Origin of the sequence: Rhodococcus aetherivorans (genome assembly GCF_011058165.1) — a bacterium.
GTDB lineage: Bacteria > Actinomycetota > Actinomycetes > Mycobacteriales > Mycobacteriaceae > Rhodococcus > Rhodococcus aetherivorans.
Genome location: NZ_JAALEG010000004.1, coordinates 1 through 56,833 on the forward strand (window position 1 = coordinate 1; position 56,833 = coordinate 56,833).

General features: G+C 71.6%; 53 protein-coding genes (1 of these 53 cut by a window edge). 25 read left to right on the forward strand and 28 right to left on the reverse strand.

The genetic code is table 11. The annotated features are described in order from the left end of the window. Positions 1–125: NlpC/P60 family protein (locus G6039_RS02500; protein ID WP_164528056.1), on the forward strand; the 125-nt coding region annotated here is incomplete at its 5' end. A gap of 93 nt (positions 126–218) precedes the next feature. On the opposite strand, the gene greA is transcribed toward G6039_RS02500, so the two are convergent. Together greA and G6039_RS02510 are read right to left on the reverse strand one after the other, a co-directional pair. After that, positions 219–713 carry a transcription elongation factor GreA gene (gene greA / locus G6039_RS02505; RefSeq protein ID WP_003935085.1) on the reverse strand — a complete coding sequence of 165 codons (495 nt, stop codon included), beginning with the start codon at positions 711–713 and terminating at the stop codon, positions 219–221. 222 nt (positions 714–935) lie between these two features. Next, positions 936–1,367, reverse strand: a complete 432-nt coding sequence (locus tag G6039_RS02510; protein ID WP_029542204.1) for a DUF4307 domain-containing protein — start codon at positions 1,365–1,367, stop codon at positions 936–938. Positions 1,368–1,521: 154 nt separating this feature from the next. On the opposite strand from G6039_RS02510, the gene mca reads away from it, so the two are divergent. Genes mca through G6039_RS02525 form a run of 3 tightly spaced genes read left to right on the forward strand, consistent with a single transcriptional unit; the run spans position 1,522 to position 4,707 of the window. Beyond that, positions 1,522–2,400, forward strand: a complete 879-nt coding sequence (gene mca, locus G6039_RS02515) for a mycothiol conjugate amidase Mca (RefSeq protein WP_029542206.1) — start codon at positions 1,522–1,524, stop codon at positions 2,398–2,400. Beyond that, the gene (locus G6039_RS02520; protein ID WP_006940388.1) at positions 2,397–2,672 is read left to right on the forward strand and encodes a hypothetical protein; all 276 of its coding nucleotides are present in this window, start codon (positions 2,397–2,399) and stop codon (positions 2,670–2,672) included. The genes mca and G6039_RS02520 overlap by 4 nt, the downstream gene beginning before the upstream one ends. A 10-nt stretch (positions 2,673–2,682) precedes the next feature. After that, a complete protein-coding gene (locus tag G6039_RS02525) occupies positions 2,683–4,707 on the forward strand; it encodes a thioredoxin domain-containing protein (protein WP_043799697.1) in 2,025 nt (674 codons plus the stop codon). Between the two features lie 12 nt (positions 4,708–4,719). Here G6039_RS02525 and G6039_RS02530 read toward each other — a convergent pair whose 3' ends face one another. Further along, positions 4,720–5,634, reverse strand: a complete 915-nt coding sequence (locus G6039_RS02530) for a mechanosensitive ion channel family protein (protein ID WP_043799699.1) — start codon at positions 5,632–5,634, stop codon at positions 4,720–4,722. Positions 5,635–5,696: 62 nt separating this feature from the next. Next, the gene (gene trhA, locus G6039_RS02535) at positions 5,697–6,365 is read right to left on the reverse strand and encodes a PAQR family membrane homeostasis protein TrhA (protein WP_006940391.1); all 669 of its coding nucleotides are present in this window, start codon (positions 6,363–6,365) and stop codon (positions 5,697–5,699) included. A 165-nt stretch (positions 6,366–6,530) separates the two neighbouring features. Between trhA and G6039_RS02540 the strand changes: the two genes are divergently transcribed. Continuing rightward, on the forward strand, positions 6,531–7,298 hold the full coding sequence (locus tag G6039_RS02540; protein WP_006940394.1) for an isoprenyl transferase: 768 nt from the start codon (positions 6,531–6,533) through the stop codon (positions 7,296–7,298). 60 nt (positions 7,299–7,358) lie between these two features. Here G6039_RS02540 and coaA read toward each other — a convergent pair whose 3' ends face one another. Then, the gene (coaA, locus tag G6039_RS02545) at positions 7,359–8,291 is read right to left on the reverse strand and encodes a type I pantothenate kinase (RefSeq protein WP_006940397.1); all 933 of its coding nucleotides are present in this window, start codon (positions 8,289–8,291) and stop codon (positions 7,359–7,361) included. A gap of 175 nt (positions 8,292–8,466) precedes the next feature. Here coaA and G6039_RS02550 point away from each other — a divergent pair, with 175 nt between their 5' ends. From G6039_RS02550 to G6039_RS02560, 3 genes are all read left to right on the forward strand, one after another. After that, a complete protein-coding gene (locus G6039_RS02550; protein WP_043799701.1) occupies positions 8,467–9,657 on the forward strand; it encodes a hypothetical protein in 1,191 nt (396 codons plus the stop codon). Between the two features lie 111 nt (positions 9,658–9,768). After that, positions 9,769–11,064: a serine hydroxymethyltransferase gene (gene glyA, locus G6039_RS02555; RefSeq protein ID WP_006940399.1), complete on the forward strand. Its 1,296-nt coding sequence runs from the start codon at positions 9,769–9,771 to the stop codon at positions 11,062–11,064. Between the two features lie 267 nt (positions 11,065–11,331). Next, positions 11,332–12,687: a PhoH family protein gene (locus G6039_RS02560; protein WP_174824765.1), complete on the forward strand. Its 1,356-nt coding sequence runs from the start codon at positions 11,332–11,334 to the stop codon at positions 12,685–12,687. An 85-nt stretch (positions 12,688–12,772) separates the two neighbouring features. On the opposite strand, the gene G6039_RS02565 is transcribed toward G6039_RS02560, so the two are convergent. The 3 genes from G6039_RS02565 to G6039_RS02575 are packed head-to-tail and all read right to left on the reverse strand — an operon-like array spanning position 12,773 to position 15,268. After that, positions 12,773–13,183: a carboxymuconolactone decarboxylase family protein gene (locus G6039_RS02565; protein WP_006940401.1), complete on the reverse strand. Its 411-nt coding sequence runs from the start codon at positions 13,181–13,183 to the stop codon at positions 12,773–12,775. 52 nt (positions 13,184–13,235) lie between these two features. Next, positions 13,236–13,661 (reverse strand): limonene-1,2-epoxide hydrolase family protein, encoded by a 426-nt coding sequence (locus G6039_RS02570; RefSeq protein ID WP_006940402.1) that lies wholly within the window; start codon positions 13,659–13,661, stop codon positions 13,236–13,238. Continuing rightward, positions 13,658–15,268 carry a serine hydrolase gene (locus tag G6039_RS02575; RefSeq protein WP_043799707.1) on the reverse strand — a complete coding sequence of 537 codons (1,611 nt, stop codon included), beginning with the start codon at positions 15,266–15,268 and terminating at the stop codon, positions 13,658–13,660. The genes G6039_RS02570 and G6039_RS02575 overlap by 4 nt, the downstream gene beginning before the upstream one ends. Before the next feature lie 326 nt (positions 15,269–15,594). Here G6039_RS02575 and G6039_RS02580 point away from each other — a divergent pair, with 326 nt between their 5' ends. Next, entirely contained in the window at positions 15,595–16,185 is a 591-nt protein-coding gene (locus G6039_RS02580; protein WP_029542213.1) for an LGFP repeat-containing protein, read from the forward strand. A 25-nt stretch (positions 16,186–16,210) separates the two neighbouring features. Here G6039_RS02580 and G6039_RS02585 read toward each other — a convergent pair whose 3' ends face one another. Genes G6039_RS02585 through G6039_RS02595 form a run of 3 tightly spaced genes read right to left on the reverse strand, consistent with a single transcriptional unit; the run spans position 16,211 to position 19,289 of the window. Beyond that, a complete protein-coding gene (locus G6039_RS02585) occupies positions 16,211–17,194 on the reverse strand; it encodes an NADPH:quinone oxidoreductase family protein (protein ID WP_029542215.1) in 984 nt (327 codons plus the stop codon). 40 nt (positions 17,195–17,234) lie between these two features. After that, positions 17,235–18,029, reverse strand: coding sequence for an SDR family oxidoreductase (locus G6039_RS02590; RefSeq protein ID WP_043799712.1), 795 nt, complete (start codon positions 18,027–18,029; stop codon positions 17,235–17,237). Between the two features lie 3 nt (positions 18,030–18,032). After that, positions 18,033–19,289 carry an acyl-CoA dehydrogenase family protein gene (locus G6039_RS02595; RefSeq protein ID WP_029542219.1) on the reverse strand — a complete coding sequence of 419 codons (1,257 nt, stop codon included), beginning with the start codon at positions 19,287–19,289 and terminating at the stop codon, positions 18,033–18,035. Positions 19,290–19,458: 169 nt separating this feature from the next. On the opposite strand from G6039_RS02595, the gene G6039_RS02600 reads away from it, so the two are divergent. Beyond that, positions 19,459–19,935 (forward strand): MaoC family dehydratase, encoded by a 477-nt coding sequence (locus G6039_RS02600; RefSeq protein ID WP_029542221.1) that lies wholly within the window; start codon positions 19,459–19,461, stop codon positions 19,933–19,935. 67 nt (positions 19,936–20,002) lie between these two features. On the opposite strand, the gene G6039_RS02605 is transcribed toward G6039_RS02600, so the two are convergent. Then, entirely contained in the window at positions 20,003–21,385 is a 1,383-nt protein-coding gene (locus tag G6039_RS02605) for an MFS transporter (RefSeq protein ID WP_029542223.1), read from the reverse strand. A gap of 151 nt (positions 21,386–21,536) precedes the next feature. Between G6039_RS02605 and G6039_RS02610 the strand changes: the two genes are divergently transcribed. Continuing rightward, positions 21,537–23,054, forward strand: a complete 1,518-nt coding sequence (locus G6039_RS02610) for a class I adenylate-forming enzyme family protein (RefSeq protein WP_043799715.1) — start codon at positions 21,537–21,539, stop codon at positions 23,052–23,054. A 51-nt stretch (positions 23,055–23,105) separates the two neighbouring features. Here the strand turns inward: G6039_RS02610 and G6039_RS02615 are convergent, their stop codons facing one another. From G6039_RS02615 to glpX, 3 genes are all read right to left on the reverse strand, one after another. After that, positions 23,106–24,080 carry a phosphotriesterase family protein gene (locus tag G6039_RS02615; RefSeq protein WP_043799717.1) on the reverse strand — a complete coding sequence of 325 codons (975 nt, stop codon included), beginning with the start codon at positions 24,078–24,080 and terminating at the stop codon, positions 23,106–23,108. Between the two features lie 95 nt (positions 24,081–24,175). Continuing rightward, entirely contained in the window at positions 24,176–25,585 is a 1,410-nt protein-coding gene (locus tag G6039_RS02620) for a class II fumarate hydratase (RefSeq protein ID WP_029542230.1), read from the reverse strand. 84 nt (positions 25,586–25,669) lie between these two features. Next, a complete protein-coding gene (gene glpX / locus G6039_RS02625) occupies positions 25,670–26,707 on the reverse strand; it encodes a class II fructose-bisphosphatase (protein WP_006932905.1) in 1,038 nt (345 codons plus the stop codon). Positions 26,708–26,885: 178 nt separating this feature from the next. On the opposite strand from glpX, the gene G6039_RS02630 reads away from it, so the two are divergent. Beyond that, positions 26,886–27,455 carry a DUF4245 domain-containing protein gene (locus G6039_RS02630; RefSeq protein ID WP_072634681.1) on the forward strand — a complete coding sequence of 190 codons (570 nt, stop codon included), beginning with the start codon at positions 26,886–26,888 and terminating at the stop codon, positions 27,453–27,455. 12 nt (positions 27,456–27,467) lie between these two features. On the opposite strand, the gene G6039_RS02635 is transcribed toward G6039_RS02630, so the two are convergent. The 3 genes from G6039_RS02635 to G6039_RS02645 all read right to left on the reverse strand — a co-directional run bounded on the left by G6039_RS02635 (position 27,468) and on the right by G6039_RS02645 (position 29,753). Further along, entirely contained in the window at positions 27,468–27,671 is a 204-nt protein-coding gene (locus G6039_RS02635) for an exodeoxyribonuclease VII small subunit (RefSeq protein WP_037201491.1), read from the reverse strand. A gap of 103 nt (positions 27,672–27,774) precedes the next feature. Then, positions 27,775–29,022, reverse strand: coding sequence for an exodeoxyribonuclease VII large subunit (gene xseA / locus G6039_RS02640; RefSeq protein ID WP_006932910.1), 1,248 nt, complete (start codon positions 29,020–29,022; stop codon positions 27,775–27,777). Next, a complete protein-coding gene (locus G6039_RS02645) occupies positions 29,019–29,753 on the reverse strand; it encodes a lipid droplet-associated protein (RefSeq protein ID WP_006932911.1) in 735 nt (244 codons plus the stop codon). Before G6039_RS02645 ends, xseA begins: the two co-directional genes overlap by 4 nt. Before the next feature lie 79 nt (positions 29,754–29,832). On the opposite strand from G6039_RS02645, the gene G6039_RS02650 reads away from it, so the two are divergent. Then, on the forward strand, positions 29,833–30,834 hold the full coding sequence (locus G6039_RS02650) for a 4-hydroxy-3-methylbut-2-enyl diphosphate reductase (RefSeq protein ID WP_006932912.1): 1,002 nt from the start codon (positions 29,833–29,835) through the stop codon (positions 30,832–30,834). A 10-nt stretch (positions 30,835–30,844) separates the two neighbouring features. On the opposite strand, the gene G6039_RS02655 is transcribed toward G6039_RS02650, so the two are convergent. Then, positions 30,845–31,750 (reverse strand): DUF6542 domain-containing protein, encoded by a 906-nt coding sequence (locus G6039_RS02655; RefSeq protein WP_006932913.1) that lies wholly within the window; start codon positions 31,748–31,750, stop codon positions 30,845–30,847. Positions 31,751–31,803: 53 nt separating this feature from the next. Next, positions 31,804–32,967, reverse strand: a complete 1,164-nt coding sequence (locus G6039_RS02660; protein ID WP_029542241.1) for a DNA recombination protein RmuC — start codon at positions 32,965–32,967, stop codon at positions 31,804–31,806. Between the two features lie 84 nt (positions 32,968–33,051). On the opposite strand from G6039_RS02660, the gene G6039_RS02665 reads away from it, so the two are divergent. Continuing rightward, complete coding sequence (locus tag G6039_RS02665; protein ID WP_006932915.1) at positions 33,052–34,227, forward strand: exonuclease SbcCD subunit D; 1,176 nt, start codon at positions 33,052–33,054, stop codon at positions 34,225–34,227. Then, positions 34,224–37,199, forward strand: coding sequence for an AAA family ATPase (locus G6039_RS02670; protein WP_043799172.1), 2,976 nt, complete (start codon positions 34,224–34,226; stop codon positions 37,197–37,199). Before G6039_RS02665 ends, G6039_RS02670 begins: the two co-directional genes overlap by 4 nt. A 10-nt stretch (positions 37,200–37,209) precedes the next feature. Here G6039_RS02670 and G6039_RS02675 read toward each other — a convergent pair whose 3' ends face one another. Beyond that, on the reverse strand, positions 37,210–38,388 hold the full coding sequence (locus G6039_RS02675) for an AI-2E family transporter (RefSeq protein WP_043799175.1): 1,179 nt from the start codon (positions 38,386–38,388) through the stop codon (positions 37,210–37,212). A 127-nt stretch (positions 38,389–38,515) separates the two neighbouring features. Between G6039_RS02675 and G6039_RS02680 the strand changes: the two genes are divergently transcribed. Genes G6039_RS02680 through ychF form a run of 3 tightly spaced genes read left to right on the forward strand, consistent with a single transcriptional unit; the run spans position 38,516 to position 40,662 of the window. Then, on the forward strand, positions 38,516–38,932 hold the full coding sequence (locus G6039_RS02680) for a hypothetical protein (RefSeq protein ID WP_029542247.1): 417 nt from the start codon (positions 38,516–38,518) through the stop codon (positions 38,930–38,932). 29 nt (positions 38,933–38,961) lie between these two features. Next, complete coding sequence (locus G6039_RS02685) at positions 38,962–39,570, forward strand: class I SAM-dependent methyltransferase (protein WP_029542249.1); 609 nt, start codon at positions 38,962–38,964, stop codon at positions 39,568–39,570. Positions 39,571–39,582: 12 nt separating this feature from the next. Beyond that, complete coding sequence (ychF, locus tag G6039_RS02690; RefSeq protein ID WP_006934885.1) at positions 39,583–40,662, forward strand: redox-regulated ATPase YchF; 1,080 nt, start codon at positions 39,583–39,585, stop codon at positions 40,660–40,662. Positions 40,663–40,886: 224 nt separating this feature from the next. On the opposite strand, the gene G6039_RS02695 is transcribed toward ychF, so the two are convergent. The 3 genes from G6039_RS02695 to G6039_RS02705 form a co-directional block, all read right to left on the reverse strand. Beyond that, positions 40,887–41,864 carry a pseudouridine synthase gene (locus G6039_RS02695; protein WP_043799180.1) on the reverse strand — a complete coding sequence of 326 codons (978 nt, stop codon included), beginning with the start codon at positions 41,862–41,864 and terminating at the stop codon, positions 40,887–40,889. Positions 41,865–42,165: 301 nt separating this feature from the next. After that, the gene (locus tag G6039_RS02700; protein WP_043799183.1) at positions 42,166–43,128 is read right to left on the reverse strand and encodes a DUF8129 domain-containing protein; all 963 of its coding nucleotides are present in this window, start codon (positions 43,126–43,128) and stop codon (positions 42,166–42,168) included. A gap of 156 nt (positions 43,129–43,284) precedes the next feature. Continuing rightward, on the reverse strand, positions 43,285–43,914 hold the full coding sequence (locus G6039_RS02705; protein WP_029542256.1) for a class I SAM-dependent methyltransferase: 630 nt from the start codon (positions 43,912–43,914) through the stop codon (positions 43,285–43,287). A gap of 242 nt (positions 43,915–44,156) precedes the next feature. Here G6039_RS02705 and G6039_RS02710 point away from each other — a divergent pair, with 242 nt between their 5' ends. The 3 genes from G6039_RS02710 (at position 44,157) to G6039_RS02720 (ending at position 46,507) form a co-directional block, all read left to right on the forward strand. Then, positions 44,157–44,696 (forward strand): nitroreductase family deazaflavin-dependent oxidoreductase, encoded by a 540-nt coding sequence (locus G6039_RS02710; protein WP_231385873.1) that lies wholly within the window; start codon positions 44,157–44,159, stop codon positions 44,694–44,696. 301 nt (positions 44,697–44,997) lie between these two features. Further along, positions 44,998–45,195 (forward strand): hypothetical protein, encoded by a 198-nt coding sequence (locus G6039_RS02715; protein ID WP_037201496.1) that lies wholly within the window; start codon positions 44,998–45,000, stop codon positions 45,193–45,195. Positions 45,196–45,283: 88 nt separating this feature from the next. Next, entirely contained in the window at positions 45,284–46,507 is a 1,224-nt protein-coding gene (locus G6039_RS02720) for an EAL domain-containing protein (protein ID WP_029542262.1), read from the forward strand. Here G6039_RS02720 and G6039_RS02725 read toward each other — a convergent pair. Both G6039_RS02725 and G6039_RS02730 read right to left on the reverse strand, forming a co-directional pair. Continuing rightward, positions 46,494–48,185: an FAD-binding oxidoreductase gene (locus G6039_RS02725; RefSeq protein WP_043799187.1), complete on the reverse strand. Its 1,692-nt coding sequence runs from the start codon at positions 48,183–48,185 to the stop codon at positions 46,494–46,496. The two genes, G6039_RS02720 and G6039_RS02725, sit on opposite strands and share 14 nt — an antisense overlap. A gap of 25 nt (positions 48,186–48,210) precedes the next feature. Continuing rightward, positions 48,211–49,866, reverse strand: a complete 1,656-nt coding sequence (locus tag G6039_RS02730; protein WP_043799190.1) for an alkaline phosphatase D family protein — start codon at positions 49,864–49,866, stop codon at positions 48,211–48,213. A gap of 220 nt (positions 49,867–50,086) precedes the next feature. Between G6039_RS02730 and G6039_RS02735 the strand changes: the two genes are divergently transcribed. Next, positions 50,087–50,287, forward strand: a complete 201-nt coding sequence (locus G6039_RS02735) for a hypothetical protein (RefSeq protein ID WP_260502470.1) — start codon at positions 50,087–50,089, stop codon at positions 50,285–50,287. Between the two features lie 62 nt (positions 50,288–50,349). On the opposite strand, the gene G6039_RS02740 is transcribed toward G6039_RS02735, so the two are convergent. Continuing rightward, positions 50,350–50,832 carry an SRPBCC family protein gene (locus tag G6039_RS02740; protein WP_043799192.1) on the reverse strand — a complete coding sequence of 161 codons (483 nt, stop codon included), beginning with the start codon at positions 50,830–50,832 and terminating at the stop codon, positions 50,350–50,352. Next, positions 50,829–51,161, reverse strand: coding sequence for an ArsR/SmtB family transcription factor (locus G6039_RS02745; RefSeq protein WP_043799194.1), 333 nt, complete (start codon positions 51,159–51,161; stop codon positions 50,829–50,831). Before G6039_RS02745 ends, G6039_RS02740 begins: the two co-directional genes overlap by 4 nt. A 102-nt stretch (positions 51,162–51,263) precedes the next feature. Between G6039_RS02745 and G6039_RS02750 the strand changes: the two genes are divergently transcribed. From G6039_RS02750 to G6039_RS02760, 3 genes are all read left to right on the forward strand, one after another. Next, positions 51,264–51,761 (forward strand): DUF2505 domain-containing protein, encoded by a 498-nt coding sequence (locus tag G6039_RS02750; protein ID WP_029542270.1) that lies wholly within the window; start codon positions 51,264–51,266, stop codon positions 51,759–51,761. A gap of 142 nt (positions 51,762–51,903) precedes the next feature. Then, positions 51,904–55,200: an exodeoxyribonuclease V subunit gamma gene (gene recC, locus G6039_RS02755; RefSeq protein ID WP_043799197.1), complete on the forward strand. Its 3,297-nt coding sequence runs from the start codon at positions 51,904–51,906 to the stop codon at positions 55,198–55,200. After that, on the forward strand, positions 55,197–56,833 hold the beginning of the coding sequence (locus tag G6039_RS02760) for a UvrD-helicase domain-containing protein (RefSeq protein WP_174824788.1). 1,660 nt of this gene lie beyond the right edge of the window; 1,637 of the gene's 3,297 nt are visible here — the first part of the coding sequence; it begins with the start codon at positions 55,197–55,199; its stop codon lies beyond the right edge, outside the window. Before recC ends, G6039_RS02760 begins: the two co-directional genes overlap by 4 nt.

Sequence of the window (56,833 nt, forward strand, 5' to 3'; positions counted from 1 at the left end):
CCGACGGGCCGGGGCACGTGGGCATCTACATCGGCGGCGGTCAGATGGTGCACGCCCCGACGTTCGGGGACGTGGTGCGCGTCGGCGCGGTCTTCCCCGGCATGAAGGCCCGGCGCCTGCTCTGAACCGCCTGCCCCGGGCGCGCGAGAAGGGCCCGACCGGAGACCGGTCGGGCCCTTCACGTCGTGCCGGCCGCGCCGCGAGGCGGCTGCCGCCGATCAGCTGTGGTACGGCTCCGCGCTGACGAGCGTCACCTTCATGGTGCTGCCGTTGGGGAGCGTGTACTCGCGGGTCTCGCCGACCTTCGCGTCGATCAGGGCACCGCCCAGCGGGGAGCTGGGCGAGTAGATCTCGATCTCGTTGCCCCGGGCGCCTTCCTCACGGGTGGCGATGAGGAACGTTTCCTTGTCGCTTTCGTCGCCGTCGTAGTACACCGTGACGACCGAGCCGGGCAGCGCGACGCCGGACTGGGTGGGCGCAACACCGACCTTCGCGTTGTTCAGCAGTTCCTGCAGCTGACGAATCCGGGCCTCCTGCTGACCCTGCTCCTCGCGAGCGGCGTGGTAACCACCGTTCTCCTTGAGGTCGCCCTCTTCACGGCGCTCGTTGATCTCGGCCGCGATGACGGGACGATTCGCGATGAGCTGGTCGAGTTCTGCCTTGAGTCGGTCGTACGACTCCTGTGTCAGCCAGGTCACCTGGGTCTCGGTCATCCTCGATCACTTCCTTCGGGTTGGAGCCCCCGGCTCCGTCGACTGGTCGCCGCACTCGCAGCGACGACGGCAACGCGGATCCCTCGAACGTTCCCCCCAAGCCAGTGGCGAACAGGACCGCACTGCTTCCTATGCAGCAATACACGGCCCCAAAGGGTGGAACCGTGTATCCGGCGATTCTAGCACCAACGTGGTCTCCACCACGGAATCCGCAGCGTGCGGTCAGTGTGCGCGCAGGTATTCGGGCACGTCGAAGCTGCAGCCGTACATGTCCGCCATGCCCGGGCGCTGCGACGTCACCACCGGTGCGTCCATCAGCAGGGTGCCGGACTCGGACGAGGGGATCAGCACCTCGCGGCGGCCCGTCTCGGACCCGTCCTTCGACCGCGAGCGGATGATGCACACCGCCTCCTGCGACGGATCCTTCCGCGTCACGGTGAACTGCACCTGGACGGTGGAGTCGTCGACGACGGTGTAGGTGACGACGTCGCTCTCGATCTCCGGGGTGCCGAACTTCTGGTAGAGCAGGAACGCCCCGACCACCCCGACGACGAGCCCGACCGCGACCAGCGCCCACAACCAGGTGCGGCGGGATCCGCCCGTCGCCGGGTAGCGGCCGGTCGGGTAGCGGTCGATCGGGGTGGTGTCGGTCATCACATTTACTTTCGTGCACCCGCGAAGGCCGCGGGGGCGTGGCTGACGATGGACGTGTCAGGTGGAACTATAGGGGAGGAACCCAGGACGCCGGCTCGCAGTGCCGGTGGTCCGGGCCGCGACGATGCAGCCGACGGCGAGGTGGAGGAAAGACGTGAGCGGACTACGGCTCATGGCCGTGCATGCCCATCCCGATGACGAGTCGAGCAAGGGTGCCGCCACGACGGCCCGCTATGCCGCGGAAGGGCACGAGGTGCTGGTGGTCACCCTCACCGGGGGTGAACGCGGCGACATCCTCAATCCCGCCATGGACATCCCCGGGATCCAGGACCGCATGCCCGAGGTCCGGCGCGAGGAGATGGCCGCGGCCGCCCGCATCCTCGGCGTGCAGCACCGCTGGCTCGGCTTCGTCGACTCCGGGCTGCCGGAGGGCGACCCCAAGCCGCCGCTGCCCGAGGGCTGCTTCGCGCTGGTGCCCCTCGAGGAACCGACCCGCAAGCTCGTCGAGGTGATCCGCGAGTTCCGGCCGCACGTGATGACCACGTACGACGAGAACGGCGGCTACCCGCACCCCGACCACATCCGCTGCCACGAGGTCTCCGTCGCGGCGTACGAGGCGGCCGGCGACCCGGATCGGTTCCCCGAGGCCGGCCCGGCGTGGAAGGTGCAGAAGCTGTACTACTCGCACGGGTTCATCCGCAAGCGCCTGGAATTGTTCCGCGAGGAGTACGAGCGGCGCGGCGAACCGTTCCCCATGGAGGAATGGCTCAAGCGGTGGCGCACCGAGCAGGGCGACATCATGGCGCGGGTGACCACGCAGATCACCTGCAGCGACTACTTCCCGAAGCGGGACGACGCACTGCGCGCCCATGCGACGCAGATCGACCCCAACGGCTCCTTCTTCGCCGTGCCGCTGGACATCCAGCAGAAGGTGTGGCCGACGGAGGAATTCGAATTGGCCAAGACCCGCGTGCACACGGCGATCCCCGAAACGGATCTGTTCGCGGGCCTCGAGGACGGACAGGTGAGATGACGGTAGGCATGCTGGCGGCCGAGGTTCTGGCCCAGGACCCCACCGGCCCCGAATTCGGTAAGGCGTCGCCGCTCGGTCTCGCGCTCATCGTGATCCTGCTCGTGGCGACCGCCCTGCTGATCCGCTCGATGAACAAGCGGCTCGGCAAGCTGCCCGAGACGTTCGAGCCCGAGCATCCGGAGCCGGACCAGGCCGCGGACGAGGGGACCGATCGCGGGGCCGCGGAGAGCCGCAAACCCGACCACCCCCAGCCCCCGATGGCCACCAACTGACGGGCGCGTCGTGACACCCCCGGAGCCGTCGGTGCCCGGCACCCGCAACCGGAACACCCTCGGCGAGGCGACCAGCCCCTACCTGCGGCAACACGCCGGCAACCCGGTGCACTGGCACCAGTGGGGTGACGAGGCGCTGGCCTGGGCCCGGGAGCGGGACGTGCCGGTCCTGCTGTCCGTGGGGTACGCGGCGTGCCACTGGTGCCACGTGATGGCGCACGAGTCGTTCGAGGACGAGGCCACCGCCGCGCTGATGAACGAGCACTTCGTGTGCATCAAGGTGGACCGGGAGGAACGCCCGGACATCGACGCGATCTACATGAACGCCACCGTCGCGATGACCGGTCAGGGCGGCTGGCCGATGACGTGCTTCCTCACCCCGGACGGTGCCCCGTTCTACTGCGGCACCTACTACCCGAAGATGCCGCGCGGCGGCATGCCGTCGTTCACCCAGCTGCTCGAGGCGATCGCCGAGACCTGGCGCAACCGTCGCGCCGACGTGCACCGGTCCGCCGTCGCCATCGTCTCCGAGCTGCGCCGCGGCAGCGGCGGCCTCGCTCCCGGCGAGCGCCCGGTGGACGCCGCGCTGCTCGACGCCGCCGACGCCGCCGTCGCCGCCGACGAGGATGCGGTGCACGGCGGGTTCGGGGGCGCCCCGAAGTTCCCGCCGTCCGCGCTGCTCGAGGGTCTGCTGCGCGGATACGAGCGCAGCGGGAACCCGGCCGTGCTGTCCCTCGTCGAGCGGACGGCCGAAGCGATGGCGCGGGGCGGCATCTACGACCAGCTGGCCGGCGGCTTCGCCCGTTACAGCGTCGACGCCGGGTGGGTGGTCCCGCACTTCGAGAAGATGCTCTACGACAACGCGCTGCTGCTGCGGGTGTACGCGCACCTCGCGCGACGGATGTCGGCGCCCTGGGTGCGGCGGGTCACCGAGGAGACCGTCGAGTTCCTGCTGCGGGACCTGCGCACGGCCGGGCGCTGCTTCGCCTCCGCTCTCGACGCCGACACGGACGGGGTCGAGGGCCTGACCTACGTGTGGACCCCCGGGCAGCTGGCCGAGGTCCTCGGCGACGACGCGCAGTGGGCGGCCGAGCTGTTCACCGTGACCGACGCCGGCACCTTCGAACACGGCTCGTCGGTGCTGCAGCTGCTCGCCGACCCGGACGATGCCGAGCGCTACGAGCGGGTGCGGGCCGAGCTGTTCGCCGCCCGGCTGCAGCGGCCGCAGCCCGGCCGCGACGACAAGGTCGTCACGGCGTGGAACGGTTTCGCGATCACCGCGCTGGCCGAGGCGGGTGCCGCGTTCGGCCGCACCGACTGGGTCGACGCGGCCGTCGACTGCGCCCGGGCCCTGCTGGACCTGCACCTGGTGGACGGACGGCTCCGGCGTGCCTCCCTCGGCGGCACGGTCGGCGCCCCCGCGGGTGTGCTCGAGGACTACGGCGCCCTCGTCACCGCCCTGCTGGCGGTGTACCAGGCGACGGGCGACGCCGCGTGGCTCGACCCGGCCCGGGCCCTCGCCGACGTCGCGTTGACGCACTTCCAGGATCCGGCGCGGCCCGGAAGCTGGTTCGACACCGCCGACGACGCCGAGACCCTGGTGGCGCGGCCTCGTGACCCGATCGACGGCGCCACCCCGTCGGGGGCGGCGCTGATCTCCGAGGCCCTGCTCACCCTCGCCGCGGTCGTGCCCGAGGACCCGCGGTACGCCGACGCGGCGGACGCGTCGCTGCGGTCGGCGGTGGTGCTGCTCGAGCGGGCGCCGCGCTCGGCCGGGCACTGGCTGACGGTCGCCGAGGCGGCGGTGCGCGGCCCGATCCAGGTGGCCGTGGTCGGCGGCGGCGAGCTGCTCTCCGTCGTGCGGCAGGCGGCCCCCGGCGGCGCCGTCGTGGTCGGCGGGGACCCGGACTCGTCCCCGTTGCTGGCCGACCGCCCGCTGGTCGACGGAGGGCCGGCGGCGTACGTGTGCCGCGGATACGTGTGCGACAGGCCGGTCACGACGGAGGCCGAACTGCGCGCGGCGCTCTCGGCCTGAGCGGTCCGGGGCTCAGCCGGCGCGGGACGGGGTGAGCAGCGCCGGCAGCGGAGCGTCGATGCCGTTGCCGTCGAACGCCTCGAGCACCGCGCGGGCGATCGCCCGCTGCACGGCCCACTGCTTGCCGGCACGCGTGCGCACGGTGATCCGCAGCGTCACCGACTCCGGGGTGACGGAGTTGACGCCGAGCATCTCGGGCGGCTCGAGGATGTCGCCGGCCAGGTCGTCGCGTTCGACCGTCTCGAGGGCCGCGCGCAGGGCCACCTCGCAGGCCCGGTGCACGTTGGCGGCGTGGGCGATGGGGGAGTCGACGACGGCGACGGCGTAACCCTGGCTCATGTTGCCCACGCGCAGGATCTCGCCGTTGCGGCAGTACCAGAGGGTGCCGCTGATGTCGCGGACGGTGGTGACCCGCAGGCCGACGGATTCGACGGTGCCGACCGCGTCGCCCAGGTCGACGACGTCGCCGACGCCGTACTGGTCCTCGAGCAGCATGAACATTCCGGAGATGAAGTCACGCACCAGGTTCTGCGCACCGAAACCGAGGGCGACGCCGACGATGCCGGCGGACGCGATGAACGGCGCGACGTTGAGTCCGAGCGTGCCGAGGATCTGCAGGACGCACCAGACGAGAACCACGACGGAGACGCCGGACTTGAGCACCGAGCCGATCGTCTCGGCGCGCTGCGTGCGCCGCTCGTTGACCAGCACGCCCGGCAGGCCCCTGGGGGCGCGTTCCTGGAAGGGCCGGAGCAGGCCGGGTTTGCCGTTCTGGTGCCGCGGCTTCGTCATCCGGTCGATGAACCGGTGCAGCACATACCTCAGGATCAGCGCTGCCACGAGGTATCCCGCGATCGTCAGCGGCCGCTCGACGAGCCACTCCCGGTTGGTTTCGGTCAGTTCGAATGCCAGTCGCTGAACAGTCATCCCGGCCGAGTCTACGGATCCGTGCCGCGACTGCCACCGATGTGATCTTCGTCCGAACGGGTTTACCCGAACACCACCAGCCACACGGCAACGGCATGGCACAGCGCGGCGAGCACGGTCGCCGCGTGGAAGAACTCGTGGTAGCCGAAGACGTGCGGCCACGGGTCGGGCCACTTGGTGGCGTAGAGGATAGCGCCGATGCTGTAGAGGATGCCGCCGACGAGCAGCAGCACCATCGGGACGATGCCCGCCTCGTCGATCAGCTGACCGGCGACGGGGACGATTGCCCAGCCGAGCAGCAGGTACAGCGGGACTCCCACCCAGCGCGGCGCGGTGGGCCAGAGCATCTTCAGCGCGACCCCCGCGAGGGCGCCGGCCCACACCACGAACAACAGGGTGCGGCCGGTCTCCGGCGGCAGGGCGAGCGTCGCGAAGGGGGTGTAGCTGCCGGCGATGAACAGGAAGATCATCGAGTGGTCCGCACGCTTCATCCACGTGCGTGCCCGCGGATTGTGCCAGTGGACGCGGTGATAGAGGGCGCTCACGCCGAACACACCGCAGACGGTGAGGCTGTAGATCACCGTCGACCAGCCCGCGGGCGGATCGGCCACGGTCTGCGACAGGACCACCAGCGCGATGCCGGCCACCACTGCGACGCCGAACGCCCACAGATGGATCCAGCCGCGCATCCGCGGCTTCACGGGCAGTTCGTCGATCCCGAAAACCGTCATGGTCGGGGCCTCCCTTCGATACCGAAGAGTAACCTACGCTTCCGTAACTTTCGCGGTGTGCCGGATCCGCGGCGGGGCGGAGGCCGGCGCGCGGGCGTCGGCCACGACCGCCGCTGCGACCGGAGACGACCGTGAGCGTAATGTGACCCGCGTGGTGATCTCGGGGTGAACGCGCGCGGCCTGCTGTATCAGCTCTACGAACGACGGCTGCTGAGCAAGCTGGACGGCGCGCAGCATCCCCGGCACGTCGCCGTGATGTGCGACGGCAACCGTCGCTGGGCCCGCGAGAACGGGTTCACCGACGTCAGCCACGGGCACCGCATGGGCGCACTGAAGATCGCCGAACTGCTGAGCTGGTGCGACGCCGCCGGCATCGAGAGGGCCACCATCTACCTGCTCTCCACGGAGAACCTGCAACGTGAGCCCGAGGAACTCGAGGCGCTGCTCGAGATCATCACCGACGTCGTCGAGGAGATCTCCGGGCCGGAGCAGAACTGGAGCGTCAAGATCGTCGGCACGCTCGACCTGCTGCCGGACGAACTGGGCCGGCGGCTGAGCGAGGCCGCCGAGCGCACGCAGGGGCGCACCGGCACCCACGTCAATGTCGCGGTCGGCTACGGCGGCCGGCAGGAGATCGCCGACGCCGTGCAGGCCCTGCTCCGGGCCAAGCAGGCCGAGGGGCTCGACGGCGAGGGCCTGGTCGAGGCCGTCACGGTCGAGGCCATCAGCGATCACCTCTACACCTCGGGGCAGCCCGATCCCGATCTCGTCATCCGGACCTCCGGCGAGCAGCGGCTCTCGGGCTTCCTGCTCTGGCAGAGCGCGTACTCCGAGATCTGGTTCACCGAGGCCTACTGGCCGGAGTTCCGCCGCGTGGACTTCCTTCGCGCCCTGCGCGACTTCGCGGCGCGGCACCGCCGGTTCGGGACGTAGCCGCGGTGTGTCCTTCGGGCTGTTTCCGCCGCCCGAAGGACACACCGGCGGCTAAGCCGCCTACAGCTTCCGCAGGCGCAGGCGGTTGACCGAATGGTCGGAGTCCTTGCGCAGGACCAGCGTTGCGCGCGGCCGCGTCGGCAGGATGTTGTCCACCAGGTTCGGCCGGTTGATCGAATGCCAGATCTCCTTCGCGGCCCCCACGGCGTCGCGGTCCGACAGGTTCGCGTAGTGGTGAAAATGCGCGTCGGGGTCGGAGAATGCCGTCTTGCGGAGCGCGAGAAACCGCTCGACATACCACTTCTCGATGTCCTCGAGGCGGGCGTCGACGTAGATCGAGAAGTCGAACAGATCCGAGACCATCAGCCGTGGACCGGTCTGCAGGACGTTCAGGCCCTCGATGATGAGGATGTCCGGTTGCCGCACCACGTGGTACTGGCCCGGGATGATGTCGTAGGAGATGTGCGAGTACACCGGAGCGGCCACCTCTGCGGCGCCGGACTTGACCTCCGTGACGAACCGCAGCAGCTTGCGACGGTCGTAGCTCTCCGGAAAGCCCTTGCGGTGCATGATGTTCCGACGCATCAGCTCCCGGGAGGGGTACAGGAAGCCGTCGGTGGTCACCAGGTCCACCCGGGGATGGTGCTCCCACCGCGCCAACAGTGCCTGCAGCACGCGTGCTGTCGTCGACTTGCCGACCGCGACCGACCCGGCCACCCCGATCACGAACGGCACCTGCTGGTCCGGGTGCTTCTCGCCGAGGAACGTGGCGGTCGCGGCGAACAACCGCTGCCGCGCGGCGACCTGCAGGTGGATCAGACGGGCCAGCGGGAGGTACACCTCCGCCACCTCCGCCAGGTCGATCTGCTCGCCGAGGCCGCGCAGGCCGCGCAGTTCCTCCTCGGTCAGCACCAGCGGCGTCGACTTGCGCAGCGTCCGCCACTGCTTGCGATCGAACTCGACGTACGGACTCGGCTCGCTCAGACGCGCCACCGGCACACTCCCGACTCGACGACGGGCCCGGCGGCATACCCCGGGTATGGCTGGCGGCGAAGGATGTCCATATCGGCCGATTGTGCTCGCTGACACATCCGCTCGCCGCGCGGGGTCCGGTTTCCGGGTTCGCCGGCAGGCACGGGGCCGATCCTGGGGACTAGGGTGCCAGGGCATGGACCCGGACTCGTTGGTGCGCGAATATCTCCTGCTCGGCCTGGCATTCGACCGGCTCGAGGAGGGTTTCGTCGACGCCTTCACCGGCGACCCCGCCCTGCGTGGCCGGGTGGAGAACGCGCCGGCCCCCGATCCTCGTGATTTATCCCACACCGCGCGCACACTGCGGGCCGCGCTGCCCGTCTCCGGGCTCTCCGACGAGCGCACCCGCTTCCTCGACGTGCACCTGCGCGCCCTCGAATGCTCGGCCCGCAAGTTCGCCGGTGCGGACATCGCCTTCGTCGACGAGGTCGAGGCCTACTTCGACGTGCATATCGACATGGGCGACGAGGACGCGTACCGCGAGGCCCACCGCCGCATCGACGCGCTGCTGCCCGGCAGCGGCCCGCTCGCCGAGCGAGTGCAGGCCCACCGCAAGTCCGAGGTCGTCCCCGCCGACCGCCTCGCCGAGTGTGTCGACGCCTTCTCGAGCGCCCTGCGCGACAGGGTCCGCGCGGTGTTCCCACTGCCCGAGACCGAAACCGTCGAATACGAGGTGGTCGGCGACAAACCGTGGTCCGGGTTCAACTACTACCTCGGCAACTACCGCTCCCGCGTCGCGATCAACTCCGACCTCGAACAGCACATGTCCCACCTGCCGCGGCTGATCGCGCACGAGTCCTACCCCGGCCACCACACCGAACACTGCCGCAAGGAGGCCAGACTCGTCGCCGGCGGGCACGATGAGCAGACCCTCTTCGTCGTCAACACCCCGCAGTGCCTCATGGCCGAGGGGCTCGCAGACCTCGCCCTCGAGACGATCGTCGGGCCCGGCTGGGGACAGTGGGCGCAGGACATCTACGCCGACCTGGGCCTGCGGTTCGACGGTGAACTCGCCGAGAAGCTGCACGCGGCGTCCGCCGGCCTGCTCGGCGTCCGCCAGGACGCCTCCCTGCTCCTGCACGACCGCGGCCGCACCGGCGACGACGTCGTCGCCTTCCTGCAGCGCTGGTCGCTGTCGAGCCCGGAGCGGGCCCGGCAGTCGCTGCGCTTCCTGTCGTCGCCGTTGTGGCGCGCCTACATCAGCACCTACGTCGAGGGTTACCGCCTGCTCGGTGGCTGGCTGGCGCAGGCCCCTGCGGGCGCGGAACGCATCGAACGGTTCCGTCGCCTGCTCGACGAACCGCTGGTGCCCAGCGCCCTGCGGTAACGAGCGGGCGTGAGCTGGGCCATTGCCCGAGGGGACCGGGTTCCTCGACCGGGGGTGAGGTTCGTAGACTGGTAGGTGAATTCCTGCCGTCCCCAGCTTGGAGAATCCTCGATGACCGTTGTGCCCGGCACCGACGTCAACACCGCCTCGCTCTCAGACCTCGACCCCGAGCTGGCGCAGGCCATGGCCGGCGAGCTGTCGCGCCAGCGCGACACGCTCGAGATGATCGCGTCGGAGAACTTCGTGCCGCGCGCGGTGCTCCAGGCGCAGGGCAGCGTGCTCACCAACAAGTACGCCGAGGGCTACCCGGGGCGCCGCTACTACGGCGGCTGCGAGAACGTCGACATCGTCGAGGACCTCGCCCGCACCCGCGCCAAGGAACTGTTCGGTGCCGAGTTCGCGAACGTCCAGCCGCACTCGGGCGCGCAGGCCAACGCCGCCGTGCTGATGGCGCTGATGAACCCGGGCGAGAAGCTGCTGGGGCTCGACCTCGCCCACGGCGGGCACCTGACCCACGGCATGAAGCTGAACTTCTCCGGCAAGCTGTACGACGTCGCGTCCTACGGGGTCAGCAAGGACGACCACCGCGTCGACATGGACGAGGTCCGCTCCATCGCGGTGGCCGAGAAGCCGAAGGTCATCGTCGCCGGATGGTCCGCGTACCCGCGGCACGAGGACTTCGCCGCGTTCCGCTCCATCGCCGACGAGGTCGGCGCCTACCTGTGGGTCGACATGGCGCACTTCGCCGGGCTCGTCGCCGCGGGCCTGCACCCGTCGCCGGTGCCGTACGCCGACGTCGTGTCCACCACCGTCCACAAGACCCTCGGCGGCCCGCGCTCGGGTCTGATCCTCGCCAAGCAGGAGTGGGCCAAGAAGATCAACTCCGCGGTGTTCCCGGGCCAGCAGGGCGGCCCGCTCATGCACGTCATCGCCGCGAAGGCCGTCGCGCTGAAGATCGCCGCGAGCGAGGAGTTCAAGGACCGGCAGCGCCGCACCGTCTCCGGTGCGCAGATCCTCGCCGAGCGCCTGATGCAGTCCGATGTCACCGACAAGGGCATCACCGTGCTGACCGGCGGCACCGACGTGCACCTCGTCCTCGTCGATCTGCGCAACTCGCAGCTCGACGGCCAGCAGGGCGAGGACCTGCTGCACGAGATCGGCATCACCGTCAACCGCAACGCGGTTCCGTTCGACCCGCGTCCGCCGATGGTCACGTCCGGTCTGCGCATCGGCACCCCGGCACTGGCCACCCGCGGCTTCGGGGACGAGCAGTTCACCGAGGTCGCCGAGATCATCGCGGCCGCGTTGACGGGGTCGTCCGACACCGCGACGCTGCGCGGCCGGGTGAGCAAGCTTGCCGCCGACGCTCCGCTGTACCAGGGTCTCGAGGACTGGAACCTGGTCTAGGCGCGACGCCCGGCAATCTGTCCGGATCGTCTCGTTTACCCAATCTTCACCGACACGCCTCGTCGCTCATCGAGCGGACGGGGCCTGTCGGCGTTAGCGTCGGGGGTGTAGACGGCGCAGTTGCCGGCTACGCGGGAGGTCCTGATCGTGACTGTGACAGGCAGAGCGAGGGGCCGGCACCCGGCCCTCGTGTCCCTCGTGGACACCAGGTTCGACCGGCCCATCGAACGAAGTCTGTGTGGTGCTGCACAGATCTAGGAGCCTCACGTGACTGCAACACGCTCCGTCCCCGCCCGCCGCTCCGGCAGGACCCCGGCGAAGAAACCCGATGTACGCACCTTCGTACTGGACACCTCCGTGTTGCTCTCCGATCCGTGGGCGGTGACCCGCTTCGCTGAGCACGAAGTGGTGCTGCCCCTCGTCGTGATCGGCGAACTCGAAGGCAAACGGCACCATCACGAACTGGGTTGGTTCGCGAGGGAATCGTTGCGGCTGCTCGACGACCTGCGCCTGCAGTACGGCCGGCTCGATCAGCCCATCCCCATCGGGACCGCGGGAGGCACCCTGCACGTCGAGCTCAACCACACCGACCCGGAGGTGTTGCCGGCCGGATTCCGCACCGACACCAACGACTCCCGGATCCTCGCGTGCGCGTTGAACCTCGCCGGCGACGGCCGCGACGTGGTGCTGGTCAGCAAGGACATTCCGCTCCGGGTCAAGGCCGGTGCCGTCGGGCTGACCGCCGACGAGTACCACGCCCAGGACGTGGTGACGTCGGGCTGGACCGGCATGACCGAGCTCGAGGTGGACAGGGCGCTGATCGACGACCTGTTCGCCGAGGGGATCGTCGACCTCGACACCGCGAGGGATCTGCCGTGCCACACCGGGATCCGGCTGCTGGGCGGCTCGTCCAGCGCCCTGGGCCGGGTCACGCCGGACAAGCGGGTGCAGCTGGTGCGCGGAGATCGGGAGGCGTTCGGGTTGCACGGCCGTTCCGCGGAACAGCGGGTGGCGCTGGACCTGCTGCTCGACGAGTCCGTCGGCATCGTCTCGCTCGGCGGGAAAGCCGGGACGGGCAAGTCGGCGCTGGCGCTGACCGCGGGCCTCGAGGCCGTGCTGGAGCGTCGCACCCAGCGCAAGGTCGTGGTGTTCCGGCCGCTGTACGCCGTCGGCGGACAGGAACTGGGCTATCTGCCGGGCAGCGAGAGCGAGAAGATGGGGCCGTGGGCGCAGGCCGTGTTCGATACCCTCGACGGTCTCGCGAGCCCGGAGGTGATGGACGAGGTCATCAGCCGGGGCATGCTGGAAGTGCTTCCGCTGACCCATATCCGGGGCCGGTCGCTGCACGACTCGTTCGTCATCGTCGACGAGGCCCAGTCCCTCGAGCGCAACGTGCTGCTCACCGTGCTGTCCCGGCTCGGCGCCGGCTCGCGGGTGGTGCTCACCCACGACGTCGCCCAGCGCGACAACCTGCGGGTGGGCCGCTACGACGGCGTCGCGGCGGTGATCGAGAAGCTCAAGGGACACCCGCTTTTCGCGCACGTCACCTTGACCCGCAGTGAGCGCTCGCCGATCGCGGCGCTGGTGACCGAGATGCTCGAGGAGTTCGCCCCGGGCGCCTGACGCCGTCGGCTGGTGGGCCGAATGTCACACCGGTGCGATGTGATCGACCCGATGTGACATTCGGCCACCGCCCCGCGCGAGCGGGTCAGTCCTGCGAGGGGCGCGGGCCGAGTTCGGCCTCGAGAACCTCCTGGACGACGCGCATCGCGGCCAGGCCGGCCGGGGCGCCGCAGTAGGCGCCCGCGTGGATGACCGCCTCGACGATCTCGGTGCGGGTCAGACCGTTTCGCAGGGCGCCGCGCACGTGCCCGCGCAGCTCGTTCTCCGCGCGCAGCGCGATCAGCATGCCCAGGTTGAGCAGGCTGCGGCTGCGACGGTCGAGTCCCGGCCGGGTCCACACCGAGCCCCACACGTGCTCGGTGACGAACTCCTGCATCTCCTCGGAGTCGGTGCCGCGGGCGCGGTCGAAGGCCCGCTCGACGAAGTCGGCGCCCATCACCTCGCTGCGGACCTGAACTCCGGCCTCGAACGCGGGCGTCCGGTCGGCGTCGGTCATCGTCGTGCTCCCTGCCTCGTCGCCGTCGAACGGTTCGGCGGCCGGGGAGATTCTACGACCGGCGCAGCACCGCCCGGAGCGCGCCGGCGCCCAGTGCGCCGACGATCGTGCCGACGTTGTAGTGGTCGTCCCACACCGCGATCTTCCCGTCGCGCAGTTCGAACGTGCCGCACACCCAGAACCGGGTGGAGACGGGGCCGAGGCGCAGGACGTCGGTGCGCTCGGTGAGCACCACGTTTCCGGTCGCGGCGATGTGATGGATGGTGACGTCGAAGCCCAGCGACGGCCGGCGCAGGCCCTCGAGGATGCGCCGCACGCGGGGCAGGCCCCGCACGGTCGGCAGCGACGTGTTGTGCCAGGCGATGTCCGGGTCGAGGAGGGCGACGGCGCGCTCGACGTCCTCGGCGACCATCGCGTCGAGGAACTCGCGGACGACGGCGACGGACTTCTCGTCCACGGAGGTGTGCGGCTCGGTCATGACGCTCCTGTTCGGGTGAAGGTTCCCAGGCCGTTCTCGTTCCAGTACTCGAACGTGACGCCGTCGGGGGTGAAGGTGGCCGTGGAGATCGTCCCGTCCGGGGCGTTCTCACCGCCGTCGATCGGGAAGGTGAACACGTCGCCGTCCCAATGGTCGAGCCGGTAGGTCTGCCCGGCGGGACCGATGGTGAGCACCAGTGTGCCGGCGCGATCGTCGATCCGCGCGGGACCGTAGTACTCGCTGGTGTAGACGCCGGTGTACTGCCCGAGGGGGCGGGCCGGGGCCGGATTCGTGGGAGCGGGGCGTCCGACGAGCGAGCCCTTCGGGTCGTCGAACGATGCGAACGCCTTCTCGTAGAGGGCGAACCAGTCCTCGCGGATCTCGCCGAACTGCACGAGATCGGCGAACTCGGCGGCGAGGGTCTCCGGCACGCCGATCGGGGCGGCGTTGGTGAGCGCGACGATCGCGACGTCCGCCGACGGCAGGGCCGTGAACGCGGTCGCGGCACCCAGCGAGAACGCCCCGGAATGGCTCAGCGTCACCCGCCCGGCCGGGCTCGTGCCCACATTGAACCCGTACCCGTAGAACCCCGCCCGGCTGTCGACGGTGCCCGGCGGGCTCGACACGGCCTGCGGGGACACCGCCGGCAGCAGGGCGTCCGCGTCGACGATGCGCCGGCCCTGGTACTCACCGTCGCCGAGCAGCATGGTCAGCCACCGCGCGACGTCGGTGACCGAGGCGCTCACCCCGCCGGCCGGGGACTGGGCGTCGGGATCGCGGACGGCGCGCGCGACGTAGTCGCCGTCGACGAGCTGATGACCCACGGCCCGGTTGGGCCGGGCCTCGTAGTCCTCGAATCGTGAACTGGTGGAGGTCATTCCGAGGGGTTCGTACAGCACCCGTGCCGACAGGTCCGCCCAGTCGGCCCCGGACGCGTCGGCCACCGCCTGCGCCGCGGCCGTGAGCCCGAAGTTGGTGTACTCGTAGGAATCCCGGAACGGCCCGAGCGGCAGCAGGCGGAACCGGTCGAACACCTGCTCGCGGTCGAAACCGAGATCCTCGAGCTCGTCGCCGGCGTGGTCGGGAAGCCCGGAGCGATGGGCGTAGAGATCGCCGACAGTCACGCGGCTCGTCACGTACGGGTCCGCGAGGGCGAAGCCCGGCAGGCGTTCGATCACCGGGGTGTCCCAGCCGATCACGCCCTCGCCGACCTGGTGTGCGACGACGGTTGCGCCGAGCGGCTTCGACATCGACGCCAGCTGGAAGACGGTGTCGGCATCCACTGCGGCGTCGCGGCCGGCCTCGCGCACACCGAACCCCTTCGCGTACACGATCTCACCGCGGTGCACGACCGCGACGGCCATCCCGGGGATGGCGGTCCGATCCATCAGTTCGCGTGCGAGGTCGTCGAGGCGGGCGACGGCGTCGTCGACCTGCCCGTCCGGGATGTCGACGCCGGCAACCTGCGGGGGAGTGAGCGACCGGGACTCCGGCGAGGCCGGTGCCGAGGACGTCGGGGAATCGGTGTCGACCGAGACGCACCCGGCCGACAGGGTCGCCACGAGGGCGAGGGCGGCGCCGATCCGGCGACGACGGGGTGCGCGCATGTCACGGCCTTTCTCGTCCGTCGCATGGTAAGCCCTGCGTCCGTGGCGCGGAAGCGTTCTGTTCCGCGTCACGGGCGCCGGTGACGGCGACGGACGCCGGTCGCAGCCTCGTTCGCCGATCGTTGTCCGACTGTGACGAGGAGAGCGGTCCGGGACGGTCGAACCGCCGCACCGGGCGCGACCTGCGCCGATGCTGCGATCGCGGCGGGGCGCGGACGGGCACCGGCCGCGCGGTCCGGTCCGGCGCGAGGAAACCGCCGCACGGGACGGCACGGGATGGTTAGCGTCGAGGGGCCGGTGTTCGGATGCCAACGAGGAGTGATCCCATGAATCGAATCCCGCGTCGTTCTGCCACTGTCGCCGCGGCCGTCGCCGCTGCAGGGCTGGTACTGGCCGGCTGCAGCAGCGACGACGGCACCACCGCAGAGGATGTGGTCGGCAGCGCCACGAGTGCAGCGCAGTCCGCGGTCGAGGGGGCAACGTCCGCCGCCCGGTCCGCGGTCGAAGACGCCACCGGAACCGGAGGCCCCACGGAACCGGGCGCCTCCGTGGAGGAGACGACCACGCTGCCGGGTGCGGGCGGCGCCGAGTACACCATCAGCGGGCCGATTCTCGCGAAGTACAACGAGATCGGCGGGGCGAACAGCCCCCTCGGGGCGCCGACCGCGGATCAGCAGGACGTCGGCGACGGCTACATTGCGGAGTTCGAGGGCGGCATCATCGCCTGGAGTCCCGACACCGACTCGCACGTGGTGTGGGGCGAGATCCGCACCGCCTGGGAGGCCCAGGGCGGCGCGGAGGGTGAACTCGGCTTCCCGATCAGTGACGAGCGCCCGATCCCGAACGGCCTGGAGAGCGAGTTCGAGATGGGCACCATCACCTACGTCGCGGGTGCGACGCAGGTGATCCCGAAGTAACCCGTCCCGATGTAGCCCGCGCCGGCTACGGCTGGAACACGAGCCGGCCGACGGTGTGCCCGTCCCCGAGGCGGGCCACCCCGTCGGCGACGTCGTCGAGGGAGAGCCGCTCGCTGATCAGCGGCTTGATGGCGCCGTCGTCGGCGAGGCGGCACAGTTCCTCGTGGCACGCCTCGATCGCGGCACGGTTGTACTGCCGGTACAGGCCCCAGTGCAGGCCGATGATCGAGTAGTTCTTGATGAGCGCGTGGTTCAGCGCCGGTTGCGGGATGGTGCCCCCGGCGAACCCGATCACCAGGATGCGGCCCTCGAACGCGATGCACTTGGTGGAGCGGTTGTACGAGTCGCCGCCGACGGGGTCGTAGATCACGTCCGCGCCGCGGCCGGCGGTGACGTCCTTGACGACGTCGACGAAGTCCTCGCGGTGCCGGTCGACGACGACGTCGGCGCCGAGAGCCCGGCAGTAGTCGGCCTTCTCGGCGCCGCCGACGACACCGATCACGGTGGCCCCGGCGGCCTTGCCGAGTTGCACTGCGGCACTGCCGACCCCACCGGCGGCAGCGTGCACGAGCAGGGTCTCCCCGGCCCGCAACTGCGTACGGCGGTGCAGGGCGAACCACGACGTCTGGTACCCGATCGACAGCGCCGAGGCCTCGGCGTCGTCGAGGGACGCCGGAGCGCGGTAGGCGTCCTCCTCCGGAACCACGGCGAGCTCGGCGAATCCGCCGAAGGGGAACTCGGGATTGCCGATGATCCGGTCGCCGACGGCGAAGCGGGTGACGCCCTCGCCGGCCGCGACGACGGTCCCGGCGAGTTCGACGCCCGGTGTGAAGGGCAGTTCCGGCTTCAGCTGGTACTGCCCGCGGCACAGCAGCACGTCGGGGAAGTTGGCCGGCGCCGCGGCGACGCGCACGACGAGCCGTCCGGGCCCCGCCTCGGGGTCGGGGACGTCCATCAGCTGCAGCGCTTCCTTGGGCTCGCCCACTTCGTGAATTCGCCAGGCCTTCATAGGGTTACCTTTCGCTCGAGTTCGGTGTGCGGAGGTGCGCTCAACGGGCGGCGACGCCGGCCTCGGCTGCGGCGGCGGTACCGAGCATCGCTCCACCGTCGACGACGAGGGTCTCGCCGGTGATCCAGCTCGCCGCGTCGGAGGCGAGGAAGGCCACCGCCGAGGCGATGTCGGCCGGCTCGCCGATCCTGCCGAGCGGCAGGGCCGCGTCGAGCCGGTCCTCGTGGTCCTTCCACAGGGCCTCGGCCAGGCGGGTGCGCACGACGCCCGGGGCGACGGCGTTGACCCGCACCCGCGGCGCCAGCTCGAGGGCGAGCTGGCGGGTGAGGTGGATCAGCGCCGCCTTCGAGGCGTTGTAGAGGCCGATGTTCGCTTCGGGTGCCATCCCGCCGACGGAGGCGGTGTTGACGACCGCGCCCCCGTGCTCGCCCATCCACTCCCGCACGGCCAGGGAGGTCCACAGCACCGGACCCCACAGGTTGACGTCGAAGGTCTTGGCGAACCGGGCGTGGTCCTGGGCGATCACCGGGCCGAACGCGGGGTTGGTGCCGGCGTTGTTGACGAGGATGTCCAGGCGCCCGAACCGCTCGACGGTGAGTTCGACGCACCGCCGGGCCGCGTCCTCGTCGACCGCGTGCGCGCCGACACCGAGTGCGGTGCCCCGCACCCCGGCCGCGGTGACCTGCGCGGCCGCGGCGTCGGCCGCGTCCTGCTTGCGGGAGGTGAGCACCACGTTCGCGCCGGCCGCCGCGAGGTCCCGGGCGACGGCCAGGCCGATACCGCGGGACGCCCCGGTGACGATCGCGGTGCGGCCGGTCAGATCGAGTCCGGTCATGGGTCAGCCCACCGTCACCTTGTGGCCGTTGACCGACGGGGCGCCGGCGGGAGCGGTGCGGTACTTGCGCAGCTCGGCGACGGCGATGGAGCGCTTGTGCACCTCGTCGGGGCCGTCGGCGAGGCGCAGCGTGCGCATGTGTGCGTACATCATCGCGAGCGGGAAGTCGTCGGTGACGCCGCCGCCGCCGTGCACCTGGATGGCACGGTCGATGATCTTCAGCGCCATCGTCGGGGCGGCGACCTTGATGGCCGCGATCTCCATGCGTGCCTGCTTGTTGCCGACGGTGTCCATCAGGTGCGCCGCCTTCAGGGTGAGCAGCCGGGTCATCTCGATCTCGATGCGGGCCTCGGCGATCCAGTCCTGGATGTTGGCGCGCTCGCTGAGGGGCTGACCGAACGTCACCCGGCTCGACGCGCGCCGGCACAGGAGCTCGAGGGCCCGCTCGGCCATGCCGATGGCGCGCATGCAGTGGTGGATGCGGCCGGGTCCGAGCCGGGCCTGGCTGATCGCGAAGCCCTCGCCCTCGCCCGCGAGGACGTCCTTGCTCGGCACCCGCACGTTCTCGAAGGTGATCTCGGCGTGGCCCTCGCGGTCGGCGTACCCGAAGACCGGCAGGTTGCGCACCACTGTCACGCCGGGGGCGTCGATCGGGACGACCATCATCGACTGCTGGCGGTGCGGGGCGGCGGTGGGATCGGTCTTGCCCATCACGATGAGCACCTTGCAGTTCTTGTGCATCGCGTTGGAGGCGAACCACTTACGCCCGTTGAGGACGTACTCGTCGCCGTCCCGGACCATGGACAGCTCGATGTTGGTGGCGTCGGAGCTGGCGACGGCGGGTTCGGTCATCGCGAACGCCGAGGCCATCGTGCCCTCGAGCAGCGGGCGCAGGTACTTCTCCTTGTGCTCGTCGGTCCCGAAGAGGGTGAGCACCTCCATGTTGCCGGTGTCGGGGGCGTTGCAGTTGCACGCCTCGGAGGCGATGTGGCTGCGGCCCATGATCTCGGCGAGGGGCGCGTACTCGAGGTTGGTCAGACCCGGGCCCCAGTCGGGGTGGGGGTGGAAGAGGTTCCACAGGCCACGCCGGCGGGCCTCGGCCTTGAGCTCCTCGAGGATCGGGGGCTGGAAGTGCGGGTCCCCGGAGGCGCGCATCTGCTCCTCGTACACCGCCTCGGCGGGGTAGACGTGCTCGTCCATGAAGGCGAGCAGGGTGTCGCGGTACTGCACGGTGCGCTCGGACATTTCGTAGACCGACATGGTCACTCCTGGCGGAAGGGGGGCAGGGCTGGGATCGCCCGTCGTCGAAGGCGGTGCGTCGCGAAGAGGATGGTGACGGACGTCTCCCTCTCTGTATAGTTGAACGCGGTTTCAACTTCAAGTTTTGATTCGGCGCGAGTCGTTCCGGCCGCGCGGAGAGGAAGCATCCATGACCGACGACATCACCACTCTGCCCGTGCGTCCCACGGGCCTCGACGACCTCCAGGCCCTGGTGGGACGGGATATCGGGCCGACGGACTGGGTGCCGGTCACCCAGGAACTCGTGAACGCCTTCGCCGAGGTCACCGACGACCACCAGTGGATCCACGTCGACCCCGAGCGCGCCGCGACGAGTCCTCTGGGCACGACGATCGCGCACGGTCTGCTCGTGCTCTCGCTGGGGCCGGGACTGTCCTACAAGCTCATGAGCTTCGACGGGTTCGCCCACGGGCTCAACTACGGCTACGACAAGGTGCGCTTCGTCTCGCCGCTGCCGGTGGGCTCCCGCATCCGGATGCGCATGCAGGTTCTCGGGGCCGAGGCCGCCGGCGGCGGCATCCAGATCCGGACGCTGCAGACGTTCGAGCGCGAGGGGCAGGAGAAGCCGGTCGCGGTGGCCGAGTCGCTCGCCCGCGTCGTCGCCTGAGGGGTATACGGCAAAGATGCTGCCGGCCTCCACGAGTGATCGTGGAGGCCGGCAGCACCCGTTCCGGTTACCGTGCGTGGGCGATGCCCGGGACGGCCTTCGGGTCGCGGCGCACCGCCGCGGGGTTGGTCTCCTTCAGCACCCACGCCGAGAACAGCGTGAGGGCGCCCATCAGGGCCACGAACACCGAGACCCACGTCGTCGTGCCGGTGTTGGCGATCAGGGCGGTCATGATGAACGGCGTGCCACCGCTGACGGTGACGGCGGCGAGCTGGTAGGCGAGCGACGCGCCCGAGAGCCGGACGTTCGGTTCGAAGAGCTCGCCCAGGTACGCCGCCAGTGGGCCGTACGTCATGGACTGGAAGATCGAGCCGACCGTGACGGCCACCGCGAACAACACGAGATTCGCGGTGTTGACGAGCCAGAAGTAGGGGAAGGCCCACAGCACGAGCGCCGCTGCCCCGATCATGATCATCGGCCGGCGGCCGACGCGGTCGGAGATCCACCCCGACCACAGGATGAACCCGAGACCCACCAGCGAGCTGGCCAGCGACACGGCCAGGATCGAGTTGCGGTTCATGCCGAGTTCGGTGGTGCCGTAGCTCAGGACGCCGGCGATGCTGATGTAGAACAGCGAGTTCGTCGCGGCGAGCAGGCCGCAGCCCAGCAGGATCTTGCGCCAGTGGGTGCGGATCGCTTCGGCCAGCGGGGCCTGGACGACCTGCTGCTCGGGCCGGGTGGCTGCGACTTCGGCCTGCAGTTCCCGGAATTCGGGGGTGTCCTCCACCTTGGTCTGGATGTAGAGGACGACGGGGAACAGCGCCGCGCTGGCGAGGAACGGGATCCGCCAGCCCCAGTCGAGGAACACCTCGTTCGGCATCGCGGCCGTCGCCGTCAGGAAGGCGACGTTGCCCAGGATGACGCCGCACGGCACACCCATCTGCCCGAACGTGCCGGCGAAGCCGCGCCGCTTGGGATCCGCGGACTCGGTGAGCAGCAGGACGATTCCGCCCCACTGTCCGCCGCAGGCGATGCCCTGCAGGAAGCGCAGCGTCACCAGGAGGATGGGGGCGAGGACGCCGATGGAGGCGGCGGAGGGCAGGCAGCCGATGAGGAACGTCGCCAGGCCCATGAGCAGCAGGGAGACCACGACGACGGGTTTGCGGCCGTAGCGGTCACCGAAGTGGCCGGCTACGAGTCCGCCGATGGGACGGGCCACGAATCCGGCCCAGAAGGTGCTGAAGGACAACAGCGTTCCCATCAGGGGTGAGCTGTCGGGGAAGAACACGTGCGGGAAGACCAGCGCCGCGGCGGTGCCGTAGAGAAAGAAGTCGTACCACTCGATCGAGCTGCCGATGAGCCCGGCGGCGAGCAGCTTACGATGAGCGCGCGTGTGGTGCGACGTGCCGGCGGGCGCGATGCCGGTCGGACTCACGGATGACGATGTCACAGATCAATTCCTCCGGTCGGACGGGCCGAGAAACAGCACTCAAACATGAATTCGGGTTCAGGCTGTGGTGCTAGTCTGGGGCATCCGTCATGTGATGTCAATCACGAGCGGGCCTCCCCCCAAAATGTCACTCGACGAAGGGAAACCAGTCATGGCCAGTGTTCTCGACCCCGTCCTCGCCCATGCGGACGCGGCGCCGGAACGCATCGCCCTGCGCACGCAGGACGGGCAGCGAAGCTATCGCCGGCTTCGCGACGACGCGCTGCGCTACGGCGCACTGCTCCGCGGTCGCGGCGTCACCACCGGCGACCGGGTGCTCCTGCTCGCCCCGTCGGTACCCGAATTCGTCTTGGCTTACCTGGGCATCCAGGCGGTCGGCGCCGTGGTGGTTCCGGTGAACACCATGTCCACCGCGGCCGAGCTGAGCTATACGCTCGGGGACTCGCGGGCCGTGCTCGCGATCGCCTGGCACGGCGCCTCCGCCTCGGTGGCCGAGGCCGCGGAGGGTCTCGGCGTGCCGTGGCTGCCGCTGGAGCCGGGCGCCGCGGTCGAGGAGGACCCCATCGACCCCGTCGACCGTGCCGACGGCGACATCGCGGCGGTGCTGTACACGTCGGGCACCACCGGCCGCCCCAAGGGGGCCCAGCTCACCGTCTCGAATCTGCTGTCCGCGGGCCGTATTTCGTGCACATTGTCCGGATCGGGACCCGAGGACCGCGTGGGGACCGGATTGCCGCTGTTCCACATCTTCGGCCAGGCCTCGGTGATGATGTCGGCGTTCACCGCCGGATCCTCCCTGTCCCTGCTGTCCCCGTTCGACCCGGCGGCGATGCTCGATCTCGTGGTCCGGGATCGGCTGACGGTGGTGTGCGGGGTTCCGACCATGTGGAACGCGATGCTGCATGCCGAATCGCCCTACGGCCCGGCGGATTTCGAGGGGCTGCGGCTGGCGGTCTCGGGGGGAGCGTCGCTGCCGGGTGAGGTGGCCCGCGACTTCGGGCAGCGCTTCGGCTGCACCATCCGGGAGGGCTACGGCCTGACGGAAACCACGGCCATGGCGACCTTCTCATGGGGGGACGTCCCGGCGCGCATCGGGTACAGCGGAACCGCGGCCCCGGACATCGAGGTCGAGGTCTACGGGCCGGACGGTGCCCCGTGCGGGCCCGGCGAGGTGGGGGAGGTGTTCGTCCGCGGACCCGTCGTCATGGCCGGCTACTGGCAGCGCCCGGCCGACACCGCGGCCGTGCTCGACGAGCAGGGCTGGTTCCGCACCGGCGACCTCGGAGAGTTCGACGAGCAGGGCCGGTTGCGCATCGTCGACCGCGTCAAGGACCTCGTCATCCGCGGCGGCTACAACGTGTACCCCAGCGAGGTGGAGGAGGTGCTCTACGAGCATCCCGACGTCGTCGAGGCCGCCGTGGTGGGCGTCCCGGACCGGCACTACGGCGAGGAGATCGCCGCGGTGGTCGTGCTGCGCGACGGCGGCGGCGCCGACGCCGAGGACGTCGTGCGATGGTGCCGGGAGCGGTTGTCCGCCTACAAGGCACCCCGCATCGTCCGCTTCGTCGACGCACTGCCGAAGGGGGCGTCCGGGAAGATCCTCAAGCGGGCCATCGACCGGGACGAGTTGTCCCGGTTCGTCGTACGCCGCTCCGAGTCGGCGGTGTGATCCGCGCCGTCCGCTGCCGGGTGCCACACCCGGCAGCGGACGGCACCCGACTCAGTACGTGTCGCGGCGTTCGAAGATCTCGCGCGGGTTGTCGATCAGCATCCGGTCGATGTCCGCCTCGCTCACCCCGGCCTCCCGCAGGGCGGGCAGCACGTCGTTGTGCAGGTGCATGTAGCTCCACCGCGGCGTCTCCACGGCGAGCATCTTCGGATCGAGCCAGTCGTTGAGGGTGGCGTAGTCCTGCGACAGCAGCATCCGGCCGGCATAGCCGCGCTCGACGAGGGTCGCGATGGTCTTCACCCGCTGCTCGAATCCGAGGTAGACGTCGACGCCGCAGCGGTCCATGCCGATGTACGACCCGGCGTCCATCAGCGACGTGAGGTAGCCGATGTCGTCGGAATCGCCGCTGTGGCCGACGATCACACGGGAGAGGTCGACACCCTCCTCGGTGAACAGGCGCTGCATCACCAGCCCCGACTCGGAGTGGGCGTGGGTGTGCACGGTGATCGGCACGCCGGTGCGGCGGTGGGCGACCGCCACGGCCCGGGCCGTGCGCTCGACGCCTGCGGTCAGGCCCGGGGCGTCGATGGCGCACTTGAGCATTCCGGCGCGCACTCCGGAATCGAGGATGCCCTCCTCGATGTCGCGGACGAAGAAGTCCACCAGGGGTTCCGGGCCACCGAACAGGGTGCCGGAACCGCGGTAGTGGAAGTAGTGCGGCAGGTCCATGTAGGTGTAGAGACCGGTCGCCACGACGATGTTCATGTCGGTGGCCTCGGCGACCCGCCGGATCAGGTCGATGTTGCGGCCCGTGCCGACCACGGTGAGGTCGACGAACGTGTCGAAGCCGGCCGCGTGCACCTCCCGGACGCGGTCGATCGCCTCCGCGACCGCCGCGTCGAGGTCGACGCCGATGTCCCAGTTGCCGTGCAGTTCGGGGGAGAGGACGAACAGGTGCTCGTGCATCAACGTCCGGCCGAGGCTGCCGCTGTCGACGGTGCCGGTGACGGTGGGGACGGTGGTCATGGCGTCTCGCTTCCTGAAGACCTGAATTGGAATTCAGCTTCATATGAGACCACGATGAGACGCCTGTCACAAGACCCCACCGGCGTCGGGCGCAGTCAGCCCTGCGGCTCGACCCGCGTCATCGCCAGCACGTCGAGCCGCCGGTCCAGCTCCTCCTCGCTCAGGCCGTCGCCGATCAGGCCCCGGTCGATCACCGCCTGCCGGATCGTCTTCTTCTCCCGCAGCGCCTCCTTCGCGACCGCGGCGGCCTCCTCGTATCCGATCGCCGAGTTCAGCGGCGTCACGATCGACGGCGACGACTCCGCCAGGGTGCGCAGGTGCTCGGTGTTCGCCACGAGACCGTCGACGCACCGCTCGGCGAACAGGCGCGAGACGTTGGCCAGCAGGCGCAACGACTCGAGCAGGTTGCGGGCCATCATCGGGATGTACACGTTGAGCTCGAACGCGCCCGCGGCGCCGCCCCACGCCACGGCCGCGTCGTTGCCCACGACCTGCGCCGCCACCTGGGTCACCGCCTCCGGCAGCACGGGGTTCACCTTGCCCGGCATGATCGAGCTGCCCGGCTGCAGGTCCGGCAGCTGGATCTCGGCGAGACCCGTCAACGGACCCGACCCCATCCACCGGATGTCGTTGGCGATCTTCGTCAGCGAGACCGCGATGGTCCGCAGCGCCCCGGACGCCTCGACCAGGCCGTCGCGCGCGGCCTGCGCTTCGAAACTGTTCTTCGCCGGCGTCAGCGCCTCCACCCCGGTCGCGCGCACCAGTTCGGCGACGACGCGGGGGCCGAACCCCTCGGGGGCATTCAGGCCCGTGCCGACGGCGGTGCCGCCGATGGCCAGCTCGCCGAGCCGCGGCAGCGTCGCCTGCACCCGCTCGATGCCGGCCTCGATCTGCCGGGCGTAGCCCCCGAACTCCTGCCCGAGCGTGACCGGCACGGCATCCATCAGATGGGTCCGGCCGGACTTGACGACCCGCTTCCACTCCTCCGCCTTCGCGGCGAGGGACGCCCGCAGCTGGTCGAGGGCCGGGATGAGATCCTTCACCGCCGCCTCGGTGGCGGCGACGTGCGTCGCGGTGGGGAAGGTGTCGTTCGACGACTGCGACATGTTGACGTGATCGTTGGGATGCACCGTCACCCCGCGCTGCGCGGCGAGGCTCGCGATGACCTCGTTGGCGTTCATGTTCGAGCTCGTGCCCGAACCGGTCTGGAACACGTCGATGGGGAACTGGTCGTCGTGCAGGCCCTCGGCGATCTCGGTAGCGGCGGCGACGATCGCGTCGGCCTTCTCCGCGTCGAGCAGGCCCAGGTCCTGGTTGACCCGGGCACACGCCGCCTTGAGCAGGCCCATCGCGCGGATCTGGGTGCGTTCGAGGCCGCGGCCGGAGATCGGGAAGTTCTCCACGGCCCGCTGGGTCTGAGCGCGCCACAGGGCGTCGGCCGGGACCCGGACCTCACCCATGGTGTCGTGTTCGATTCGGAACTGCTGCTCGGGATTTTCGGCCATGGCTTCACAGTAGGCGGCTCGCGCCGCAGGGGCGCCCCTTCGGACCGGCGGAGATCCGAAAGGACACCACGACCGCGAAGCGGGTCACGGCATGGGAGGAACGGCCCCCGCGACGCCGTGGAAATCGATCGACGTGAACTCGCTGAGCTTCTTCAGACGGTGGTACGCCTCGACCATCCGGACGGTGCCGGACTTGCTGCGCATCACGATCGACTGCGTCGTCGCGCCGCCGCCGTAGTAGCGGACACCCTTGACGAGTTCGCCGTCGGTGACGCCGGTCGCGCAGAAGAAGATGTTCTCGCCCTTGACCAGGTCCGTGGTGGTCAGCACGCGGCCCGGTTCGTGGCCCGCGTCGATCGCCTTCTGCCGCTCCGCGTCGTCCTTCGGCGCCAGCCGGCCCTGCAGCGCGCCACCCATGCAGCGCATCGCGGCCGCGGCGATGATGCCCTCCGGGGTGCCGCCGATGCCGAGCAGCATGTCGACACCCGAACCCGGGCGCGCCGCGGCGATCGCGCCGGCGACGTCACCGTCGGAGATCAGGCGGATGCGCGCGCCGGTCGCGCGCACATCGCTGATGAGCTGCGCGTGCCGGGGACGGTCGAGGATCGTGACGGTGATGTCGGAGATCTCCGAGTGCTTCGCCTTCGCGACCCGGCTGATGTTCTCGGCGACGGGCGCGGTGATGTCGATGACGTCCGCGGCCTCCGGGCCGACGGCGATCTTGTCCATGTAGAACACGGCGGACGGGTCGAACATGGCGCCGCGCTCGGCGACGGCGAGCACCGCGATGGAGCCGGGCGCACCCTTCGCCATCAGGGTGGTGCCGTCGATCGGGTCGACCGCCACGTCGCACAGCGGACCGTCGCCGTTGCCGACCTCCTCGCCGTTGTAGAGCATGGGCGCCTCGTCCTTCTCGCCCTCACCGATCACGACGACGCCGCGCATCGACACCGAGCTGACCATGTGACGCATGGCGTCGACGGCGGCGCCGTCGCCGCCTTCCTTGTCACCGCGGCCGACCCAGCGGCCCGCAGCCATCGCCGCGGCCTCGGTGACACGCACCAGCTCGAGGGCGAGATTGCGGTCCGGGGCCTGGCGGCGGGTCGGGGTGCTGGCCGTCATGGGCTACTGCCTCCTGATGCAGTCGGTCGGCGCGGACGCCGACGCGGGACGGCCGCCGAGGGGACAGCCGCCGGGTTCCGATGGTTTCGAGTGGTAATTCTCTCATCACCGCCCCGTCGGCGGGGCTCGGACCCGGCCACGTGCGGGTATCGGTGCGGACGGCTGTCAGACTGGAAGCGTGGCCTCCCAGAAACCCCGCATTCTCCACGACACGCGCGACATGGCGTGGTCGCTGATCCCGCTTCTGCTGATCATGGTCGTCGTGGCCGCGATCGCCAGCCAATGCTCCTTCAGCCCCGGCGGCCCCACGGCGGGACCCGTGCCCAGCTTCGACGTCGACGCCGGCCTGAAGTACGACGCCCGCGAGCTGGACTTCCCGATCCGGCAGCCGAAGGTGCCCGAGGACTGGCAGGCCAACTCCGGCAGCCGCAGCATCATCACCGGCGAGCAGGGTGGCGATTCGAGCACCGTCGGATTCATCACCCCTGACGGCCGGTACGTGCGGTTCACCCAGTCGAATGCGGGGGAGGACGAGCTGGTGCGGTTCGTCGCCGGGGAGCCGCGCACCGCGACCGGGGCGCAGAGCCTCGCCGGCCGCGACTGGGTGGTCTACGGCGGCGAGGGCGTCGAACCGCTGTGGGTGTCCGACTTCGGCGACGTCCGGATCCTCATCGGCGGCTCCGGCGACGAGGCCGAGTTCCGCGAGCTGGCGACCGCCGCGGGTGCGGCCGAACCGCTGCAGCCCTAGCAGCCGCTCCGCTCACTCCTCGTCGTCGTCGGCGTGCGACAGCGCGGTCTCCACACGCTGCCGGGCACCGGCGAGATGCTCCTCGCAGCGCCGCGCGAGCGCCTCGCCCCGTTCCCACAGCGCCAGCGAATCGTCCAGGTCCAAGCCACCCTGTTCGAGCATCTTGACCACGTTGACCAGTTCGTCGCGCGCACGCTCGTAGCCGAACTCCGCCACGTCGTCGTTCGGGCCGCTCGCGGAGGTGGTCTTCGGGCCGCTCGCGGCCGTGGTCTTCGGGCCGCTCGCGGCCGTGTCCTTCGTCTCGCTCATCCGTTCCCCGTCACTTCTCTCGTCCGATGACGGCGGCGCGCAGCGCCCCGTCGGTGACCCGCACCCGCAGCTGGGTGCCGGGCGGTGCGTCGCCGGCCGACCGCAGCACCTCCGGATCCCCGTCGGGGACCACCCGCTGGACCACCGCGTAGCCGCGGGCGAGGGTGGCGGCGGGACCGAGGGTCGCGAGCCGCGCACCGAGGTGCTCGATCCGGGCGGCCTCGGCGTCGATCGCGCGGGTCACGTCGCGACGGGCGCACTGCCGCAGCCGCTCGATCTCCTCGCTTCGCCGGTCGACGGTGCTCAGGGGGTCTGCGAGCACCGGCCGGCTGCGCAACTGCTCGATCACGTGCTCCTCCCGGCGCACCCAGTTCCGCAGCGCCGCCGCCGACCGCCCTCGTAGCTCGTCCACCAGGTCCTGTTCGGCCACCGCGTCCGGCACGATCCGTTTGGCGGCGTCGGTGGGGGTCGCCGCCCGCAGGTCGGCGACGTGGTCGGACAGCGGGCTGTCCGGTTCGTGCCCGATGGCGCTGACCACCGGCGTCGTGCACCGGACGATCGCGCGGCACAGCGCCTCGTCCGAGAACGGCAGCAGGTCCTCCACGCTGCCGCCGCCGCGCGCGAGCACGATGACGTCGACGGACGGGTCGGCGTCGAGTTCCTCGAGCGCATCCAGGATCTGCGGGACCGCGGTGGGCCCCTGGACGGCGGTGTTGCGGATCTCGAAACGGACGGCCGGCCATCGGCGCTGCGCGACGCTGAGCACGTCCCGCTCGGCGGCGCTCGCGCGCCCGGTGATCAGACCGATCCGCTGCGGCAGGAACGGCAGGGGCCGCTTGAGCCGAGGGTCGAACAGTCCCTCGGCCGCGAGCAGCGCACGCAGCCGCTCGATGCGGGCGAGGAGTTCGCCGATACCGACGGCGCGGATCTCGGTGACCCGCAGGGCGAGGGTGCCGCGGCCGGTCCAGAACGACAGCTTGCCGAACATCACCACCCGGCTGCCCTCGGTGAGCGGTACGGGGGAGTTCTGCACCAGTTGCGGCGAGCACGTCACCGACAGCGACATGTCCGCCGACGGATCCCGCAACGTGAGGAACGCGGTGCGGGTGCCGGGACGCACGTTGAGCTGGGTGATCTGGCCCTCCACCCAGACCGAACCGAGCCGGTCGATCCAGCCGGCGACCTTCTGCGAGACGGTCCGGACCGGCCACGGATGCTCCGCGGAGTTGGACGGGGTGACCGTGGGCGCGGAGGTCACTTGGTGCTTGCGTTCGCGATCCGGTTGGACAGCATGGTCTCGAACGGGTCGCGTGCGCGCGTGGCGCTCTCGTACTCGAGCAGCGCCCGCAGGTCCTCGACCGACAGGGTGCGCATCCGGGCCCGCAGCTGTGCCAGGGTCAGCGACGGGTAGTCGAGCAGTTCGACGATCTCGGGCACCTCGGATCCTGCCGCGCTCCCGGCGGCCGTCTTCTTCGCCGCCTTCTTCGCGGATTTGCCCCCGGCCGCGTCGGCGCCGCCGACGGCGGTCTTGCCGGCGCTGATCTTCGCGGCGGTGGACTCGGCGGGCGACCCGGTCTCGGCGGCGCCGGAGCCGGCGGTCTCCGTCTCGGCGACGGGGGACTTGCCCGCGTTCGGGCCGGCGGCCACCGGCACCGCGGCCTCCGCGGCCGGCGGCATCGAGTAGAGCGCGAACCGCCCCGGCGCCGCGGCAGTCGACATCTCGGCAGTGCCCGCCGGCACCTCGGCGTCGTCGTCGAAGGTGGCCCACGACGGCTCCTCGGCGGGGGCCGCGCCGAGCAGCTCGAACAGCTGGTCGCCCTTGATGGCGAGCGACGTCATCGTCTGCTGGATCCGCATCGTTGTCTGAAGGATCTGGCTGACCGTGGTCATCGGCAGCGCGACCGCGGTGGACGGCAGCTTGAGGGTCTCTTCGTACGCGGTGACGGCCAGCCCGGCCGCCACCCGCGCCATGAACGGTGGACGGATCATGAGAAACAGACTGCCTCACGTGCCGCCCGATTGGTAGCCGACGAGGGCCGACCCCGCGAACGGCCCGTACCCTGGAGGCATGTCTGCGCCTGTTCCCCTCGAAGTCGGAATCACTCGGTCGGCCGGTTCACCTGCTGCCGGTAAGCGCGTCCTGCTCGCCGAGCCGCGCGGGTACTGCGCCGGCGTCGACCGGGCCGTCGAAACGGTGGAGAAGGCACTCGAGAAGCACGGTGCCCCGATCTACGTCCGCAAGGAGATCGTCCACAACCGTCACGTGGTCGAGACCCTCGCCGAGCGTGGCGTGGTCTTCGTCGACGAGACCGACCAGGTGCCGGCGGGCGCGGTGCTGGTGTTCTCGGCGCACGGTGTCTCGCCCGCGGTGCACGCCTCCGCCGCCGAACGCAACCTGCGCACCATCGATGCCACGTGCCCGCTGGTGACGAAGGTGCACCAGGAGGCCAAGCGCTTCGCCCGCGACGACTACGACATCCTGCTCATCGGTCACGAGGGTCACGAGGAGGTGGAAGGCACCGCCGGCGAGGCTCCCGACCACGTCCAGCTCGTCGACGGGCCCGACGCGGTCGACCACGTCACCGTGCGCGACGAGGCCAAGGTGATCTGGCTGTCGCAGACCACCCTCAGCGTCGACGAGACCATGGAGACGGTCCAGCGGCTGCGCACGAAGTTCCCCCTGCTGCAGGACCCCCCGAGCGACGACATCTGCTACGCCACCCAGAATCGGCAGGTGGCGGTCAAGGCGATGGCGCCCGAATGCGACCTCGTCATCGTCGTGGGCTCGCGCAACTCGTCGAACTCGGTGCGGCTCGTGGAGGTGGCGCTGGGTGCCGGTGCCCGGGCCGCGCATCTCGTCGACTACGCCCGCGAGGTCGACCCGGCCTGGCTCGAGGGCGTGCAGACCGTCGGGATCACCTCGGGCGCATCGGTGCCGGAGGTTCTGGTGCGCGGCGTGATCGACCTGCTCGCCGAGCACGGCTTCGCCGACGTGCAGTCGGTGACCACGGCCAACGAGACCCTGGTGTTCGCGCTGCCCCGGGAACTGCGCTCCGCGCGGCGCGCCTGATCGGGCACGCTCAGTCCTCGTACCGGTCCCGGTAGCGCACCCGGGGCCGCCGGTATTCCGGGGTCTCCGGAACCGGGGACTGCCTGCGGGGCGGCGGGGGAACATCGCCCCGCTCGTAGGGCCGGTCGGTGCGGGTCCGGTGGTCGCCGCGCCGGTCGTATTCCCGGCGGGCCTCGGCGGCCCGTCGCGGTGCCGGTTCGCTGCGCCGCGGCCGGTCGGCGACGTCACGTGCCGCGGCCGGTTCGGTTGCGCCGCGACGGACCGCGTCCGGAGCCGGGGCCGGGGCGGTGGTGCGGCGCCGCACCACCGGGTTGTCGCGCGTGTCCGCCACCTGCCGCACGCTGGCCTTGGTGGAGGCGGGCGGCCGCGCGGCCGGGCGCCCGCGACGGCCCCGCGCCGGCTTCGCGGGCACGGTGGTGTCGCGGTCCTGCTGCGCGGCCCGCGACGGGGCCTTGGCCGCACGCGCTGCCGCGCGTGCGCTCCTCCTGCCCGCTCGGGCCGGAGCCGGCACGGGGGGCCGGCTCAGGAAGATCCGCAGGCCGCCGACGACCAGGACCGCCACCGTGGCGGTGAGCATCACGGGGAAGCGGTTCACCAGCGGATACGCGACGTTGAGCGCCAGATCCTTCAGGCCGCCGCCGCCGGATTCGACGAGGAACTCCTGCGCGATCGGGACGGCGACGAGGAGCAGCAGCGGCGGCTGCGCCATCGCCGTGAACAGCGCCCGGTGCTGCACGGCCGCCACCGCCGCGATGCATCCGAGCACGTAGAACGCGGAGAACGCCGAGCCGAGCTCGTTACCGCGTGCCGCGTCGATGAGGAAGCCGAGCAGGGTCGAGCCCGCCGCGACGAGGATCGCGCCCCACCACGGGACGCCAGGCACAGTGGGCGCCACCGACCGCATGTCGAGCGGCACCGCCGAGCGAGCACGTTGCGTTGCAGACACATGTCGACACTAGACCCATCGGGTCAACTTGCTTCGTCGACAGGACCGCCGGACTCGGAGATGTCGGTCGGAGTCGTGCGGCGCGGCCACGCGTCGACCGGTCGCACCTCCGGATGCTCGCCGTCGAAGATCTCCAGTTCGCTCAGCTTCCGCGCCGTCACCGCCACCCGGGATTCCATCGACGCGACGGTCAGATTGAACGAGTCGACGGCCTTGCCCAGCTGGGATCCGAGCCGATCGAGGTGCCCCCCGACGACGCCGATCCGCTGGTACAGCTCCCGGCCGAGCTGGTGGATCGTCGCGGCCTCCTTCGACAGGGCCTCCTGCCGCCACGTGTGCGCGATGGTGCGCAGCAGCGCGACGAGGGTGGTAGGTGTGGCCAGGATCACGTTCCGGGCGAACGCGTACTCGAGCAGCTCCGAATCCGCGGCCAGCGCCGCATCGAGGAACGGGTCGCCGGGGACGAACAGCACCACGAACTCGGGCGTCGGATCGAACGACTCCCAGTAGGCCTTCGCCGAGAGCTGATCGATATGCGTGCGCACCTGGCGGGCGTGCCGCACCAGGTGCTGGTCCCGCCGGGCGACGTCCTCCTCCTGGGCGGCGTCGAGATAGGCGGCGAACGGCACCTTCGCATCCACGACGATCTGCTTGCCGCCGGCGAGATACACCAGCAGATCCGGGCGCACCCCGTCCTTGGCGACCTGGGTGTCGAAGTCGCAGTGCCGCACCATCCCGGCGAGCTCGACCACGCGTTCGAGCTGGATCTCGCCCCATCGTCCGCGCACCTGCGGGGCGCGCAGGGCCGTCACCAGCTGCTGCGTCTGCGTCGAGAGCAGCTGCGAGGCGCGGTGCATGCCCTCGACCTGCTCGGTCAGGCCGGCGTAGGCGTGCACCCGGTTCCGCTCGACGTGCTCCACCTGCCGCGCGAGGGCTCCCACCGCCTCCTGCAACGGCCCGACGAGACGTGAGACCTGCTCGCCGATCGCACCGGAATGCCGGCGGGCGGAATCCTCGCTCACGGCACCGAGCGCCTGCCGCAGTTGCGCTTCGTTCTCGCGCAGGGCCGCGAGCTGGGCCTCCGCCCGCGCGGCGCGGTCGCCGCTGCGCGCGGCGTGCAGCAACCAGCCGAGAACCGCGCCGAGTGCGAGGGCGGCGAGCAACGCGAGTGCCGTGAGTGCCGTCATGGTGCGCATGATGCCCGAGACGACCGACAGGCTCACCCGGACCGGGAGATGCCGTGTCGGTGAGCTGCTCTACGGTCTGACGGCATGCGGATCCTGCACACCTCGGACTGGCACATCGGCCGCACCTTCCACGGCGTGGACCTGTTGTCCGACCAGGCGCAGGCCCTCGCTGCCCTCGCCGACCTCGTCGCCGAGCGGCGCGTCGACGTGGTGGTGGTGGCCGGCGACGTCTACGACCGGTCCATCCCGAGCGCGGATGCCGTCGCGGTGTGCAACGCGGGACTCGAGGCGATCCGCCGGGCCGGCGCCGTCATCGTCGCGACGTCCGGCAACCACGACTCGCCCGTCCGTCTCGGCGCCGCCGCGGCATTCGCCGCCGAGGGCGGGCTGCACCTGATCACCCGGGTCTCCCAGGTCGACCGGCCCGTCCTGCTCGACGACGCCCACGGCACCGTCGCCTTCTACGGCATCCCCTATCTGGAGCCGGAGATCACCCGCGCCGAACTGGGGGTGCCCGAGGCCCGCTCGCACGCGGAGATCCTCGGGGCGGCGATGGACCGGGTCCGCGCCGACGCGCGCGCCCGCGGCGTTCGCGCAGTGGTGCTCGCCCACGCCTTCGTCGTCGGCGCCGAGGCCGCCGGCTCCGAACGGTCGATCTCGGTCGGCGGCGTCGAAACCGTCCCGGCGTCGGCGTTCGACGGCGTCGACTACGTCGCGCTCGGTCACCTCCACTCCCCACAGACCGTCGCCGAGCACATCCGCTACTCGGGCTCGCCGCTGCCGTACTCGTTCGGCGAACGCACCCACCGCAAGGCCGTGTGGCTCGTCGATCTGGACGCCACCGGGCGGGCGGCCGTCGAGCGCGTCGACCTGCCGGTCGTGCGGGGCCTGAGCCGTCTCACCGGCGTCCTCGACGACCTGCTCACCGACGTCGCGCACACCGGGGCGGAAGACCACTACGTCTCGGCCGTCCTCACCGACGCCGTGCGCCCCCTCGACGCGATGCGTCGGCTGCAGTCCCGTTTCCCCCGTGCCCTCCACGTCGAGTGGGAACCGCCCGTCGCGGCATCGACCGTCACCTACCGGCAGAAGGTGCGCGGCCGAAGCGACCTCGACGTCACCCGCGGATTCCTGGCCGATGTGCGATCGGAGCCGTCCGAGCGGGAGCTGCGCTGGGTGCAGCAGGCGCTGCGCGACGTCGACCGTGCCGCGGGCGTCGGGACCGAGCAGACCGTCGCACCGGGGGAGGCGTCCGCGTGAGGCTGCACCAGCTGGAGATCACCGCGTTCGGGCCGTTCGCCGACACCGTGCGGGTGGACTTCGACGAGCTCGGCGCGGACGGGCTGTTCCTGCTGCACGGCCGCACCGGCGCCGGCAAGACCTCCATTCTCGACGCGGTGGCGTTCGCCCTGTACGGCACGGTGCCCGGAGCCCGCGCCGACGGACGCCGGCTGCTGTCGGACCACGCCCCCGCCGGCACCGCACCGCAGGTGAGTCTCGAGGCGACCATCGCGGGCCGGCGGCTGCGGATCGTGCGCAGCCCCGACTACGAGCGCCCGAAGCTGCGCGGGACCGGGACCGTCAAGCAGAATGCCAAGGCGAGCCTGACCTGGCTCGACGGCTCGGGCGAGCACCTCTCGCGGCTGCCCGACATCGGGGAGGCCGTCCGGCGCCTGCTCGGTATGAGTGCCGAGCAGTTCTTCCAGGTGGTGCTGCTGCCGCAGGGCGAGTTCGCGAAGTTCCTGCGCGCCGACAGCGAGGACCGCGGCAAGCTGCTCGAGCGGCTGTTCGACACCACGCGATTCGGCTCCGTCGAGCGCTGGTTCAAGGACCGCCGCAGCACCGCCGCCAAACGCCTCGAAGAACAGCAACGCGCCGTCGACCTGCTGCTCGCCAAGGTCAGCGCCGCGGCCGGCCTCGAGGCCGGCGCCGACGCCGAACCGGTCGTGTGGGCGCACCGGCTGCGCGACGACGCCGCCGAGAGCCGCGATCTCGCGCTCGCGGCGCTCGACGTCGCGCGCGCCGACGACACCCGCGACCGGGCGGTCCTCGCCGAGGCGACCGAGCTGCGACGGTGCCAGGAACGACGCGCCCGCGCGGTCGCCGAACTCGCCGACCTCGATGCCGCGGCCGGCGAGCTGCAAACCCTGTCCACGGAACTCGAGACGGCCCGGCGGGCGGCGCCGGTCGTCGACGTCGCCCGCGACGCGCACCGCGCCGCGGAGGCCGCCGCCGCCGCACACGCCGCCGCGGTGGCCGCGGCCGCCCCGCTCGCCGCCGACGGGGAGGGACAGGCCCTCGTCGCCGAGCTCGACGGTTCCCCCGCCGAAACCGACCGCGCTCTGATCCGCCCCCACGAACAGCGGTGGTCTGCAGAGGTGGTCCGCCTCGACGCCCTGCTCGAACAGGAGCAGCGCCTGACCCGGCTCGAGGCCGACCGCGTCGCCCTGCAGCAGCAGCGGCGCGACCTGGCCGTGCGCGCCGAGCGGATCGCCGCGGAACTGGAGGGACTTCCGGGCCGCCGCGACGCCGCGGAGGAGGCCGCGCGCCGGTCCGAGCGGGCCGCGGCCACGCTGCCCCGGCTCGAGGCCGAACTGGCGCGGGCCACCGACGCCCTCGCGGCCGCCACCGAACTCCAGGACCGGGCCCCCCGGCTGCGACGCCTCGAGGACGAGGTCGTCGCCCTGCGCGACGCACACCACGACGCCCGCACCGCCCTGCTCGACGTGCGCGAGCGCCGCATCGCCGGGATGGCCGCCGAGCTGGCCACCGATCTGGTCGACGGGCGTCCGTGCGTGGTGTGCGGAGCCACGGCGCACCCGAACCCGGCCCGGCCCGCCTCGGACACCGCGACCAAGGCGGACGAGGACGCCGCCCGGGAGGCCGAGCAGCGAGCCGCCGCGGAACTGACGCGGGCGCAGGCGGCGGTCGCGGACGCGGCCAACACCGTCGCGGTGCTGCGGCAGCGCTGCGGTGACGCCGGTCTCGACACGCTCACCGAGATGCGGGCCGCGGCCGCCGCCACGCACGCCGCGACGGCGGCCACCGCCGCCGAACGCGAGCGCCATCGCGGCGAGATCGCCCGGCTGCGCGGGCTCGACGCGGACCTGCGCGAGCAGGCGCACGCGGTGGACGTCGAAGCCGCCCAGGCCGCGCACCGCGAGGAGAGCGCCGCGGCAGAGGCCGACGAGATCCGCACCCGCATCACCGCGGCGGCCGGTGCCGAGGACTCCCTCGCCGCCCGCCGACGTCGGATCGCGGCGCTCGCCGGTGCCGCGGCGAACCTGCTCGACGCCCGGGTGCGGGCCGCGAACGCCGCGACGGTCGCGCGCGAGCGGGCCCAGGAGGCGGCGGCAGCCGCCGAACGGGCCGGGTTCGCGAGCATCGAGCAGGCACTCTCGGCGGTGCGCCCCGATTCGCGCCTCCGCGAGATCGAGCAAGCCCTGCGCGCGGCGGCGGACCGGCGTGCGGCCGCGCAGGCCGTGCTCGACGACCCGGACACCGCCCGGGTCGGCGACGACCCGGTGGACCTGACGGAACCGGAGGCGGCGGTCACCCGGAGCGCGGCCGCGCTGGCCGCGGCGGTGTCCGCGGCCTCCGAGGCCGAGCGGCGCCACGCCGACATCGAGAAGTTCGCGGCGCGCCTCGAAGAGGAGTACGCCAAGCTGGTGCCGCTGCGGGACGAGCAGGCCGAACTCGCAGCGCTCGCCGACGTCGTCGCGGGCACCGGGCAGAACACGCGCAAGATGTCGCTGCGCTCGTACGTCCTCGCGGCTCGCCTCGAGGAGGTGGCCGAGTCGGCGTCGGTGCGGCTGCGGCGCATGTCCGGCGGCCGCTACGAGTTCGTGCACACCGATGCCGCCGGCACGCACGGCAAGCGCGGCGGCCTCGGCCTCGACATCCACGACGAGTACACCGGTGCGGTGCGGTCGACGAAGACCCTCTCGGGCGGCGAGTCGTTCCAGGCGTCGCTGGCGCTGGCCCTCGGGCTCGCGGACGTCGTCGCCGCCGAATCCGGGGGACTGGTGCTCGACACGATGTTCATCGACGAGGGGTTCGGCACGCTCGACGCCGACGCGCTCGACGCGGTGATGGGGGTGCTCGACGAGCTACGCGCCGGCGGCCGCGTCGTCGGCGTGGTCAGCCACGTCGACGAGATGCGTCAGCGCATCCCCAGCCGCCTGCACGTCGTGCGCGGCCGCACCGGATCCACGGTGGAGATCGCGAGCTGAGCCCCGCCGATCAGGCCGGGCCCGGCTCGGCTGCCGCCGGTCCCGGCGGCAGCGCCGGGGTCTCCTCCCCGGCAGTTTCGGGCTCCTCCGGCGCGGCGCTGCGTTCGTCGATCTGCTCGCCGACGTAGCGCAGCACCACCGCGGCGACGGCCGCGACGGGGACGGCGAGGAACGCGCCGATGATCCCGAACAGCGACGTCCCGGCGGTGACGGCGAGCAGCACCACCACCGCGTGCAGGTGCATGCTGCGTGACTGCAGCACGGGCTGCAGCACGTTCCCCTCGAGCTGCTGCACCGCGATGATGATGACGAGAACGATGATCGCGGTGGTCAGACCGTTCGCGACCAGCGCCACGAGGACGGCGAGCGCTCCGGCGACGAAGGCACCCACGATCGGGATGAACCCGCCGATGAACGTGAGGATCGCCAGCACGGGCGCGAGGGGCACCCCGAGGATGACCAACCCCAGGCCGATGAAGAACGCGTCGATGAAGCTGACGAGCGCCTGGGTGCGGATGAAACCGCCGAGGGTGTTCCACATCCGGATCAGCACCTCCTCGAGGTGCCGCCCGGCGCGACCGCCGCCGACGGCGTGCACCCACGGGATGAACCGCGGGCCGTCCTTGATGAAGAAGAACACCAGGACGAGTACCAGACCGATCGTCACCAGCAGGGAACCGGCCGTGCTGACACCGGTGAACACGCCGCTGGCGATGGTCGCGCCGCTTTCCTGGACCTTGTCGATCACCACCTGCGTCGCGTTCTCGAGCTGCTCGTCCTTCAGGTTGACCGGGGGGCCCTGCACCCAGTCCAGCACCTTGTTGATGCCGTCGGTGGTCTTGTTCGCAAGCTCCGGCGCCTGCGCCACCACCGACGGGACGATGCCGGCGATGATGCCGCCGAGAATCGCGAAGAACAGGAACAGGGTCAGGCCCGCCGCGGCCGCCGGCGGCACGCCGCGCTTCATCATGCCGCGGGTGGGCGGCCACAGCATCGTGGCGATGACGATCGCCAGCGCCACGGGCAGGACGATCACCCACATCTTCTCGATGATCCAGCCGATGACCAGTGCGCCCGCCGCGATCACCACCAACGCCGCCGACCACTTCGCCAGCGTCAACCCGCCGGAGGCGATCAGCGTGGTGCGGTCCGGTTTCGGTGCCGGTGGCTTCCGCTCGGTGCTCTGCACATCGCTCAACGGACGGTCCTTCCGATGCTCTCGACGACGTGGATCGGGCTCGTCTGCAATCTACGGGAACCGCGCCCCGCGGGGCGGTTCACCGGCGCGAACACCCGGATCGTGGCAGGCTCTGATCATGAGGAAGCTCACCGCCGTGCTGGCCGCGGGTGCCGCGGCCGTCGTGCTCGTGTCCTGCAGTTCCGGTGACGACGCGTCGAACGAATCCGATGCGGCGCGCACGACGCTCGGCGGGGCGGCCTCGAGCCTCGCCTCCGCCGCGTCGAGCGTGGCCGAGCGGGCGCGCGGCGCCTTCGACGAAGCGAAGCTCGCGACGTTCGTCGCCGCGTTCCGCACGGGCTATCCCAACCTCGCCGCCGACCGCGACGACGCCTCCATCGAGGCGATCGTCATCGAGACGTGCCCACTGATCGACTCCGGCGCGAGCGATCAGGAGGTGATCGCGAAGGTCGGGGAGCTGGCACAGAACGGGGACACCGCTCCCACCGAGGAGCAGGCCGGCCGGATCTCGCAGCTCGTCCGCGTCGCCTGCTGACGCCCGCGGCCCGGGCTAGCATCGGGCCCATGTCCGCGACGCGATGGCAGTCCGAGCGCAGTGCCGGGGATTCCCGGGCCTACATCGAGCGGTTCGCCGAGCTCGCCCATGCGGGGACGGATCTGCACGGGGAGGCCCGGTTCGTCGACGTGCTCGTTCCGCGCGGCGCGCGGATCCTCGACGCCGGCTGCGGCACCGGCCGTGTCGGGCTCGAGCTGGCCCGGCGTGGCCACAGCGTGACCGCCGTCGACCTCGACCCGGTGCTCGTGGAGGAGGCCCGGGCGCACCCGGAGCTGACCGTGCATCTCGCCGACCTGGCACAGCTGGATCTGCCGGGCGAGCGGTTCGACGCGGTGGTCTCGGCCGGCAACGTGATGGTGTTCCTCGCGCCCGGTTCGGAGCGGACCGTGCTCGAGCGGATCGCCGCGCATCTGCGTCCCGGTGGGGTGTTCGTCGCCGGCTTCACCACCGGCGCGGCATACCGCCCGTCGCAGTTCGCCGCCGACCTCGCGGCCGCCGGCCTGAGCCTCGAGCACCGCTTCGCCACCTGGGACCTGCGGCCGTGGCACGACGACGCCGAGTGGCTGGTGGCCGTCGCACGCCGTGGGGATGGAAGGGGCGCGACCGCGACCACGTAGAATATCGATTCCGTGAGCCTAACCCTCGGAATCGTCGGTCTTCCCAACGTCGGAAAGTCGACGCTGTTCAACGCGCTGACCAAGAACGAAGTGCTTGCCGCGAACTACCCGTTCGCCACCATCGAGCCGAACGTCGGCGTCGTCGAACTGCCGGATCCGCGGCTGGAGCGGCTCGCCGAGATCTTCGGGTCGCAGCGGATCCTGCCCGCGACCGTGTCGTTCGTCGACATTGCCGGCATCGTCAAGGGCGCCTCCGAGGGTGCCGGGCTCGGCAACAAGTTCCTCGCCAACATCCGGGAGGCCGAGGCCATCTGCCAGGTCGTGCGGGTGTTCGCCGACGACGACGTCGTCCATGTCGACGGCCGCGTCGATCCGCTCGCGGACATCGAGATCATCGAGACGGAGCTGATCCTCGCCGACCTGCAGACCCTGGAGAAGGCCCTGCCACGCCTCGAGAAGGAGGCGAAGAAGAACAAGGAACTCAAGCCGCAGTTCGACGAGGCCGTCAAGGCCCAGGGCGTGCTCAACGAGGGGAAGACCCTGTTCGCGGCGAAGGACTCGCTCGACTTCGGCCTGCTGCGCGAGCTGAACCTCATGACGACCAAACCGTTCCTGTACGTGTTCAACGCCGACGAGGCGGTGCTCACCGACGAGGCGAAGCAGCAGGAACTCCGCGCGGCCGTCGCCCCGGCCGACTGTGTGTTCCTCGACGCGAAGGTCGAATCCGAGCTGATCGAACTCGAGCCCGACGAGGCCCAGGAGCTCCTCGAGTCCATCGGCCAGACCGAGCCGGGCCTGCACTCGCTCGCCCGCGTCGGCTTCCACACTCTCGGCCTGCAGACCTACCTCACCGCCGGTCCGAAAGAGGCTCGTGCATGGACCATCCCGCAGGGTGCAACCGCACCGCAGGCCGCCGGCGTCATCCACTCCGACTTCGAGCGGGGCTTCATCAAGGCCGAGGTCGTCTCCTTCGAGGACCTCGACTCGGCCGGGTCGATGGCCGAGGCGAAGGCCCGGGGCAAGGTCCGCATGGAGGGCAAGGACTACGTGATGGCGGACGGCGACGTCGTGGAGTTCCGCTTCAACGTCTAGATGTATGAGGCCACGACGTTGGTGACACCGGCTCGGCGTCTGCTCACGAGCCGGTGTCGGTGACGATGCGGTGGATGTGCCCGATGCCGTGGCCGGCGCGAGGGCGATGCGCCGCGCCGACCGCTTCTTCTCGCGTCGCAACTGCTCGAGCCGGGCGACGACCTCGGCCGTCGCGTCCACCGGGTTGCCGAGCGCGACGCCACCCGGCCGCACGCGCGCGGCGCTCAGCGCCCCGACACGGGTGCCTCGCACAGCGTCCGGCGGGTGACGAACCTTCGCGGCGTCCCCGACAGCGGATCGCTGAACTCCAATTCCCGCGCGAGCAATTGGAGTGGGAGGGAATGATCGTCCGGGGCCTCGGGCAGCAGGTCGGGATACCAACGGTCGCCCAGGATCCCGGCGCCGAGCGCTGCCAGATGCACCCGCAACTGGTGCATCCGTCCGGTGTGTGGACGCAGAACCGTGTGCAGCACAGCACGTCCGGAGGCGCTCACGCCGGTCCCACTCACATCGACCACCGTCTCGGCGTTGGGCTCACGGAAGTTGTCGACGACCACCCGTAACTCCCCGCGCCGCGCCTCGATGTGGTTGCGGTAGACGATGGGCAGGGCGCGCCCGGCAAGCGCCGGTGCGTCCGGGTCCCACCCGGGCGGTCGCGCCGACACCGCCTCGTAAACCTTCACGACCCGCCGCTTTTCGAACAGCGACTGGTATGCGCCGCGCGTCGCGGGACGGGCCGAGAACATCACCAGGCCGGCGGTCGCTCGGTCGAGTCGATGGATCGGCGTCAGGTCCGGGTTGTCGAGGCGGGTCCGCAACCGGACGAGCGCGGACTCGCGCAGGTATCGTCCGCCCGGAGTGGTCGGGAGGAAGTGCGGCTTGTCGATCACGACGAGGTCGTCGTCGACATGCAGGATCTCCTCGTGGAACGGCATCGGTTCCTCCACCGGCAGATCGCGGTAGTACCAGACGAACCGATGCGCGCCCAGCGCGGTTCCGCGACCGATCGCACTGCCGTCGGAGCCCACGATCTCGCCGGCGTCGAACCGCCGGTACAGGTCGTCGGCGTCCAGGTGGTCGAACCTCGCGACGACGTACGCGGCGATCGTTGCCCACGGACCGGACGTCGGGACGCGCAGGCGCGTCGGTCCGACCCCGTTCTTGACGGGGAGCGGTGAGGGCATCGGCACGCCCGTCATCATCCCACCGCCTGCCGTCTCGTCCCGCCGCGGGTCGCGACGAGACGTGGGGTGAGGCGGCAGATTCCTCGGTGTGCCGCCGACGTCCGAAACCGGATGCTTCCGGGACAAGGGTGCCCGGGGGTCCTGTGGTTCGTGGTTGATCCCTTCCGGCACCGGGATTCGCAGCCGGTTGCGCGGTGCGTCGAATCATCCACGTACGCAATGGGACCGGGGGAGATTCCCGCCCGCGCGGGACTGCCCGGCTCACAAGTGACCGCCGGGCCCCGCGACGCGGAACCCGGCGATCTCCTGGGGCGTGTGATCAGTGGAGCCCGACGACCTCCTGGGCGATGGCGGCCAGGCGGGTCTGGGCGGCCGACACGACGCCGTGCCGGTTCTTGTGGGCCTCCTCGTACGCGACGATCGCGCGCACGTCGGCCGGTTCGGTCAGTTCCTTGACGGCGGCGACCGCCTGGGAGACGTTGAGGCTGTCGTAGTCGGGGATCGGGAGTTCCTCGGCAGTGAGGATCCCGGTGGCACTGCGGGCCGTGTGGATCGCCCGGGCGGTCCCGTCCGCACCTTCGCGGCGGGTGATCCGTTCGGCGGTCTCGAGCGCGGCGTCCCGGCTGGCCGTCAGGGTCTTCGTGGCGACGTCGCCGGCGTGGGCGCCGCGCGCCAGCAGCGCGCCGAGGGCGGGCCGCGTCGAGCGGGCGGCGTCGATCGCGCGGTCGATACCGCGCGTGGACCACGTCACGGGCAGGTTGACGATGCGGACCGCGGCGCCCGCGGCGGCCTGCAGCGGGGTGCGCCGCAGCGCGGCGGGTCCGCCGAGCGCATCCTCGGCCAGGACGGTGGTCAGCCACTCCACGGTCGCGCTGTGGGCGGTGATCAGCCGGTCGGCCAGGCCGACGACCGCGGGGGCCTGGGCCGCCGTGGCGAGGGCCTTGAGGTAGCGGGCGCGGTCGAGTAGCTGGTGCTCGAGCGCGAGGTCGCCCAGCAGTGCCTCGTCGAACGGCTGGGCCTGTTCGGCCATGGCCTTCACCGCGGCGGCGGCGCGGCCGACGAACGGGCCGATGACGTCGGGCAGTCCGCCCAGCTCGCGGATGGTGCGCTCGATGGCTTCGGCGCGGGCCCGGCCGTTGGCGGCGTTCTCGGTCAGTTCGCGGCGGACCGCGTCGGTGCGGGCCTGGGGAATGCGGGTCTCGGCGACCTGGATCTCGGTGTTGGTCAGGTCGAGCAGTGCTCGCAGCTGTGTGAGCAACGTAGCGGTGTCGGTCTTGGTCATCGTGCGTTCGCTCCTTCGGTCGATGTCATCGATGGGGCTCACCGACGTGACACGATTCGGCTACCCGGCTCCTACCGACGGGTAACACGATGTGAGGGAGGACACATCCAGCGGGATGTGATCGGGGGCCTGCTGGTCCGGCCCCGACGCCGGCGATCAGTCCGCGCGCGACATCACCGCCACCAGGAATTCGGACTCGTCGGTGAACGGGCGCAGATCCCAGGTCGAGAGCTTCAGGTCCACCACGAGACCGTTGGCCGCGGCGTCGGCGAGGAACTGCGGGAACTCGTAGCCCCGGTTGGCCCCGAACCCCACGACCGCCCGGCCGGTGGGCGCGAGATGACGGGCGAATCCCGCCAGTACCGCGCCCCGGGTGGACGGCGCCAGGAACGTCATCACGTTGCCCGCGCAGACGATGACGTCGAAGTCGGCCGCGACCCCGCGGGCCGGCAGATCCAGCTCGGCGAGATCACCGACGAGCCAGGTCGGGCCGGGATGGTCCTCCTCCGCGGCGGCAATCAGCACCGGATCGACATCGACGCCGACCACCACGTGACCGGCATCGTGCAGATAGCCACCGAGCCGGCCCGGTCCGCACCCCGCGTCGAGGACCCGTCCGCCGCGGCCGAGCATCGCGTCGACCAGGCGTGCCTCCCCGACGATGTCCTTGCCCTCCGCCGCCATCGACCGGAAACGCTCCACGTACCACGTGGAATGCGCGGGATCGGCAGCGGTGATCTCCTCCCACTGGCTGGGGGTGCGATCGCTGGGAGTACGTGCACTCATCGTCGGTTCCTCCTCGATTCGACCGCGCGGCACGCCGCGGTCACCTGTGCGGCCCACCTTAGGCACCCGGGGCGTCGGCCCGCCGATGCCCGCCCGCCCGATGCCCGGTCACCGACCTGTCTCGGGCAGGTTGACATTTCCGCGCCCGGGGGCAAATCTCCGGTGGGACGAATCCGACGACGGCGGCCGTGGTGGGAGTCGTGCACCCTGCTCGCCCGATCTCCGGCGCAAAGGAGCGCGATGTGAGTTCCCGCGATGTGAATTCCCCTGCCCAGCCCGACCGTCCGGTTCCGGACGAGGGGCCCGGCGCCGGGAACCGCCCCGGCGCGGCGCGGCCGATCCGCCGGTATCGCAGGGGCCGGGCTCATCGCCTGGAGAACGCCCTGATGAGCGCGCTGGTCCGGGCCGGCGTCGTCCCGCACTCGTACCTGCTGACCACCCGGGGTCGTCGCACCGGCCGGAAGCGCGCCAACCCGGTCACGGTCGTCGAGCATGCGGGCCGACGTTGGCTGGTAGCGCCCTACGGTGTGGTGCCCTGGGTGCTCAACGCGCGCGCTTCCGGCCGCATCGGCCTGACCCGCAGGTTCCGCACCCGTCACTACACGATCCGGGAGGTGTCGGCGCGGGAGGCCGGACCCGTCCTGCAGAAGTACGTGGCCATCGCATCCGCGACCCGGGACTACTTCCAGGCCGACAAGAATGCCTCCCCGGAGGAATTCGCGGCCGAGGCCGACCGCCACCCGGTGTTCGAACTCGCCCCGTGCGGGACGTCCGAGGGCTGAACCGAACCTCTTCCGGCACCGAACCTCTCCGGAACCGAACCTCACCGGAACCGGGGCGCCCCCGGAGAGGCGCCGGATCCGAGGCAGACCCTCCCGGGTCTGTTATTCATTCGTGACCGTTTGTTGCCGTTCGGTGATGTCGGCAGGGGTGGGAATGTCACCGTAGGGGGGCATGCTCGAGCACGTCAGGCTCAGGAGCATCAGCAGCAACGGTCGGGCGACGACTGTGCGGTGCGCACGAGGTTGGGACGTGACCATGGCGACCAGACCGGCATCCCCTACCGTGTCCTCCGAGCGAACCGTGTCCTCCGAGCGAACCGTGTCCTCCGAGCGGGCCGCCCCGCTCGTCGAGAGCCCCGGGGTCGGGTGGATTCTGTTGACGCTCTTCGGCCTCGGTGGGGGACTGGTGGCGGCGTCGATCGCCGGGTCGTTCCTGATCGGGATCTCGGTGGTGCTGCTCGTCGGCGGGCTGGCCGCGGTGCTGGTCGCCGTCGTGTGATCTCCGGTCCCGGCTGGGGAAGGTCGGGACCGGGCCCGTCGCCCGCACCGGCCTTTGCGCAGCGGGTCGCGCATGCGACGCTGGGGTCATGGTGTTCGTCCTCTCCGACCCCACCCGGCACGCGGATCCCGAGGCCGCGGGCCTGCAGGTGACGCCGTCCTACGCGCCGGTGCGCCGGCTGGACTCGGGCGCGCTCGCGGCGGTGGAGGTCCAGTTGCGCGGCCCCGCGGACGGGCCGCTCGCCACCGCGGAGGCCCTGCGGGTCGCGGCGCGGACCATGAGCGAGAAGTGGCACCTCGACCGGCTCAAGTGGTCGGTCGCGCAGTCGAGGCCGGTCCGGAACGTACCCGCGCTGGTGGCGATGGACCTCGAGTCGGTCGAGAGCCTCGACGTTCCCGATTCGGAGGGATTGCGGCGCGACGTCGTGGTGATCACGGAGGAGTCCCTGACGGCCAACCCGTCGCGGACGCTGCGCGCGGTGGCCGATGCCCGCCGCAGCGGCAAGGTCGTCGCGGTCGACGAGGTCGGGTCGCGTCCGCAGTCCCTGGCCCTGTTGCCGCTCGTCGAACCGGACGTGATCATCCTCGCGGCGCGGCTGCTGGCCCATCGTGCGGACACGGACACCGCCCGTACCGCGCACGCCGTGGCCGCCCAGGTCGAGCGGACGGGCGCGCTCGTGATCGCGGACGGCGTCGACTCGGAACTGTGCCGGCGACGGGCCCTGGGGCTCGGGGCCACGTACGGCCTCGGCGCGCTGTACCCCGCCGTCGACACCCCGGAACAACTCGACGAGGAGGGGATCGACCCCTTCCCGCCCGCACCCGTCCGCAGCGTCCGCCCGGAGGAGGCGCGCACCCCGTTCGCGATCGCCTCGGTGGGGCGCCGGCCCGTGCGCAGCCTCAAGCGCCTCCTGGTCGCGATGAGCACGAATCTCGAGAAGCAGGCCGGCGCCGCGGGCCCGGAGACCATCGTGCTCGGCACCTTCCAGTACGCCCGGCACTTCGGTGAGCGCACCCGCGCGCGGTGGCAGTACATGGCGGACCGGATCGCGTACGCCGGGGTGTACGGCGTGGGCCTCGGGCACTACGCGGAGGCGGGCATCCACCACGCGCCGCTCGACCCGGACGACCCGCTCGTCGAGGAGTGGAACGTCGTCGTCCTCGGCCCGCACTTCGCGTGCGTGCTGTCGGCCGTGGACCTGCATCGCGGCACCGCCGACCTCGACCGCGAGTTCGACTACGTCGTCTCGTACGACCGCGACACCGTGGTGCGCTGCGCCCGCTCGATCATGGACCGGTTCACGACGACGTAGGGCCGTCCGGCGCGGATGCCACCGGGCCGATCAGGACCCCCGGGTTCAGGATGCCCGCCGGATCGAGAGCCGACTTGGCCGCCCGCAGGACCGCCGCGAACGGCTCGGGGCGTTGACGGTCGTACCAGGGCCGGTGATCCCGGCCGATCGCGTGGTGATGGGTGATCGTGCCGCCCGCAGCGAGGATCGCCTCCGACACGGCGGCCTTGACGTCGTCCCACTGGGCTACCGTGCTGCCCCACCGGCCCGCGGCGTAGATGCCGAAGTAGGGTGCGGGGCCGTCCGGGTACACGTGGCTGAACCGGCACGCGATCACCCCCGTCGCGCCCGCCCGGCGCAGCGCGTCGTTCGCGGCATCGTGCACCGCCGCCCGCAGAGAATCGAATGTGTCCCACGTGCAGGCGGTTTCGAAGGTCTCGACGATCATCGACCGCGCGGCGAGGGCGTCGCGCAGGTACGGCATGCGCAGGAACGACGACCGCCACCTGCCCGCGGCGTCCGTGTCCCTCTCGTCGCCGGCCGAGCCGGTGCGCCGCGGCGCCTCCGGCGCGGTGCGCCGCGGCGCCTCCGGCGCGGTGCGCCGCGGCGCTTCCGGCAGGGTGCCGCCGTGCCCGCGGCACAGTTCGACGGCGCGGTCCATCCAGGCGTCCACGGGATGATCGGCCGACTCGAAGGCGAGCAGGAGGACACCGCCCCCCGACGGCGTGGCCGCGTTGACGAACGCCTCGACGGGGTCCAGCAACCGGCAGTTGGCGGGCCGGAGACCGGACTGGGCGACGGCGCGGGTCGCCGCCACCGCCGCTCCGTAGTCGGTGAAGTGCACCGACGCGTCCGCCCGCCACCGGGGGCGCGGATGCAGCCGCATCCAGGCCTCGGTGACGACACCGAGGACCCCCTCCGAACCGAGGAACAGGCGATCCGGCGACGGTCCCGCTCCCGAGCCGGGCAGGCGACGCGACTCGCACGTGCCCGCCGGGGTGACGACCCGCATCGACTCCACCAGGTCGTCGATGTGGGTGTATCCGGTCGCGAAGTGGCCTCCCGAACGCGTGGCCAGCCAGCCTCCCAGCGTGGAGAACTCGAACGACTGCGGGAAGTGGCGCAGCGTCAGACCGGACGGGCGCAGTTCGTCTTCGAGCGCGGGACCCAGGGTGCCCGCCCCGATGCGGGCCGCCCGGCTCGTGCGGTCGATCTCCCGAACTCCTTCGAGGGCACCGAGATCCAGGCTCACCGCACCGGAGAAGTCGCCGTCGAGCCGCGGCTCGACACCGCCGACGACGGACGTGCCGCCGCCGAACGGAATCACGGCGACGTGCACCCGGGCACACCAGTCCAGGACGTCCACGATCTCGCCCTCGACGGTCGGCCGCACGACGAGGTCGGGCGGATGGCGCAGGTCGCCGAGCAGGTTCCGGACCACATCCCGGAACGCGCGCCCGTGGGTGTGGGCGGCCCGGTCCGTCGGGTCGGAGGAGCACAGCGCCGCAAGGGAATCCGGTGGAACGATCCGCGGGGGCGGCAGTCCGAGCGACGGCACGTCGGGCGGCGGGTGGTCCGTGAGGTCGGCGCCGGGCAGCAGGGCCGAGGCACGGTCGACCAGGTCCCGCAGCTCGGCGCCGCGCACCGCGTCCTCGACCGTGCCCCAGCCCCACCAGGAACGCGTGCCGGATCCCGTCACCGGACCCGCCTCGCGGTCCGCAGGGTCACGTGGTCTCGTCCGGCGTCGACAGCACGAGGTCGGCGGTGGTGGTGAAGCCGATGGGACCGTGCGGGACCCGGCCGGCCCGTTCCAGCACCAGATGCGCGGCGCGGCCGGCCAGGCGCAGCGTCGCGATCTGATTGCCGAAGAACGGTCCCGTCGCCTTGGTCCACTCGATCGGCACCGGCGGCACCTCCGACACGCGCCCGAGCGCGAAGCGCACGGTCCGTTCCATCGCCCGGCTCCAGGAGATGCGGAACACCGCCCGGACCGCGGCGGGCACGTAGTTGTGCAGCGGCGAGCAGGTCAGCTGGTACACGCGGGTCGGCATCGGATCCGGGAACCGCGCCTGCGCGACGTAGGCGTGGTGCACGTCGCCCGAGAGCACGCAGATCGTCGCGGGGGGACGGCCGGACGGTTCGGTGCAACGGCCCCGGCCGATGTCGGCGAAGAGCCGGGCGAGCCGGTCGAACGAGTCGCGGAACGCCGCCCAGTGCTCGAGATCCGCGCCGCGACGGACGGTCTCCGCCCAGCGGGCGACCCGATTCCCGCGCACCCCGGCGGCGAGCCGCTCGTCCCAGGATTCGAGGTCGTGCAGCGCCCGCGGCAGCAGCCACGGCAGCGACGTCCCGACGAGCAGGTGGTCGTAGTCGCCCTGGGTCTGCCGCTCGATCCAGGAGAACTCCGGGTCCGAGACCATCTCCCGCTGGCCGCCGGACAGGACCCGCCCGCACCGCGAGTCGATCACGAGCAGTCGCACCCTCCCGAGGTCGCGCCGGTAGGACCACTGGGCGCCCTTCGCGCCGTCGGCCTCCTCGTCCGCGGCCGACGCGAACTCGCGCAGCAGCGGCTCGGCGTCCCCGTCTGCCTTCCGGACGCGCTGGTACAGCGCGTTCTCCGCCAGTTGGACGGGGTCGAGGTTGCCGAGGTGCTGGTACACCCAGTACGACGCCAGCCCGCCGACGATGCGTTCCTCCCACCACGAGGTGGCCTCGACCTCGTCGCGCCAGGACTGCGAGGTGTTCCAGTCGTCGTGCACGTCGTGGTCGTCGAAGATCATCGACGTGGGGACGGTGGACAGCAGCCACCGCACGTGCGGATCGGACCACGACTCGGCGTAGAGCCAGGTGTACTCCTCGTAGTTGCGGACCTGCGGGCCGGGAGGCTCGTCGAGGTCGTGGTGTTCGCGGACCCGCGCGAGGGTCTGTTCGGACAGTTCGTCGGCGTAGACCTGGTCGCCGAGGAGCAGCAGCGCGTCGGGCCACCGGTCCGGGGTCCGGGTCATCATGCGCTGCGCGTATGCGTCGAGGGCGTCGGCGCCGAGCTTGTCGTCGTTCTCGGTGGCGGACGTGGTGGCGAACCGGCACGAACCGAAGGCCAGTTCGAGCGGCCCGTCGTCGCTGAGGGTGCGGACGACGGACGCGGGGAAGTCGGGGTGCGGCCAGACCGGATCGCCGTCGAGGCGGACCTCGTACGGAGTGGTCGAGCCGGGCTCGAGGTCCTCGATCACCACCAGTGCGTAGTGGTGGCCGGCCACGGTCCAGGTGCGCTCCCGGTGGCCGAGAATCTCGACGGTGCACGGGTCCGACGTCTCCACCCACACGGTGGCGTCGCTGCGACCGACGTGCCGAAGGACCGGGCCCAGGATGAGCTTCGCCATGGCGCCACCTACCTCGGGGTTCGGATCGGCGATACAGCCATGCGCACGAGCCTACTGGTCCGCGGGGTCTCCGCGGCCCGGCTCGGCCGATTCGTCGGCGGGGGTGGTGCCGGGCGCCGATGCGGAGGATCGTGAGGGGTGCCGGGCGACCGGCGGCCAGGTGCACCGCGAGGGGATCGGAGCGAAACCGTTGAGTACCGAGCACAGGCCCGAGGATCCGCTGGAGAACATCGACGAGGACACGAAGCGCCGCGCGAAGGAACAGGCGGAGGAGATGCAGCGCCGGTACGAGCCGGGGGCCCGGCCGACGGTGACGCTGCCCGGGACCGGGGGGACGGTGTCGGGCACGGCGTTCGCCGACCTCGTCGACACGGGGTCCGACGAGGTCGACGAGGAGGGCGACACCGCCTCCGGGCGCTGAGCCCCGCACCGCGGGGAGGCGCTGAGCCCCGCACCGCGGGGAGGCGCTGAGCCCGACGGCGGTCACATCCGGGCGAGCAGCGCGTCCAGCGCGTCGTAGCTCTGGCCGAGACCCTCGGCCATGCCGGAGTTCAGCATGCCGTCGCGTTCCTCGGGCGTGTGGAACTGCGAGACGGTGACCACGCGGGTGCGGCCGTCGCCGAGGTCCTCGAACGTCGCGGTGTCGATGGCGACGTATGCCGGCATCCCGTCCCATTCGAAGGACTGCACAATGCGGTCCTTGGGCGTGATCTCCCGGAATCGCCCTTCGAACCCGTGGGTTTCGCCGTCGCTGTGCTCGACGAACCGCCAGTGTCCACCCCGTTCGAACTCGTAGCGTTCCACGTCGAGCCGGTTGCCCCGGCCCCACCACTGGGCGAGCAGTTCGGGCTCGGTGTAGGCGGCCCACACGCGGTCGCGGTCGGCGCCGAAGACGCGCTCGACCCGGATCTCGCGCTCGCTGGGCGTCGTAACGGCAAGCGGAGCAGAGGGATTCGTGGTGGTCATGACGTTCCTTTCGTTCGGTCGAGGAACTCCGCGAGGCGGTCCATGCGGCCCTCGATCATCTGCTGGTGGTTGCGGATCCAGTCCGCCTCCCGCTCGAGCGGGTTGGTGCCGAGCCGGCAGTAGCGCACCCGGCCCTTCTTCTCGGTGACGACGAGACCTGCCTCCTCGAGTAGCCGGACGTGTTTGGTGATCCCGGTCGGCGTCATCCGGTACCGGGCGGCCAGGTCGCTGATCGAGGCCGGTCCGGCACGCAGGTCCTGGAGGATCCCGCGCCGGGTGGGGTCCGACAACGCCGCGAACGTGGCATCGAGACTCGAATACTGAACCATTAGGTTCAGTGTTGCATCGGGGCGGAGCCCTGTCAACGGCGCCGGGAGCGATGGGGCCCTCCCCATTTCCGGCTGCCTCTCGCCTCCGACTACTGTGCAGCCATGGCCAAGGATTTCGTTTTCGTCACCGAACTCGAGCACAGCGTGCACGACGTCCATGCAGCGCTGGTCGACGAGCGCTTCTGGCGCGGACGCGAGGAAGGTCGTGATACCTCTTCGACCGCCGTCGAACAGCCCGCGGGTCCCGGCACCGTGCGGGTGAAGGTGACCGACCAGGCGGACTCGTCCCATCTCCCCGCGGTCGTGCGTGGGATCCTGCGCGGACCCCTGGTGATGGAACGCCAGGACGAATGGGGACCCCTTGTGGACGAGCAGGCCGAGGGTGCGCTCGTCGGAGGTGCCGCCGGACTGCCGATCGCGATCGAGGGCCGCTCGGTGCTGCGCGCGAGCGAGTCCGGGGGCGCGATCATCGACCTTCAGGGGCAGGTTGCCGTCAAGATCCCCCTGCTCGGTGGTCAGATCGAGGGTCTGGTCCACCAGATGGTCACCCAAATCGTCGAGAACGATCGGACTGCTCTCGACTCCTGGCTGAAGGGCTGATTCGCGGAGGGTGGTCGGGCGCCGAATCGGAGCCCGACCACCCTCGACCAGCCGTAAGCGATAGTGTCCGCATCGGCTCCCCGACGTGTCGGGCGATCGTGATAGGACGAGATCCATGTCCGTCGACGGCAGGAGAAGGGGCGTGCTGACGCTGCACCGCGCCGAGCGCGCCGACACCCTGGCGGCCGCCCTCGCCGACCTGCTCGCCGTGCCCCTCGCCGACCCGTTCGCCCGCGAGCTCGTCGCCGTCCCCGCCAAGGGGGTCGAGCGGTGGCTGACCCAGCGGCTGTCGACGGTGCTCGGGGGCACCTGCGGCGACGGCGTCGCCGCCAACATCGACCACCCGTCGCCGGCACGGTTGGTGGACGAGGCACTGGCCGCCGCCACCGGCCGGGCGGCGGAGGACGACCCGTGGCATCCCGACCGGATGCTGTGGACGCTGCTCGACGTCGTCGACGACTGCCTCGACGAATCGTGGTGCACCGTCCTCGCCCGGCATCTCGGCCGCGACGGCGTCGATCACCGCGCCGGCCGTCGCTACGCCACCGCCGCCCACCTTGCCGGCCTGTTCCGCAGCTACTCCACGCAGCGCCCGGAGATGCTCGTCGACTGGGCCGCCGGACGCGACACGGACGGCACCGGCCACGGCCTCGCCGACCACCTCAGGTGGCAGGCACGGCTGTGGCGGCGGCTGCGCGAGCGCATCGGCGACGACAGTCCCGCCGAGCGGCTCACCGCCGCCTGCGCGCGGTTGCGCGCCGAGCCCGCGCTCGTGGACTGGCCGTCGCGGCTGTCGCTGTTCGGACCCACCCGGCTCACCGTCGCCCAGTGCGCCGTGCTGTCCGCGATCGCCGCGAACCGCGATGTGCACCTGTGGATTCCGCACCCCAGCCCGGCCATGTGGGAGGGGCAGGCGGCCGCGGAGCCGGTGCGCCGGCGCGCCGACGACCGCAGCGCCCTCGCGGTGCAGCACCCCCTCCTGGCGAGCCTGGCCCGTGACGTGCGCGAACTGCGCGCGCACCTGGCCGGCCCCGGAGTCGCCGACGTGCACCACGCCGGCCGGCCCGGCCCCGACACCCTCCTCGGCCGGCTGCAGGACGACCTCCGCGCCGACCGGCCCCCGGCCCGCTCCGCGGTCGCCGACGGCACGATCCGCATCCACGCCTGTCACGGCCCGGCCCGGCAGGTCGAGGTGCTGCGCGAGTGCCTGCTGCACCTGTTCGCGGACGATCCGGGTCTCGAACCGCGCGACGTGGTCGTCATGTGCCCGGACGTGGAGACCTACGCGCCGCTCGTGCAGGCCGCCTTCGGTCAGGGCGCCCTCGCCCAGCGCGACGCTTCCGGACACCCCGGGCACCGGTTGCGGGTGCGTCTGGCCGATCGGGGCCTGCGCCGCACCAACCCGGTGCTGGCGGTCGTGTCGACGCTCGTGGACCTCGCCGACGCGCGGGTGACCGCCAGCGAGGTCCTCGACCTCGCCGCCGCCGCGCCGGTGCGCCGGCGGTTCGGCCTCGTCGACGACGACCTCGAACGGCTGCAGGAGTGGACCGCCGCCGCCGGCGCCCGATGGGGCATCGGCAAGGGACAGCGAAACGCCTTCGGGCTCGGGGACTTCCCGCAGAACACCTTCGGCACGGCACTGGACCGGATCCTGCTCGGTGCGGCCGCCGACGAGTCGCAGAGCGAGTGGCTCGGGCTCACCCTCCCGCTCGACGACGTCGAGAGCAACGACATCGACCTGACCGGACGGTTCGCCGAGTACATCGACCGGCTGACGGTGGCGCTGCACGGCCTGCGCGGTCCGCAACCGGCCGCGCAGTGGGCCGCCGCCCTCGCCCGCGCACTGGACCTGCTGACCGACGTCGAGCCCGCCGACGCCTGGCAGCTCGCCCAGGCGCACCGCGAACTCGCGGCCGCCGTCGAGCACGCCGGGCCGGCGCCGCTGCGGCTCGCCGACGTGCGGGCCATGCTGGCGGCCCGGCTCGCGGGGCGGCCGACGCGCGCGAACTTCCGCACCGGTGAACTGACCGTGTGCACGATGGTGCCGATGCGGTCGGTGCCGCACCGGGTCGTGGTCCTGCTCGGCCTCGACGACGAGGTCTTCCCCCGCGCCGCGCACATCGACGGTGACGACGTGCTGGCATTGAACCCCTGTCTGGGAGAACGTGATCCGCGCAGCGAGGACCGGCAGTTGCTGCTCGACGCCGTCATGTCGGCGGGGGAGACGCTACTGCTGTTCTACACCGGTGCGGACCCGGTCACCGGCGCCCGCCGGCCCCCGGCGATCCCGCTCAGCGAGCTGCGCGACGTGGTCGAGACGATGGTCGGACCCGAGGGCATGGCCGAGGTCGTCACCCGGCATCCGCTGCAGCCGTTCGATCCGCGCAACTTCCGGCCCGGCCGCCCGCTGAGCTTCGACCGGGCCGCACTCGCCGGGGCGCGCGCCGCGCAGCATCCGGCGAGGCACCGGCCCGGGCTGCTGCACCGTCCGCTCGCGCCCGTCGCGCGCACCGACGTCGACCTCGCCGACCTCGTCGCGTTCGTCACCCACCCCACCCAGGCGTTCCTGCGGCAGCGGCTCGGGGTGCGGGTGCCCGACCGGGACGAGGACATCGCGGACGCCCTCGACATCGGGCTCGACCCGCTCGCCCGGTGGGACCTCGGCGACCGCATGCTCGAGGCGCTGCTCGCCGGCACGGACCCCGCGGACTTCCGGGCCGCCGAATGGCGGCGCGGGACACTGCCGCCGTACCGGCTCGGCGAGCTCGCGCTCGACGACGTCGCCGGCACCGTGGACGCCCTGGTGGCGGTGTGCCGGCCGATCTACACGGGACCGGCCGACACCGTCGACGTGAACGTCGACCTCGGCGACGGCCGGCGGCTGACCGGCACGGTCGGCGGGGTCCACGGCACCGTCGTCGCCCGCAGCACCTTCTCCCGGCTGGCGCCGAAGCACCGCCTCACCGCCTGGGTGCACCTGCTCGCCGTCGCCGCGTCGGACCGGCCGGGGCAGTGGCAGGCGATCACCACCGGCCGCGGCCGGTTCCGCAGCACCCCGGCCTGGCGGTCCACGATCAACGCCCCCGCCGACGCGCTCGAGCAGCTCGCCCGGCTCGTGGACCTGCGCGACCGCGGGCTGCACGAGCCGCTGCCGACGGCCACCGCCGCCGCCGCCGAGTACGCCGAGCGGCGACACCGCGGCGACTCCGTCGAGATGGGCGTCGACGCCGCCGCCCAGGAGTTCGGCTCCACCTACGGCGAACGCACCGACCGGCACATCGCCTACCTGTACGGCTCCGGCGTGACGCTGCGGGACCTGACCGCCGTCGCCGCCCGCGACGACGAGCAGGCGTGGCACGGCGAGCCCACCCGGTTCGGCGCCCTCGCGCGGCGCCTGTGGGAGCCGTTGCTGTCCAACGAGATCCAGGGGCGTCCGTGACCCGAACCGTGTCGAAGTTCGACCTGCTCGGGGCGCTCCCGACGGGCACCACCGTGCTCGAGGCCAGCGCGGGAACCGGCAAGACCTACGCCATCGTCGGCCTGGCCACCCGGTTCGTCGCCGAGGGGGCGGCGGAGCTGTCGCAGCTGCTGCTGGTGACGTTCAGCCGCGCCGCGACGCAGGAACTGCGCGAACGCACCCGGGACCGGTTCGCCGGCGTCGCGCGGGCGCTGGCCGACCCGGAGGCCGCGCGGCACCACCCCGACGAGCTGATCCGGCACCTCGCCGGCGGCGACGTGGCCACGCACCGGCGCCGGCTGCTGCGGGCCCTGTCCGACTTCGACGCCGCCACCATCGCCACCACGCACGGATTCTGCCAGCGCATGCTCGACGAGCTCGGTACCGCCGGCGAGCGGGACACCGACGCGGTGCTCGTCGAGGACGTCGACGAGCTGACCATCGAGGTCATCGCGGACCTGTACCTGCGCCGGTACGGGCGGGCGGACAGGGCACCGATCTCGCATGCCGAGGCCGCGGAGGCCGCGCGCGCCGCGGTCTTCGACCCCCAGGCCGCCCTCGCCCCCGAGGGCGCCGACGGCACGCCCGCCGGGGAACGCGTCGAGTTCGCCCGGGCCGTGCGGGCCGAGGTCGACCGGCGCAAGCGCCTCGCGGGCCTGCGGGACTACGACGACCAGCTCGCGCTGTTGCACGCGGTGCTGACCGACCCGGAGCACGGCGAGGTCGCGTGCCGCCGCATCGGCTCCCGCTTCCGCGTCGTGCTCGTCGACGAGTTCCAGGACACCGACCCGCTGCAGTGGGAGATCCTGCGCAGCGCGTTCCACCGCCGCACGACCCTCGTCCTCGTCGGCGACCCGAAGCAGGCCATCTACGCGTTCCGCGGCGCCGAGGTGCTGAGCTACCTCGGCGCGATGGAGTTCGCCGACGGCCACCAGGAACTCGTCTGCAACTGGCGCAGCGACGGGAACCTGCTCGCCGCCCTCGACCATCTGTACGGCGGTGCGGCCCTGGGTGATCCGCGGATCGTCGCGCACCCGGTGGAGGCGGCGCAGCCGGCGTCCCGGATCGCCGGGGCAGCGCCGCTGCGGCTGCGGCACCTGCCGCGGACCGGGGCCGGCCCGTGCGGCGCCTCCGGTTTCCCGAAGGCCCAGGCGCTGCAGGAACGGGTGGCACGCGATGTCGCGGCCGACGTCGCGGCCCTGCTCGGTGGCGACGTCACCGTCGACCTCGGGGCCGGCCGCCGGCCCGTCGAACCCGGCGACGTCGCGGTCCTGGTGCGCACCAATGCGCAGGTCGCCCTCGTCCACGGGGCGCTCACCGGTGCCGGGATCCCGGCCGTGCTGGCCGGCGGGACGAGTGTCTTCGCGACCCCGGCCGCGCGGGAATGGCTGCGGGTGCTGCAGGCGCTCGAACAGCCGCACCGCCCCGACCGGGTGCGGTTGGCCGCTCTGACCTCGCTGATGGGCCGCACCGCCGAGGACGTCGATACCCGGGGCGACGAACTCGTCGCCGCGATCGGCACCCTGCTGCGCGAACTGGACGTCGTGTTCGAGCGGTCCGGCTTCGCCGCGCTCTTCGAGCGCCTCGCCGCGTTCTGCGACCTCGAACCGCGGCT

Coding starts and splice junctions, on each gene's coding strand:
- G6039_RS02585 (WP_029542215.1), bottom strand. CDS start 17,194: ATGAAGGCCTGGCGAATTCACGAAGTGGGCGAGCCCAAGGAAGCGCTG.
- G6039_RS02570 (WP_006940402.1), bottom strand. CDS start 13,661: ATGACCGAGCCGCACACCTCCGTGGACGAGAAGTCCGTCGCCGTCGTC.
- glpX (WP_006932905.1), bottom strand. CDS start 26,707: ATGACGGCCAGCACCCCGACCCGCCGCCAGGCCCCGGACCGCAATCTC.
- G6039_RS02590 (WP_043799712.1), bottom strand. CDS start 18,029: ATGACCGGACTCGATCTGACCGGCCGCACCGCGATCGTCACCGGGGCG.
- G6039_RS02720 (WP_029542262.1), top strand. CDS start 45,284: ATGGTGTTCGTCCTCTCCGACCCCACCCGGCACGCGGATCCCGAGGCC.
- G6039_RS02610 (WP_043799715.1), top strand. CDS start 21,537: ATGGCCAGTGTTCTCGACCCCGTCCTCGCCCATGCGGACGCGGCGCCG.
- G6039_RS02565 (WP_006940401.1), bottom strand. CDS start 13,183: ATGACCGACGCCGACCGGACGCCCGCGTTCGAGGCCGGAGTTCAGGTC.
- G6039_RS02530 (WP_043799699.1), bottom strand. CDS start 5,634: ATGACTGTTCAGCGACTGGCATTCGAACTGACCGAAACCAACCGGGAG.
- G6039_RS02645 (WP_006932911.1), bottom strand. CDS start 29,753: ATGATCCGTCCACCGTTCATGGCGCGGGTGGCGGCCGGGCTGGCCGTC.
- G6039_RS02620 (WP_029542230.1), bottom strand. CDS start 25,585: ATGGCCGAAAATCCCGAGCAGCAGTTCCGAATCGAACACGACACCATG.
- greA (WP_003935085.1), bottom strand. CDS start 713: ATGACCGAGACCCAGGTGACCTGGCTGACACAGGAGTCGTACGACCGA.
- G6039_RS02700 (WP_043799183.1), bottom strand. CDS start 43,128: ATGACCAAGACCGACACCGCTACGTTGCTCACACAGCTGCGAGCACTG.
- G6039_RS02650 (WP_006932912.1), top strand. CDS start 29,833: ATGTCTGCGCCTGTTCCCCTCGAAGTCGGAATCACTCGGTCGGCCGGT.
- G6039_RS02520 (WP_006940388.1), top strand. CDS start 2,397: ATGACGGTAGGCATGCTGGCGGCCGAGGTTCTGGCCCAGGACCCCACC.
- G6039_RS02705 (WP_029542256.1), bottom strand. CDS start 43,914: ATGAGTGCACGTACTCCCAGCGATCGCACCCCCAGCCAGTGGGAGGAG.
- G6039_RS02730 (WP_043799190.1), bottom strand. CDS start 49,866: ATGGCGAAGCTCATCCTGGGCCCGGTCCTTCGGCACGTCGGTCGCAGC.
- G6039_RS02600 (WP_029542221.1), top strand. CDS start 19,459: ATGACCGACGACATCACCACTCTGCCCGTGCGTCCCACGGGCCTCGAC.
- G6039_RS02615 (WP_043799717.1), bottom strand. CDS start 24,080: ATGACCACCGTCCCCACCGTCACCGGCACCGTCGACAGCGGCAGCCTC.
- G6039_RS02595 (WP_029542219.1), bottom strand. CDS start 19,289: ATGTCGGTCTACGAAATGTCCGAGCGCACCGTGCAGTACCGCGACACC.
- G6039_RS02580 (WP_029542213.1), top strand. CDS start 15,595: ATGAATCGAATCCCGCGTCGTTCTGCCACTGTCGCCGCGGCCGTCGCC.
- G6039_RS02510 (WP_029542204.1), bottom strand. CDS start 1,367: ATGACCGACACCACCCCGATCGACCGCTACCCGACCGGCCGCTACCCG.
- glyA (WP_006940399.1), top strand. CDS start 9,769: ATGACCGTTGTGCCCGGCACCGACGTCAACACCGCCTCGCTCTCAGAC.
- G6039_RS02695 (WP_043799180.1), bottom strand. CDS start 41,864: ATGATGACGGGCGTGCCGATGCCCTCACCGCTCCCCGTCAAGAACGGG.
- trhA (WP_006940391.1), bottom strand. CDS start 6,365: ATGACGGTTTTCGGGATCGACGAACTGCCCGTGAAGCCGCGGATGCGC.
- G6039_RS02575 (WP_043799707.1), bottom strand. CDS start 15,268: ATGCGCGCACCCCGTCGTCGCCGGATCGGCGCCGCCCTCGCCCTCGTG.
- G6039_RS02680 (WP_029542247.1), top strand. CDS start 38,516: ATGAGGAAGCTCACCGCCGTGCTGGCCGCGGGTGCCGCGGCCGTCGTG.
- G6039_RS02685 (WP_029542249.1), top strand. CDS start 38,962: ATGTCCGCGACGCGATGGCAGTCCGAGCGCAGTGCCGGGGATTCCCGG.
- G6039_RS02550 (WP_043799701.1), top strand. CDS start 8,467: ATGGACCCGGACTCGTTGGTGCGCGAATATCTCCTGCTCGGCCTGGCA.
- G6039_RS02665 (WP_006932915.1), top strand. CDS start 33,052: ATGCGGATCCTGCACACCTCGGACTGGCACATCGGCCGCACCTTCCAC.
- G6039_RS02660 (WP_029542241.1), bottom strand. CDS start 32,967: ATGACGGCACTCACGGCACTCGCGTTGCTCGCCGCCCTCGCACTCGGC.
- G6039_RS02745 (WP_043799194.1), bottom strand. CDS start 51,161: ATGGTTCAGTATTCGAGTCTCGATGCCACGTTCGCGGCGTTGTCGGAC.
- G6039_RS02750 (WP_029542270.1), top strand. CDS start 51,264: ATGGCCAAGGATTTCGTTTTCGTCACCGAACTCGAGCACAGCGTGCAC.
- G6039_RS02740 (WP_043799192.1), bottom strand. CDS start 50,832: ATGACCACCACGAATCCCTCTGCTCCGCTTGCCGTTACGACGCCCAGC.